This is a genomic window from Streptomyces sp. NPDC004629 (assembly GCF_042873595.1).
Classification (GTDB): Bacteria; Actinomycetota; Actinomycetes; order Streptomycetales; family Streptomycetaceae; genus Streptomyces.
On record NZ_JBIALO010000031.1, the window covers coordinates 62,949 to 107,039 of the forward strand.

36 protein-coding genes and 1 pseudogene are annotated in these 44,091 nt (G+C 71.7%); 16 read left to right on the forward strand and 21 right to left on the reverse strand.

Annotated elements, in window-relative coordinates; all coding sequences use genetic code 11:
- Nucleotides 1-154: 154 nt before the first annotated feature.
- Both ACFYTE_RS34325 and ACFYTE_RS34330 read right to left on the reverse strand, forming a co-directional pair.
- Nucleotides 155-1,357, reverse strand: a complete 1,203-nt coding sequence (locus ACFYTE_RS34325) for a helix-turn-helix domain-containing protein (protein WP_388719071.1) — start codon at nt 1,355-1,357, stop codon at nt 155-157.
- Nucleotides 1,358-1,735: 378 nt separating this feature from the next.
- On the reverse strand, nt 1,736-2,074 hold the full coding sequence (locus tag ACFYTE_RS34330; protein ID WP_388719073.1) for a hypothetical protein: 339 nt from the start codon (nt 2,072-2,074) through the stop codon (nt 1,736-1,738).
- A gap of 305 nt (nt 2,075-2,379) precedes the next feature.
- Between ACFYTE_RS34330 and ACFYTE_RS34335 the strand changes: the two genes are divergently transcribed.
- Together ACFYTE_RS34335 and ACFYTE_RS34340 are read left to right on the forward strand one after the other, a co-directional pair.
- Nucleotides 2,380-2,907, forward strand: coding sequence for a universal stress protein (locus tag ACFYTE_RS34335; RefSeq protein ID WP_388719075.1), 528 nt, complete (start codon nt 2,380-2,382; stop codon nt 2,905-2,907).
- Nucleotides 2,908-3,310: 403 nt separating this feature from the next.
- Nucleotides 3,311-3,877, forward strand: coding sequence for a GPR1/FUN34/YaaH family transporter (locus tag ACFYTE_RS34340; RefSeq protein WP_388719077.1), 567 nt, complete (start codon nt 3,311-3,313; stop codon nt 3,875-3,877).
- A 92-nt stretch (nt 3,878-3,969) separates the two neighbouring features.
- Here ACFYTE_RS34340 and glmS read toward each other — a convergent pair whose 3' ends face one another.
- Together glmS and ACFYTE_RS34350 are read right to left on the reverse strand one after the other, a co-directional pair.
- Complete coding sequence (gene glmS, locus ACFYTE_RS34345; RefSeq protein ID WP_388719078.1) at nt 3,970-5,787, reverse strand: glutamine--fructose-6-phosphate transaminase (isomerizing); 1,818 nt, start codon at nt 5,785-5,787, stop codon at nt 3,970-3,972.
- Nucleotides 5,788-5,838: 51 nt separating this feature from the next.
- A complete protein-coding gene (locus ACFYTE_RS34350) occupies nt 5,839-6,096 on the reverse strand; it encodes a hypothetical protein (protein ID WP_388719080.1) in 258 nt (85 codons plus the stop codon).
- Nucleotides 6,097-6,260: 164 nt separating this feature from the next.
- Between ACFYTE_RS34350 and ACFYTE_RS34355 the strand changes: the two genes are divergently transcribed.
- Nucleotides 6,261-7,826, forward strand: a complete 1,566-nt coding sequence (locus ACFYTE_RS34355; protein ID WP_388719082.1) for a fibronectin type III domain-containing protein — start codon at nt 6,261-6,263, stop codon at nt 7,824-7,826.
- Between the two features lie 816 nt (nt 7,827-8,642).
- Here the strand turns inward: ACFYTE_RS34355 and ACFYTE_RS34360 are convergent.
- The 11 genes from ACFYTE_RS34360 to ACFYTE_RS34410 form a co-directional block, all read right to left on the reverse strand.
- Nucleotides 8,643-9,497, reverse strand: coding sequence for a DUF4429 domain-containing protein (locus tag ACFYTE_RS34360; RefSeq protein ID WP_388719084.1), 855 nt, complete (start codon nt 9,495-9,497; stop codon nt 8,643-8,645).
- 27 nt (nt 9,498-9,524) lie between these two features.
- Entirely contained in the window at nt 9,525-11,294 is a 1,770-nt protein-coding gene (locus ACFYTE_RS34365) for an IucA/IucC family protein (RefSeq protein ID WP_388719086.1), read from the reverse strand.
- Nucleotides 11,291-11,815, reverse strand: a complete 525-nt coding sequence (locus ACFYTE_RS34370) for a GNAT family N-acetyltransferase (RefSeq protein WP_388719088.1) — start codon at nt 11,813-11,815, stop codon at nt 11,291-11,293. Before ACFYTE_RS34370 ends, ACFYTE_RS34365 begins: the two co-directional genes overlap by 4 nt.
- Nucleotides 11,812-13,089 carry a lysine N(6)-hydroxylase/L-ornithine N(5)-oxygenase family protein gene (locus tag ACFYTE_RS34375; protein ID WP_388719090.1) on the reverse strand — a complete coding sequence of 426 codons (1,278 nt, stop codon included), beginning with the start codon at nt 13,087-13,089 and terminating at the stop codon, nt 11,812-11,814. The genes ACFYTE_RS34370 and ACFYTE_RS34375 overlap by 4 nt, the downstream gene beginning before the upstream one ends.
- Nucleotides 13,073-14,539, reverse strand: a complete 1,467-nt coding sequence (gene desA / locus ACFYTE_RS34380) for a lysine decarboxylase DesA (protein ID WP_388719092.1) — start codon at nt 14,537-14,539, stop codon at nt 13,073-13,075. Before desA ends, ACFYTE_RS34375 begins: the two co-directional genes overlap by 17 nt.
- 323 nt (nt 14,540-14,862) lie before the next feature.
- The gene (locus tag ACFYTE_RS34385) at nt 14,863-15,015 is read right to left on the reverse strand and encodes a hypothetical protein (RefSeq protein ID WP_388719094.1); all 153 of its coding nucleotides are present in this window, start codon (nt 15,013-15,015) and stop codon (nt 14,863-14,865) included.
- 186 nt (nt 15,016-15,201) lie between these two features.
- Nucleotides 15,202-16,245: an ABC transporter substrate-binding protein gene (locus ACFYTE_RS34390; protein ID WP_388719096.1), complete on the reverse strand. Its 1,044-nt coding sequence runs from the start codon at nt 16,243-16,245 to the stop codon at nt 15,202-15,204.
- A 148-nt stretch (nt 16,246-16,393) separates the two neighbouring features.
- Complete coding sequence (locus tag ACFYTE_RS34395; protein WP_388719098.1) at nt 16,394-17,554, reverse strand: acyl-CoA dehydrogenase family protein; 1,161 nt, start codon at nt 17,552-17,554, stop codon at nt 16,394-16,396.
- A 5-nt stretch (nt 17,555-17,559) separates the two neighbouring features.
- A complete protein-coding gene (locus tag ACFYTE_RS34400) occupies nt 17,560-18,504 on the reverse strand; it encodes a hydroxymethylglutaryl-CoA lyase (RefSeq protein WP_388719100.1) in 945 nt (314 codons plus the stop codon).
- Nucleotides 18,501-20,522, reverse strand: coding sequence for a biotin carboxylase N-terminal domain-containing protein (locus ACFYTE_RS34405; protein ID WP_388719102.1), 2,022 nt, complete (start codon nt 20,520-20,522; stop codon nt 18,501-18,503). The genes ACFYTE_RS34400 and ACFYTE_RS34405 overlap by 4 nt, the downstream gene beginning before the upstream one ends.
- A gap of 14 nt (nt 20,523-20,536) precedes the next feature.
- Complete coding sequence (locus tag ACFYTE_RS34410) at nt 20,537-22,153, reverse strand: carboxyl transferase domain-containing protein (RefSeq protein WP_388719103.1); 1,617 nt, start codon at nt 22,151-22,153, stop codon at nt 20,537-20,539.
- Between the two features lie 95 nt (nt 22,154-22,248).
- Here ACFYTE_RS34410 and ACFYTE_RS34415 point away from each other — a divergent pair, with 95 nt between their 5' ends.
- From ACFYTE_RS34415 to ACFYTE_RS34425, 3 genes are all read left to right on the forward strand, one after another.
- The gene (locus tag ACFYTE_RS34415; RefSeq protein ID WP_351741068.1) at nt 22,249-22,848 is read left to right on the forward strand and encodes a TetR/AcrR family transcriptional regulator; all 600 of its coding nucleotides are present in this window, start codon (nt 22,249-22,251) and stop codon (nt 22,846-22,848) included.
- A 360-nt stretch (nt 22,849-23,208) separates the two neighbouring features.
- Entirely contained in the window at nt 23,209-24,366 is a 1,158-nt protein-coding gene (locus ACFYTE_RS34420; RefSeq protein WP_388719105.1) for an acyl-CoA dehydrogenase family protein, read from the forward strand.
- A 45-nt stretch (nt 24,367-24,411) separates the two neighbouring features.
- A complete protein-coding gene (locus ACFYTE_RS34425; protein ID WP_388719107.1) occupies nt 24,412-25,290 on the forward strand; it encodes an acyl-CoA thioesterase in 879 nt (292 codons plus the stop codon).
- A 255-nt stretch (nt 25,291-25,545) separates the two neighbouring features.
- Here the strand turns inward: ACFYTE_RS34425 and ACFYTE_RS34430 are convergent, their stop codons facing one another.
- The 3 genes from ACFYTE_RS34430 to ACFYTE_RS34440 form a co-directional block, all read right to left on the reverse strand.
- Nucleotides 25,546-26,061: a hypothetical protein gene (locus ACFYTE_RS34430; RefSeq protein WP_388719109.1), complete on the reverse strand. Its 516-nt coding sequence runs from the start codon at nt 26,059-26,061 to the stop codon at nt 25,546-25,548.
- Nucleotides 26,062-26,158: 97 nt separating this feature from the next.
- Nucleotides 26,159-26,956, reverse strand: coding sequence for a phosphatase (locus ACFYTE_RS34435; protein WP_388719111.1), 798 nt, complete (start codon nt 26,954-26,956; stop codon nt 26,159-26,161).
- 63 nt (nt 26,957-27,019) lie between these two features.
- Nucleotides 27,020-29,029: a helix-turn-helix domain-containing protein gene (locus ACFYTE_RS34440; protein WP_388719113.1), complete on the reverse strand. Its 2,010-nt coding sequence runs from the start codon at nt 29,027-29,029 to the stop codon at nt 27,020-27,022.
- A gap of 215 nt (nt 29,030-29,244) precedes the next feature.
- Between ACFYTE_RS34440 and ACFYTE_RS34445 the strand changes: the two genes are divergently transcribed.
- The 3 genes from ACFYTE_RS34445 to ACFYTE_RS34455 all read left to right on the forward strand — a co-directional run bounded on the left by ACFYTE_RS34445 (nt 29,245) and on the right by ACFYTE_RS34455 (nt 32,991).
- On the forward strand, nt 29,245-30,105 hold the full coding sequence (locus tag ACFYTE_RS34445; protein ID WP_388719115.1) for a hypothetical protein: 861 nt from the start codon (nt 29,245-29,247) through the stop codon (nt 30,103-30,105).
- Nucleotides 30,106-30,161: 56 nt separating this feature from the next.
- Nucleotides 30,162-31,121 (forward strand): agmatinase, encoded by a 960-nt coding sequence (speB, locus tag ACFYTE_RS34450; RefSeq protein WP_388719117.1) that lies wholly within the window; start codon nt 30,162-30,164, stop codon nt 31,119-31,121.
- A 184-nt stretch (nt 31,122-31,305) separates the two neighbouring features.
- Nucleotides 31,306-32,991, forward strand: a complete 1,686-nt coding sequence (locus tag ACFYTE_RS34455) for a thiamine pyrophosphate-binding protein (protein WP_388719119.1) — start codon at nt 31,306-31,308, stop codon at nt 32,989-32,991.
- A gap of 15 nt (nt 32,992-33,006) precedes the next feature.
- Here ACFYTE_RS34455 and ACFYTE_RS34460 read toward each other — a convergent pair whose 3' ends face one another.
- Both ACFYTE_RS34460 and ACFYTE_RS34465 read right to left on the reverse strand, forming a co-directional pair.
- Nucleotides 33,007-33,153 (reverse strand): hypothetical protein, encoded by a 147-nt coding sequence (locus ACFYTE_RS34460; RefSeq protein WP_388719121.1) that lies wholly within the window; start codon nt 33,151-33,153, stop codon nt 33,007-33,009.
- Nucleotides 33,154-33,417: 264 nt separating this feature from the next.
- Nucleotides 33,418-33,876: pseudogene (locus tag ACFYTE_RS34465) on the reverse strand (endonuclease I family protein); the annotation flags it as partial.
- A gap of 216 nt (nt 33,877-34,092) precedes the next feature.
- Between ACFYTE_RS34465 and ACFYTE_RS34470 the strand changes: the two are divergent.
- The 5 genes from ACFYTE_RS34470 (at nt 34,093) to ACFYTE_RS34490 (ending at nt 42,031) form a co-directional block, all read left to right on the forward strand.
- Nucleotides 34,093-34,953 (forward strand): serine hydrolase, encoded by an 861-nt coding sequence (locus ACFYTE_RS34470; RefSeq protein ID WP_388719123.1) that lies wholly within the window; start codon nt 34,093-34,095, stop codon nt 34,951-34,953.
- A 53-nt stretch (nt 34,954-35,006) separates the two neighbouring features.
- Nucleotides 35,007-36,032, forward strand: coding sequence for an esterase-like activity of phytase family protein (locus ACFYTE_RS34475; protein WP_388719125.1), 1,026 nt, complete (start codon nt 35,007-35,009; stop codon nt 36,030-36,032).
- A gap of 1,187 nt (nt 36,033-37,219) precedes the next feature.
- Nucleotides 37,220-40,984, forward strand: a complete 3,765-nt coding sequence (locus ACFYTE_RS34480) for an ABC transporter ATP-binding protein (RefSeq protein ID WP_388719127.1) — start codon at nt 37,220-37,222, stop codon at nt 40,982-40,984.
- A gap of 420 nt (nt 40,985-41,404) precedes the next feature.
- Nucleotides 41,405-41,797 (forward strand): hypothetical protein, encoded by a 393-nt coding sequence (locus ACFYTE_RS34485; RefSeq protein ID WP_388719129.1) that lies wholly within the window; start codon nt 41,405-41,407, stop codon nt 41,795-41,797.
- An 18-nt stretch (nt 41,798-41,815) separates the two neighbouring features.
- Nucleotides 41,816-42,031 carry a hypothetical protein gene (locus ACFYTE_RS34490; RefSeq protein ID WP_388719131.1) on the forward strand — a complete coding sequence of 72 codons (216 nt, stop codon included), beginning with the start codon at nt 41,816-41,818 and terminating at the stop codon, nt 42,029-42,031.
- A 166-nt stretch (nt 42,032-42,197) separates the two neighbouring features.
- Here the strand turns inward: ACFYTE_RS34490 and ACFYTE_RS34495 are convergent, their stop codons facing one another.
- Complete coding sequence (locus ACFYTE_RS34495; RefSeq protein WP_388719133.1) at nt 42,198-42,800, reverse strand: TetR/AcrR family transcriptional regulator C-terminal domain-containing protein; 603 nt, start codon at nt 42,798-42,800, stop codon at nt 42,198-42,200.
- A 111-nt stretch (nt 42,801-42,911) separates the two neighbouring features.
- Between ACFYTE_RS34495 and ACFYTE_RS34500 the strand changes: the two genes are divergently transcribed.
- The gene (locus tag ACFYTE_RS34500; RefSeq protein ID WP_388719135.1) at nt 42,912-43,454 is read left to right on the forward strand and encodes a sensor histidine kinase; all 543 of its coding nucleotides are present in this window, start codon (nt 42,912-42,914) and stop codon (nt 43,452-43,454) included.
- Entirely contained in the window at nt 43,340-44,080 is a 741-nt protein-coding gene (locus ACFYTE_RS34505) for a response regulator (protein WP_388719137.1), read from the forward strand. Before ACFYTE_RS34500 ends, ACFYTE_RS34505 begins: the two co-directional genes overlap by 115 nt.
- The last annotated feature ends 11 nt before the right edge of the window (nt 44,081-44,091 follow it).

A 44,091-nucleotide genomic window follows, 5' to 3' on the forward strand; every position in this document is an offset into this window, starting at 1 on the left:
CTCAGCTCAACGGGCGGGGGGGGGGGGGGGGGGGGGGGGGGGGGGGGGGGGGGGGGGGGGGGGCCGGGGGGGCGGGGGGGGGCCCGGGGGGGGGGGGGGGGGGGCGGCCCCCCCCCCCCCCACCCCGACCCGTCACGTCCGACCCGTCAGCGCGTCACGCGCCCGCGCGGGGTCCCGGCAGGCTCATCGCGGCGGTGCGCCGCGATTGCATCGGTACGGCGCTCTCCGGGTGCAGCAGGGCCGGCACCGGTCCGACCGGCCCGGCGAGCCCGGTCGCCCCCGGGCCCGCGGCCCCCGGCTGCGAGGCCGTGGGCTCTCCGTCCCCCGGCCGGTCGCCCTGCGGTCTGCGCGCCCGGTAGGCGGCGCGGTAGGCGGCGGGGGACGAACCCAGCTGGCGGCGGAAGTGCCCGCGCAGCGCCACCGGGGAACGGAAGCCGCAGCGGCCCGCGACCTCGTCCACCGAGTAGTCCGACGTCTCCAGCAGACGCTGGGCCTGTAGCACGCGCTGGGTGATCAGCCACTGCAACGGCGCGCTCCCGGTCAGCGAGCGGAAGCGGCGGTCGAACGTACGGCGGCTCATGTACGCGCGCGCGGCCAGCGTCTCCACGTCGAACTGCTCGTGGAGGTGTTCCAGCGCCCAGGCGACGACCTCGGCGAGCGGGTCGGCGCCGATCTCCTCTGGTAAAGAGCGATCGAGATAGCGCTCCTGACCGCCGCTGCGGCGCGGCGGGACCACCAGGCGCCGGGCGAGCGCGCCGGCCGCCTCGTTGCCGTGGTCCGTCCGCACGATGTGCAGACACAGGTCGATGCCGGCGGCTGTACCGGCCGACGTCAGTACGTCGCCGTCGTCGACGAACAGCTCCCTGGGATCGACGTGCACCGACGGATAGCGCTTGGCCAGCGTCGGCGCGTACATCCAGTGGGTGGTGGCCGGCCGGCCGTCCAGCAGGCCCGCCGCCGCCAGGACGAACGCCCCGGTGCACAGGCCCACGATGCGGGCGCCCTCCTCGTGCGCGCGGCGCAGCGCGTCGAGTGCCTCCTCGGGCGGAGGCGAGGTGATCGATCGCCAGGCCGGCACGACGACCGTGCCCGCGCGTGAGATCGCTTCCAGGCCGTGTGGCGCGGTGAGTTCGAGGCCCCCTGTGGTCCGCAGCGGGCCTTCCTCACCGGCGGCCACCAGCAGCCGGTAGCGCGGCACTCCGGCGTCCTGGCGGTCGATACCGAACACCGAAAGCGGTATGGAACTCTCGAAGATGGGGCCGCCGCTGAACAGCAGCACCGCGACGATCTCCTTGCGGCGTCGCCCGGAGAGTTTCCGGACCGCGGCTTCCGGCGCGGCAGTGGAGTCGTGGCTCATCCTGCTAAGCCCCCCTCGGTGGTCGCGGCTCCTCGGTTGTGTCGCTCCTGCACGTTTCCCCTCGGTCCTGCACGAGTCCCCCGCCGTAAGACAGTCAAGATCGAATCTACTGTGTCCCGCGGTACCGCGGTGACCAGTTCCACACGCGGCACATTGTCGACATGACAACTTGGCGTAAAGCATTCGATCACGAAGCGTTGCACTCGCGGGCCGTGCAGGGAAGTGCGCCTCGTCGTAGTGGCCAATCCGCGTAGGGTGCGCAGGGCGTCCGAGACCCTTTCCGTGCAGGTGGAACGGGGGTTGGGGGGTACTGCGCGCACGGCCTGGACGGGGTCCGGAAGTTGGCTGAAAAGCAGCGGGCGCGTGCGCGGAAACCGGTCAGCCGACCGGTGTACCGCTCCGGGTGTGACGTCCGCCTCTTTGCGCGGCGCACCGTTCGGAGCGGCGCAGCAGAACGCGGCAGGCCGCGGTCACGGCGGCGAGGCCGAAAGCGGTGCCGGCGGCGCCGGCCAGCGAGGTGCCGTACCAGAGCAGGACCACCGGGACCAGGAAGCAGCTGAAGGCCGCCCACCGGACGACATCGGTCGCCGTGTCGGCTGCGGACGGCGCGGACGGCGCGGACGGCGTGCGGGGCGACCGGCCGGAACGGGGGTCCGGGGCGGGCGCGGCCGGCGGGGTCGCGCGGTGTGCCCCGGTACGGGTGGCGGGTCCGGACATGCGTGCTCCCTGTGGCGTGGTTCACGCTGATCAACGCGTGGTCGCACGGTCGGTCACTGTGGGCGTGGCCTGCGTCGGTCACGTAACGGAATCCTGCACGAACCGCCTGTACAGCGCATCAAGCATTGCGTTACGGGCGCACCCTCGTGCATGCTCCCTGGAACCCCGCGGAGCCCACGCGGGATCTGGGCTAAGGAGGCGTGCCGCCGTACCCTTGGGGGTATGGGGTTGGGAAGATGTTTCCCGGACACAGCTCCGCCGCACCCTGTTGTCCCACCCACGAGGATCACAACGCCGAGACACCCATGGCCGGTCACGAATTCTTCGAACCCGCGGACCGCAAGCGGCCCGTCGCCGACCCCACGGCGGCCGAGCCCCTGGCGGCGGAAGAGTCACGCCCCTCCTGCGACCCCGCCTTCAAGCACGGTGTCGTCGTCGGCTTCGACGGCTCCACTTCCAGCGAGCGCGCCCTCGCCTATGCGATCGGCATGGCCCATCGCTCCCACTCGGGCCTGATCATCGTCCATGTCGCCAACCGGCTGCCCACCACGGTGTGGGCGGGCTGCGAGCCACCGGTCTTCGTCGACGTGCCCGATCACCGCACCGAGGTCCTGGGTCTCGAACTGGCTTGTGCGGACTATCTGGCCGAGGTGCCCTGGATCCTGGTCGAGCGCGGTGGCGACATCTGCCACGAACTCGAAGAGGTGGGGCGGGAGTACGAGGCCGACGCGATCGTCGTCGGCTCCACGCACGGCATCGTGGGCCGGATCTTCGGCTCGGTGGCCGGCCGGCTCGCCAAGCGGGCGCAGCGGCCCGTGGTGGTCATCCCCTAGCCGCCCCACGCCCCGTCAGTCCCCGCGCCCACCGCACACCAGCCCGCCGGCTCCCGCGTGATGCCGTCAACTCCGCGTGCTGCGTGGCCGACCCCCGCGTCACGCCGTCAACGGGCCTTGTCTCGCCGTCGACTTCCGCGTGATGCCGTCAACTCCGCGCGTCGCGCCACCGGCTCCCGTGTCGCCCCGTCAACTCCGCAGTCGTAGCGTCGGCTTCCTGTGGTCGTACCGTCGGTTCTCCGCGTCAGTTCCCCGCGTCGGTTTCCTGTCGTACGCGTCCCGCGCGACGTCGTGCCATCTGCCGTGCGGCGGCCGAACCTACCGATGCGTAGAGGTGTTTGTGCCCTTGTGAAGGGCATATATCGGTCACCGCACAACTGCACATGCATGAAGGGAGCCCGCCGTGGACAACGACGTCTCTGCGGGAAGCACCACCACGGTCGTCGGCCGACTCGCCCTCGGTGTCACCCTGCTGGCCTTCGGGCTCGGGTACACCGATGTGATCGACGGCGTGACGGCCTCCGATGCCGTGTCACTGGCCCACTACGTGGGCGGTGTCGCGCTCTTCGTCGCCGGACTGCTGGCGTTCCGCGACCGGGACACCGCCACCGGTACGGCCTTCTCGGCACTCGGTGCCCTCTGGCTCACCTGGGCCGTCTCGGCGGGCACCCAGGTGTCGGACAACGCCGCCGGACTCTTCCTGCTGCTGTTCGCCCTCGTGACGCTCACGCTCGCCCTCGCGGGCCGTGATCCGCTCACCCGGGGCACCTACGGACTGTTCTTCGTCTCCCTGGTGCTGCTCGCCATCGCGCAGTTCGCGAGCAACGGCGGCCTCGCGAAGGCCGGCGGCTGGTTCGCCGTCGCGGCGGGCGCGGCGGCCTGGTACGCGGCGACCGCGGCCTTCGCCCACTGGCCCACGGCACTTCCGCGCCGTGCCGCTTCCGGCCGGGGGGTGACGGCCGCCGGCTGAGTACACAGCGGCACCGAAGGGACCCCCACGTGAAGGGCGGTATACGTGGGGGTCCGCCGCGTTGCCGTGCCCGTGCCGGCGTGCGGGCGTGCTTACTCCACCGTCACCGACTTCGCCAGGTTCCTCGGCTTGTCGATGTCGCGGCCCAGAGCCTTCGCCGTGTGGTAGGCGAGCAACTGCAGCGGGATGCCCATCAGGATCGGGTCCAGCTCGTCCTCGTTCTTCGGCACGACGATCGTCCGGTCGGCCTTCGCCTGCTCCTGGTGGGCCACCGCGAGGATCCGGCCGCTGCGGGCCTTGATCTCCTCAAGGGCGGCCCGGTTCTTCTCCAGCAGGTCGTCGTCCGGCACGATCGCGACCGTCGGCAGGGCGGGCTCGATCAGGGCGAGCGGGCCGTGCTTGAGTTCCGAGGCGGGGTAGGCCTCGGCATGGATGTAGGAGACCTCCTTGAGCTTCAGGGAGGCCTCGCGGGCCACCGGGTAGCCCCGGACCCGGCCGATGAAGAGCATGGAGCGGGCCTCGGCGTACCGCTCGGCCAGTTCCTTGATCTCCTCCTCCTGCTTGAGGATCTCGGTGATCTGCTCGGGCAGCCTGCGCAGGCCCTCGATGATCCGCTTGCCGTCGCGGACGGAGAGGTCGCGGGTGCGGCCCAGGTGCAGGGCGAGCAGGGCGAAGGCGACCGTGGTGTTGGTGAAGCACTTGGTGGACACCACGCACACCTCGGGGCCGGCGTGCACGTACATGCCGCCGTCCGCCTCGCGGGCGATCGCCGAGCCGACGACGTTGACGATGCCGAGCACCCGGGCACCCTTGCGCTTCAGCTCCTGGACGGCCGCCAGCACGTCGTAGGTCTCGCCGGACTGGGAGACCGCGACGTACAGGGTGTCGGGGTCGACGACGGCATTGCGGTAGCGGAACTCGGAGGCGGGCTCGGCGTCGGCGGGGATGCGGGCCAGCTCCTCGATCATCTGGGCGCCGATCATGCCCGCGTGGTACGAGGTGCCGCAGCCGAGGATCTTCACCCGGCGGATCTGACGGGCCTCGCGGGCGTCCAGGTTCAGCCCGCCGAGGTGCACGGTGGAGAAGCGGTCGTCGATGCGGCCGCGCAGCACCCGGTCGACCGCCTCGGCCTGCTCGTGGATCTCCTTGTGCATATAGGTGTCGTGGCCGCCCATGTCGTACGACTCGGCCTCCCACTCCACGGTGGTCGGCTCGGCGGTGGTGCGGGTGCCCTCGGTGGTGTAGGTGCGGAAGTCGTCGGCCTTCAGGGTGGCCAGTTCGCCGTCGTCGAGGGTCACGATCTGACGGGTGTGGGCGACCAGCGCGGCGACGTCGGAGGCGACGAACATCTCCTTCTCGCCGATGCCGAGGACGACCGGGGAGCCGTTGCGGGCCACCACGATGCGGTCGGGGAAGTCGGCGTGCAGGACCGCGATGCCGTAGGTGCCCTCGATGGCGCGCAGCGTCTCGCGGACCTTGTCCTCCAGCTTCTCGGCCCCCGAACGGGCGATCAGATGGGTGAGCACCTCGGTGTCCGTCTCGGAGAGGAACTCGACGCCGTCCGCCTCCAGCTTGCGGCGCAGGTCGGCGGCGTTGTCGATGATGCCGTTGTGCACGACGGCGACCTTGTTGTCGGCCGACAGGTGCGGGTGGGCGTTCACGTCGGACGGGGCGCCGTGGGTGGCCCAGCGGGTGTGGGCGATGCCGGTGGTGCCCTTGAAGCGCGCCGGGACCTTGGCCTCCAGGTCACGCACCCGGCCCTTGGCCTTGACCATCTTCAGGGCGGGCGCCTTCGGGGCGGTGACGACGATGCCCGCGGAGTCGTAGCCGCGGTACTCCAGGCGCTGCAGGCCCTCCAGGAGCAGCGGCGCGACGTCACGCTTCCCGATGTATCCGACAATTCCGCACATATAGCAGATATCCCTTTGTCCGTGGCCGGTCGGTCGGCCGGCCGTCGGTTCTCAGCCGTAGACGATGCGCCGCAACTGCCTGAGCGTCAGCTCGGGCGGTGCCACCGCTCGGTACTTCAGGTCCGCCTCGATCCGTTCGAAGATCGTCGCGTTCACCAGGCCCTGGGTCTGGAGCTCGCGGTGGCGGCGACGGACGTAGTCCTCGGTCGTCTCGTCGAAATAGGCGAGCACGTCCTGGACCACCCGCAGCGCCTCGCCCCGGTTGAGGGTCGTGGATCGCGTCAGGTGATCAACAAGTTCGTCGTGCACCCGATGATCCTGAGGTATCGGGGACGGTTTCGCAAGAAATCTGCCCGAGATCGGGCAGCGTGCTGTTGAAACTCTTATGGGACGCTGTTTGCGAGCTGTCCATCCGGCGTCCTGTATGCGGTTGCCCGGGGAGACGAGTTTCAGACGCCATGGACATTCCTCGCATGGGAGTACCCGAGCAGCTGGCCGCGCGCATGAGCATGGCCGAGCAGCATGAATACCTGCGCGCCAGGTTCTCGCGGCGCACGATGATCAGGGGCGGCGCGGTCACGCTGGGCGCCGTCGCGGGCGGCGCCTTCATCCAGGGGGCCACCGCGCAGGCGGCCGTCCCGACCCAGCGCACCGCACCGGCCACCGAGAGGGTCGACGGCGCCCACGTCGCCCCGTTCGGCCGCCACCTCGCCTACGGCAACGACCCGCGGACCGAGATCACCGTGTCCTGGCAGGTGCCCGTCGCCGTCAAGAAGCCGTTCATCCGGATCGGCGTCCACCCCTGGGACCTCTCCCGCAAGATCGACGCCGAGGTCCGCACCCTCTACACCCCGGCCGGTGTCGGTGCCAGCGGCGACCACACGCAGTACTACGTGCACGCCAAGCTCACCCACCTGCGGCCGGGCAGCACCTACTACTACGGCGTCGGCCATCAGGGCTTCGACCCGGCCCAGCCGCACCTCGCGGGCACCGTGGGCACCTTCACCACCGCGCCCGCGCACAAGGCGCCGTTCACCTTCACCGCCTTCGGCGACGAGGGCGTCAGCTACCACGGCCTGGCCAACAACGCCCTGATCCTCGGCCAGAACCCGGCCTTCCACCTGCACGCCGGTGACATCGCCTACGGCGACCCGGCCGGCCAGGGCAAGTCCACCGACACCGGCTTCGACTCCCGCGTCTGGGACCAGTTCCTCGCCCAGACCGAATCGGTCGCGAAGTCCGTGCCGTGGATGCCCGCGTACGGCAACCACGACATGGAGGCCTGGTACTCACCCAACGGCTACGGCGGCGAGGACGCCCGCTGGACGCTGCCGGACAACGGCCCCGACGAGAAGAACCTGCCCGGCGTCTACTCCTTCGTCTACGGCAACACCGCGGTCATCTCCCTCGACGCCAACGACGTCTCCTTCGAGATCCCGGCCAACCTCGGCATCTCCGGCGGCACCCAGACCAAGTGGCTGGAGGGCCGGCTGCGGAAGTTCCGGGCCGCCAAGGACATCGACTTCATCGTCGTCTTCTTCCACCACTGCGCCTACTGCACCTCCACCGCGCACGCCTCGGAGGGCGGGGTGCGAAAGGAGTGGGTGCCGCTGTTCGAGAAGTACACCGTGGACCTGGTCATCAACGGCCACAACCACCAGTACGAGCGCACCGATGTCCTCAAGGGGGGCGCCGTCACCAAGAAGCTGCCGATCGGCGGCACCGTCTACCCCGAGACCGAGGGCGTCGTCTATGTGACGGCGGGCGCGGCCGGGCGCAGCCTGTACGCGTTCAGCGCCCCGCTGTCCTACGAGGGGCACGAGAACGAGGTCGACTCCGTGGCCTCCTTCATCAACACCAAGGACGGCAAGCAGAACGAGACGGTCACCTGGTCGCGCGTGCGCTACCTCGACTACTCGTTCCTGCGCGTGGACGTCACCCCGGCCGCCAAGGGCCGCCACGCCACGCTGACGGTACGCGGCATCGCCGAGACCGGAGACCAGGTCGACCACTTCACGGTGGCCCGCAAGGCCAAGTAACCAAGGGGGGCGCCCAGAAGGCAGGGCGCACCCCTTTGACCCCCCGGGGATCGGAACGGCACTTCCCGGCCCCCGGCCCGGCGCTCCCGGCGTGGGGCCGGTCTTCGGCGTTTGTTCCCGGGGACCGGCCTGGTGCCTCCGATGTCCGACCGGCACCACCCGGCCTCGCCGGGGTTCGGTGTGCTACCGCTCGGCGTCTCCGGGGAGTCGGAACGGCGTTTCCCGGCGTCGCCCCGGCCACGTGCGGTGTCCGAGTGGTGCCGTTCGGTGTCTCCGTGTGCCGGCCGGGTGCGGGGCCGGTGGTGCCTGGGGTTTCCCGGCGGGGGCCGGTTTCTTCGGCGTCCGGTCGGCACCGCTCGGTTCCGCCGGGGGCGGAGCGTTACGGCTCGGTGACTACCGGCACTGGGCCAGCGTCTCCTGGTGCCGCTCGGGCCGCCATGGGCGCCGGACCGGTGCCGCCCGGCCCCCGTTCGGTGTCTCCGTGTGCCGGCCGTGTGCGGGCCGGTGGCGCCTGGCGTTTCCCGGCAGGGGCCGGTTTCTTCGGCGTCCGGTCGGCACCGCTCGGTTCCATCGGGCGCCGCCCGGCCCCCGTTCGGTGTCCGAGTGGTGCCGTCCGGTGCCGACCGGGCGGGGGTGGCGGTCGGCGGGTTCCGGTGTCGGGGCGAGACCGTCGGGTCCGTCCGGTGGCCGGTGGTCTCGTCCGGTGTCCCCGGGGGCCGGCTGGCATCGTCCGGCCTCGTCGGGGGCGGTGTGTCACCGCTCGGTGGCTACCGGCGGCGGGTCGGTTTCGCGGTGCCGTTCTGGGGTGGGTGGTGGTTACAGGCGTTTGAGGATTGCCTGTTTGGCCGTGGTGAACTCCTCGGCTGTCAGGGTGCCGGAGCGGTGCAGCTCGCCCAGTTCGCGGAGTCGGCGCAGGAGCGCGTCGTGGTCGTCTGGGGGCGTCGGCGTCTCGTGTACGGCCTGGCCGGATGCCGACGGGTGGGGCAGGCGGGCCTGGACGGCGGCGGCGACCAGGGCCATCAGCGGGTCCTTCTTGAAGCCCCACAGTTCCACGGCGTTGGGGTCGTACTTGGGCGGAGCCTTGGTGGCCGCGCCCCGCACGGTGAAGCGCAGATGCCCGTTGTCAAGACCAGCGGCCGGCTGCCACTCCACGCCGGTGATGTCGGCGACGGCGAGGGTACGGGCCCCGGCGGCGGCCTTGGCGTCCTCGGTCTTCCAGTTCCACTCCAGCCGCACCTGCTCCCCGTCGAACGCGGCCGTGCCGTCCCCTGCGGAGACCGACAGCGGCACGGGCGGGCCGGGCAGCAGGAAGCCGGTCACCGGGTCGGCCGGCACCCGGTTCAGCAGCAGGGCGGTGCGGACCTCGTCCGTGAAGTACTCGGCGACGCCGTGCCGGTCCGGTTCGACGGTGAGCTGGTAGGGGTCGTGCGGCTCGGTGAGCCGGCCGCCGGTGGCGTGCAGCAGCGGGTCGGCGCCGTCACGCAGCCGCAGCCGCAACCGGCCCGACTTCTTGCCCTGTTCGAAGGAGATCCCCGCCAGCGCGGCCAGCGGGACCACCAGTTCGCCCAGGGTCCGCCGGAGCAGGCCGACGTTCTTGTCCCGCCCCGGGGTCAGTCGGAGGGCGTCGCCGTCGAACACCCACGTGCCGTCCTTCTGGAGGATTTCCGCCATACGGGGATTGTTCCACCGCTCGTGCGTTCAGCGCCCCGCGATGGGGTTCTTCAGGGTGCCCACGAGCTGGAGCGCGCCCGAGGGGTCCGTGAGGTCCACCATCTGCCGGTTGTCGCGCAGTTGGAGCCGGTTGAGGCAGGACAGGGCGAACTCGGGGGCGAACATGTCGTACTGCCGGAATCTGTCGGCGAGTTCGGGCGCCGAGTCCTGGTACTCGCGGGTGACCTCCGCGACCGTACGCCAGAAGTCGTCCTCCTCCAGGACGCCCTCGGCGGCGAGGTGCGCGGCGAGGAAGCGGAAGAAGCAGTCGAAGACGTCCGTGAAGATCGACAGGAGTTTCTGCTCCTCGGGTACGTCGACGCGGATGCGCCGCACCTCCGGCGGCAGCGCCGCGTCCGGGTCCATGACCGCGATCTCCTCGGCGATGTCCTTGAAGACCGCGCGTTGCACGACGCCGTCCTTCAGGACCAGGATCACGTTCTCGCCGTGTGGCATGTACACCAGGTCGTAGGCGTAGAAGCTGTGCAGCAGCGGGGTGAGGTAGGCCCGCAGATAGCGGCGCAGCCACCGCGTGGGCGTGAGCCCCGACCGCTCGATGAGCGCACCGGCGAAGGACGCGCCCGTGTGGTCCACGTGCAGCAGCGAGGCCATGGTGGCGAGGGTCTCGCCGTCCTGGAGGGTGGGCACCGGACTCTCCCGCCACAGCGCGGCCAGCATCTTGCGGTACGGCGAGTGGCGGTCCGTGGCCCGTTCGTACTCCAGGTGCCGGTAGCCGACCGCAGCCCGCTCGCGGATGACCGACAGGCCCGTCGCCTTGAGCACCGGGTCGTTGCCGATCAGCTGGGCCAGCCAGTCGTTGATCGCCGGGGTGGCTTCCATGTAGGCGGCGGACAGGCCGCGCATGAAGCCCATGTTGAGGACGGACAGCGCCGTCTTCACATAGTGCTTGTGCGGGTGGGAGGTGTTGAAGAAGGTCCGTATCGACTGCTGGGCCAGGTACGCGTCGTCGCCCTCGCCGAGGCAGACCAGGTGTCCGCGGGCCACCTCGGCGGCGAAGGTGACGGTGAGCTTGTTCCACCACTGCCAGGGGTGGACGGGGATCAGGAGGTAGTCGCCGGGGTCGAGGCCCCGGTCGGTCAGCTGCCGTTCGAACCGGCCGACGGTCTGCTCGCCGAGTTCCTGCCGTACGAAGGACGCGTACTCGATGCCGGCACCGGCCGTGAACGCCGCCCGGGAGCGGTGCGCGGCGAGCCAGATCAGCCGGACCGGGCTCGCGGTCTCCGGGGCGTACGACAGGTACTCGTGGATGCCGAAGCCGAGCCGTCCGTTGTTGGCGACGAAGCAGGGGTGGCCCTCGGTCATGCCGGTCTCGATGTCCTGGAACCCGGCCCGCGCCAGCTGTGCCGAGGTCTCCTGCGGCTTGGTGAGCTTGTAGCAGGTGCCGGACAGGGTGGAGGAGATCTCCTCCAGGTACACCGGCAGGACCTCGTCGCTCAGGCCCAGCGACTGACGCAGTTCGGTGCAGAAGTCCAGTGCGTCGAGCGGGAGTTGGCCGCCGTCACGGTGCCGGGTCAGGGAGTCGGCGTCGATCTGCCAGTGGTCGAGGGCGCGGCGCACGGCGGTGAAGCGGTAGCGGGTCAGCCCGTCGTCGCTGCGCACGACGTACCCGTCCCCGTCCGGTTCGGGGGTGATCAGCCGCTCGTGTGCGAACTCGGCCAGGGCCTTGCGGACCAGCAGGCGGTTGGCCCGCTCCCAGCGTTCGGGGGAGAGGTGGGCCACGGCGTCGGCGAGGCTCATGCCGCCACCGCTTGTTCGAACCGTTCCCGGGTGCAGAAGCTCAGCAGGGCCCGCTTCTCCGGCGTCTGGATCTCACGTTCGGGCACGAATCCGACGGCTTCGTTCAGGGCGTGCACGGCCTTGTTGTGCACGTCCGGGTCGACCACGATCCGGGCGGTCGCCGGGTCCTCGAAGAGGTGGGCGACCACGGCGGTGATGACGGCCCGGGTGAACCCGTGTACGGGGGTGTCCGTGGCCGGCACCAGGAAGTGCATGCCGACGTCACCCGGCTCGGACTCGTACAGGCCGGCCAGCTCGCGGTGGCCCGGGTCATAGCGCTCCATGAGGAAGGCGGGCTCGCCGTCGAGCAGGCCCAGCAGGGCCTCGTGGTGCTCGTCGGCCGCGATCTCCATGTAGGCGCGCTCGACGTCCTCCAGTTTCGCGTCCTGCATCATCCAGAACACTGCCTTGGGGTGGGTGACCCAGCCGTGCAGCAGTTCGGCGTCCTTGAGCGGGTCGAGCGGACGGAAGGTGAAGTTCATACGGCAAACTCCTGGAACGCGATCGTCTTCTCGACCGGGTAGTACTCCGTGCCGAGCAGCTCGCGGATGATGCAGCTGTTGCGGTACGGTCCCATGCCCAGGTCGGGGCTGGTGATGCTGTGGGTGTGCACGCCGCCGTTCTGCAGGAAGACGCCGCGGCCGGTCACATCGATCGCGTAGTTGCGGGCCACGTCGAAGTTGCCCTGGGTGTCGTAGCGCAGCCGGTCGCGGACGGGCTTCAGGAACTCGGGTTCGTTGTACCGGTAGCCGGTGGCGAGGACGAGTCCTTCGGAGCGCAGCTCGAAGTCCTTGCCCTGCTCCTCCTGGCGGAACGTCAGGGTGTAGCCGCCGTGCTGATAACTGGCCTTCTTCAGAGAGGAGTTGGTGAGCAGCCGGGTGGGGACGGGGCCGCCGAGGTTCTTCTGGTAGAGCAGGTCGAAGATGTCGTTGACCAGGTCGCCGTCGATGCCCTTGAACAGGCCCTTCTGCTGGGCCGCGAGGCGGTAGCGGGTGGCTTCCGGCAGCGCGTGGTAGTAGTCGATGTACTCCGGGGAGGTCATCTCCAGCGTGAGTTTGGTGTACTCCAGCGGGAAGAAGCGCGGTGAGCGGGTGACCCAGTTCAGCCGGTAGCCGTGTACGTCGATCTCGCCGAGCAGGTCGTGGTAGATCTCGGCGGCGGACTGCCCGCTGCCCACCAGCGTGATCGACTCCTTGGCCTGCAACCGCTTTTTGTGCTGGAGATAGCGGGAGGTGTGCAGGAAGTCGCCGCCCAGGCCCCGGCAGGCGTCCGGGAGGTGCGGCGAGGTGCCGGTGCCGAGCACCAGGTGGCGGGCGCGGAAGGTCTCGCCCGCCTGGGTGTGCACCGCGTACAGCCCGTCGTCGTACGTCACTTCGGTGACCGTCGTGCCGAAGCGGAGGCTGCTCAGTCTGCTCGCGGCCCAGCGGCAGTAGTCGTCGTACTCGACCCGTAGCGGGTAGAAGTTCTCGCGGATGTAGAACGAGTAGAGCCTGCCCTTCTCCTTCAGGTAGTTGAGGAAGGAGTACGGGGAGCTGGGGTCGGCGAGGGTGACCAGGTCCGACATGAACGGGGTCTGCAGGTGGGCGCCGTCGAGGAACATCCCGGCGTGCCACTCGAAGTCGGGCTTGGCGTCCAGGAAGACGCCGTCGAGTTCGGCGATCGGCTCGGTGAGGCAGGCCAGGCCGAGGTTGAACGGGCCGAGGCCGATCCCCACGAAGTCGTAGGTCTTGGTCGGGTTTTCAGGACGCGCGGTCAAGGGACTCTCCCAGGTACTGCTCGGCGTGGCCGGCGATCAGGTCGAGGACGGCGGCGATGTCGTCCGTCGTGGTCTCGGGGTTGAGCAGGGTGAACTTCAGGTAGTGGCGGCCGCCCACCTTGGTGCCCGCGACCACCGCGTCACCGGAGGCGAACAGGGCCTTGCGGGCGTACAGGTTGGCGCGGTCGATCCGGTCCGGGCCGGTGACGGCCGCCGGGATGTAGCGGAAGACGAGCGTGGAGAGCGCGGGCCGGACGACCACGTCGAAGCGGGGGTCGGCGGCCAGCAGTTGCCAGCCCTGACGGGCCAGGTCGCAGACCTGGTCGAAGAGTTCGCCGATGCCGTCGGCGCCCATGGTACGCAGGGTCATCCACAGCTTGAGTGCGTCGAAGCGGCGGGTGGTCTGGAGGGACTTGTCGACCTGGTTGGGGATGCGCTCCTCCGCCATGCGCCGCGGGTTGAGGTAGTCCGCGTGGTAGGTGGCGTGCCGCAGCGTGGCGGCGTCCCGGACCAGCAAGGCGGATGAACTCACCGGCTGGAAGAAGGACTTGTGGTAGTCGACGGTGACCGAGTCGGCGCGTTCGATGCCCTCGATGCGGTCCCGGTACTTGACGGAGGCGAGCAGCCCGCAGCCGTAGGCCGCGTCCACGTGCAGCCACACCCCGTACTGCGCGCACAGCTCGGCGATCTCGGGCAGCGGGTCGATGGACCCGAAGTCGGTGGTGCCGGCCGTGGCGACGACGGCCATCGGGGTCAGGCCGTCCCGCTTGCAGCGCTCCAGCTCGTGGGCGAGGGCGACGGTCCGCATCCGCTTGTCCTGGTCGACGGGGACCGGGATGACGGCGTCCTGGCTCAGGCCGAGCAGTTTCGCCGACTTCTGCACGCTGAAGTGGCTCGCCTCGGAGGCGAGGACGCGCAGGGTGGCGAGCGAGGCTCCCTCCTCCCACCCTGCCCGCGCCGGCTTGGACTCCTCGCGGGCGAGCAGCAGCGCCTGGAGGTTGGACTGGGTGCCGCCGGAGGTGAACACGCCGTCGGCGGCCGGGCCGAGGCCGATGCGGGCGGCCGTCCAGTCGATGAGTCTGCGTTCGATGAGGGTGCCGCCGGCCGACTGGTCCCAGGTGTCCAGGGAGGAGTTGACGGCGGACAGGACGGCCTCGCCGAGCACCGCCGGGATGACCACCGGGCAGTTGAGGTGGGCGAGATAGCGGGGGTGGTGGAAGTAGACCGCGTCGCGGAGGTAGATCTCCTCCAGTTCGTCGAGCACCGCGGTGGTGTCGGGCAGGGGCCGGTCGAGGTCGATCCGCTCGATGCGCGGGGCGAGGGCGTCGGCCGTGACGCCGGTGAACGGTCGCTCGGTGGTGGCGAGTTTGGCCGCCACCCGCTCGACTCCTTCGGTCACGGAGCGGCGGTAGTGCTCCGCGGTGAGGTCATTGAGCAGGTGCGAGCGCATGTGGGGGTCCTCCGGGGGGACGGTCCGTGCGGGACGGGGAGAGGGACTGAGTCGCGCGAGCTGAACTTAGGTTAGCCTAACCTAAGTAACTCGCCGAAGTCCCGCCCCTCCCGTGACCGCAGTCACTTCAGAGGCAGCCACTCCGCCCCGCGAAGCAGCTCCGTCGCCGTCGTGTGGCGACTCCAGGCAGGCGTGGACGCGCAGACCCGGTGGCCGGGACTTCGGGGCGGCCGTGGCAGCGGGCCCGGCGGTCTCGTCGCCTCATGGCGCGACCAGGTCGATGTCCTCGGGTGGGCGGAAACGGATCGCGCGGTTGTCGGCGATCAACGGTCCGAACACCAGGGCGGGTCACCGGCCGCACCGCCGCGGCGGCCCCGCGCGAGGGGGCCCGCGGGAGCGTCCGCGCCCGGCTCGACACCGTGCGGCACGACGTCGATGTCGGTCTCGGTGGTGTGGCCGAGTGCGTCGCGGCGCATCGCACGCAGCGTGCAGGAGCGCATCACCGCCCGGACGCCGTCCGGCATTCACGCCAGGCCGGGCCCGGCGAAGCCGCCGGACGAGGGACGGCCCCAGCCGCCTCGTCCGTACGGCCTGGAGGGGGAAGAAGCGGTACGGGGCGGCCAGGGCCGTCGTCAGGGGTGCTCCGGAGAGTCAGCTGGGGATCAACTGACCTTCTTCGCGTTCTCGATGGCCTCGGCGAGGTCGTTCAGCGGGGCGACGCACTTGTCGTACGACAGGATCGGCTCCGGGTTGCGGGAGATGACCTGGCCGGCCTTGACCGCGGGGAGCTTCTGCCAGGTGGCCTTGGTGATGTCGGCGGGCTGGATGGCCGAGGTGCGGTTGTCCATCATGATGATGTCCGCGGCGTACTTGTCGACGTTCTCCCAGCTCAGCGACTCGTACCAGCCGCCGCCCTGGGCCTTTGCCTTCTCCGGCGGCTCGATGAAGTTCACGCCGAGGGCCTTGAAGTACTCAAGGTCGATGGAGAGGTTGCTGCCGGAGACATAGAACAGGTCCTGGCTCGCAGAACCGGCCAGCACCTTGATGTCGGGCTTGGCCTTGGCGGCGGCGCGCAGCCGGCCGGCCGCCTCCTCGAACCGCTTCTTGGCGTCGGTGACCTTGCTCGACCCGGTGTCGGCGCCCAGGGACTCGGCGAGCGCGAGCATGCGCTGCAACGGCTCGGTGAGCTGGCGGTCGTAGACCGAGATGCCCACGCTCGGGGCGCCGACGGCCTCGATCTTCTTCTTCGACTCCTCCGGCACGTACCAGAGGGTGCCCGCGTCGTCGAACATGGTGGAGATGAGCACGTCGGGGCCGAGGGACGCGTACTTCTCGATGTTGAACTGGCCCCACTCGTTGCCGAGGACGGTCAGCTTGCTGAGGTCCATGTCGCCGGCCTGGACGTCGGCCTTGCCGTCCTTCGTCGTGGTCGGTCCGAACACGCCCTTGGCCTGGACGCCGTAGTCGTACAGCGCGGCGGCCATACCGACGAACGCGACGATGTTCGCCGGGGTCTTGTCGGCCTTGACGGTCTGTCCGCGGTCGTCCTTGAAGGTCCAGGGGCCGGACGCGGCACTCGCCCCACCGTCCGAGCCGCCGCTTTTCGCGTCGTCGTCGCCGCAGGCCGCGAGCACGGCGCCGAGGCCGAGGGCGCCGCCGGTTGCGAGCAGTCCACGACGGGAGAGGGCGGGTCTGGCGTTCGACATGGCGTGCTCTGCCTTCGTGCTAGGGGTCACTGGACCGAAGTCGCGATTAGGTTAGCCTAACCTCAGCGTCACCCCAAGGGCGGTACCGGGTGCCCGCTGCCGCACCGGCCCCGCGACCGGGTGCGGCCGGGGACACCCGGCCGCCGGATCAGCCCGCCAGGCCCAGTTCCCGCGCGATCAGCATCCGCTGCACCTCGCTCGTGCCCTCGCCGATCTCCAGGATCTTGGAGTCGCGCCACATCCGGGCCACCGGGTACTCGTTCATGAAGCCGTAGCCGCCGTGGATCTGGGTCGCGTCGCGGGCGTTGTCCACGGCGATCGTCGACGAGTACAGCTTGGCCAGCGCCGCCTCCTTCTTGAACGGCTCGCCCGCCACCAGCCGGCACGCCGCGTCCCGCCAGGCGAGGCGGGCGGTGTGCGCCTTCATCTCCATGTCGGCGATCTTGAACTGGATGGCCTGGTTGGCGCCGATCGGCCGCCCGAAGGCATGCCGCTCCCTGGCGTACTTCACCGACTCGTCCACACAGCCCTGCGCGAGACCCGTCGCCAGCGCCGCGATGGCGATGCGGCCCTCGTCGAGGATCCGCAGGAACTGCGCGTAGCCGCGGCCCTGCTCGCCGAGCAGGTTGGCCGCCGGGACCCGGACGTCCACGAACGACAGCTCGCGGGTGTCCGAGGCGTTCCAGCCGACCTTCGAGTACGGGGCCGCGACCGTGAAGCCCGGCGTGCCGGACGGCACGATGATCGCGGAGATCAGCGGCCCGCCGTCCGGTTTGCGGCCCGTCACCGCGGTGACCGTCACCAGAGCCGTGATGTCCGTGCCCGAGTTGGTGATGAAGCACTTCGAGCCGTTGATCACCCATTCGCCGGTGTCCGCATCGAGCCGGGCCGTCGTGCGCGTCGCGCCCGCGTCCGAGCCGCCGTCCGGCTCCGTGAGCCCGAACGCGCCCAGGATCTCGCCCGCGCACAGCCGCGGAAGCCATGCGCGCTTCTGCGCCTCGGTGCCGAACAGATGGACCGGCATCGCGCCCAGCGACACCCCGGCCTCCAGCGTGATGGCCACGGACGAGTCGACCCGGGCCAGTTCCTCCAGGACCAGCCCCAGCGCCAGGTAGTCGCCGCCCATGCCGCCGTACTCCTCCGGGAACGGCAGCCCGAACAGGCCCATACGGCCCATCTCGCGGACGATCTCGTACGGGAACTCATGCCGCTCGTAGTAGTCGCCGATCTTCGGCGCCACCACGTCGTGCGCGAACTCCTCCACCGTGCGGCGGAGTTCCTCCAGCTCGGGGCTGAGGCGGTGGTCCATGCTGATCACTGGTCCTTGTGGGAGAGGGCGCGGACGGTGCGGGACGGGCTCGGCCGGCCCAGCTGTTCGGCCATCCACACGCTCGTGGCGGTGAGACGGCCCAGGTCGACCCCGGTCTCGATGCCGAGGCCCTGGAGCATCCACACCAGGTCCTCGGTGGCGAGGTTCCCGGTGGCGGACTTGGCGTACGGACAGCCGCCGAGGCCGCCCGCCGAGGCGTCGACCGTCGTGACGCCGTGTTCCAGCGCCGCATAGGTGTTGGCGAGGGCCTGGCCGTAGGTGTCGTGGAAGTGCACGCCCAGCACGTTCGTCGGCACGCCCTCCTCGTTGAGCGCGGCGAGGAGTTCCAGCACATGTCCCGGGGTCGCGACGCCGATCGTGTCCCCGAGGCTCAGCTCGTCGCAGCCCATGTCCACCAGCGTCCGGCACACCCGTACGACCTGGTGCACGGGGACCGCGCCCTCCCACGGGTCGCCGAAGCACATGGACACATAGCCGCGCACCCACAGGCCCTCGTGCTTCGCGTGCCCGACGACCGGGTCGAACACGGCGAGCGACTCGTCCAGCGTGCGGTTGAGGTTGGCCTTCGCGAAGGACTCGGTGGCGCTGGCGAACACCGCGATCCGGCGGGCGCCGAGCGCCAGCGCCCGGTCCAGGCCGCGCCGGTTGGGCACGAGCACCGGCAGCGCGACCCCGCGCAGGTCGCCGAGCAGTGGGAACAACTGCTCCGCGTCGGCCAGTTGGGGCACCCATTCGGGGTGCACGAAGCTCGTCGCCTCGACGGTGGTCAGGCCCGCGTCGGCCAGCCGGTGGATGAACTCCGCCTTGATGCCGGTCGGCACGGCCGACTTCTCGTTCTGCAGCCCGTCGCGCGGGCCGACCTCGTGGATCCGCACCCGCTGGGGCAGATCCTGCGCGGGTACGACCATCGGCAGTTCCGGTGCGGTCATTCCTCCGCCTCCTCGTGCGGTGCGACCACGGCCAGCACCTGGTCCATGGCGACCGTGCTGCCGGGCCGTACGTCCAGTTCGGTGACCGTGCCCGCGTGCGGGGCCGAGACGACGTGCTCCATCTTCATCGCCTCCACCACCAGCAGGCCCTGGCCCGCGGTCACCTCGTCGCCGACGGCGACCTTCACGACGGTGACCGTGCCGGGCATCGGCGCGGTGAGCGAGTCGGCGCCCGCGAGCCCGGCCCGGGTGAGCGAGGCGGCCACCGGATCGTGATCCCGCACCGGCCAGGCGTCGCCGTCGCGGCCCAGCCAGGTGCCGTCCGGCAGAGCGGCGAAGGTGTGGACGACGCCGTCGAGCCGGACGGAGAACCGGTCCTCGCCGGCCTCCGCCCGCGGGAGGCGGCCCGCGGACGCCGTCAGCGGGGTCCGCGCCCCGTCCGGCAGCACCTCGGTCGCGCCGTCCGGCGTGCGGCGCACGCGCACGGTGACGGGCTCGTGGCCCGGGACCTGAAGGTGGTGCACCGTCCAGGCCCGCTCGCCGCCCAGCCGCCAGCCGTCCGCCGCGGAGAACGGGTCCACCCAGCCGGTTCCGGGGGCGGGGCCGAGCGCCCCCTGACGCAGCAGCGCCGCCGCCGCGTAGACCTCCGCCGGCACCCGGTCGGGCAGCAGGCCGGCCGCCACCCGCTCGACCAGCCCCGTGTCCAACTCGCCCGCCGCCACCGCCGGATGGGCCAGCAGCCGGCGCAGGAAGCCCGCGTTGGTCGGCACGCCCAGCGTGACCGTCTCCGCCAGGGCCGCGCGGAGCCGGCGCAGCGCCGTCTCCCGGTCCGGCCCGTACGCGATCACCTTGGACAGCATCGGGTCGTACCGGCTGCCGACCTCCGTGCCCTCGCTGAGCCCGGAGTCGGTGCGCACCCCCTCGCCCTGCGGCTCGCGCAGCCGCAGCACCGTGCCGCCCGACGGCAGGAACCCGCGCGCGGGGTCCTCCGCGCAGACCCGGGCCTCGACCGCGTGCCCGGTCAGCCGGATCTCCCGCTGCGCGAACGGCAGCCGTTCGCCCGCCGCGACCCGCAGCTGCCACTCCACCAGGTCAAGACCGGTGACCAGTTCGGTGACCGGATGCTCCACCTGGAGCCGGGTGTTCATCTCCATGAAGGAGTACGCCGCGGGGTCGCCGCCCGGCACGATGAACTCCACCGTGCCCGCGCCCCGGTAGCCGCAGGAGCGGGCCGCCTGCACGGCCGCCGCGCCCATCGCCGCCCGGGTCTCCTCGTCGAGGAGCACGCTCGGTGCCTCCTCGACCACCTTCTGGTGCCGGCGTTGCAGCGAGCACTCGCGCTCGCCGAGGTGGACGACGTTGCCGTGCGCGTCGGCCAGGACCTGGATCTCGATGTGCCGGGGCCGCTCGATCCAGCGCTCCACCAGCAGCGTGTCGTCACCGAAGGAGGCGCGGGCCTCGCGCCGGGCGGCGGCGATCTCGTCGGCGAGCGCGCTCGCCTCCCGCACCAGGCGCATGCCCTTGCCGCCGCCGCCCGCCGAGGGCTTGAGCAGCACCGGCATCCCGATCCGACGGGCGGCCTCGGCGAGCCGGGCGTCGGACAGACCGCTCCCGCTGGAGCCGGGGACGACCGGCACCCCGGCCGCCCGCACCGTCTCCTTGGCACGGATCTTGTCCCCCATGAGGGCGATGGCGTCGGCCGGCGGGCCGATGAACACCAGCCCCGCCTGTGCGCAGGCCCGCGCGAAGTCCGCGTTCTCGGCGAGGAAGCCGTACCCCGGGTGGACGGCCTGCGCGCCCGTGCGGGCGGCGGCCTCCAGGAGCCGTTCCACGGACAGATAGCTCTCGGCGGCCGGCGCCGGACCGAGCCGCACCGCCGTATCGGCCTCGCGCACGTGCCGCGCGTCGGCGTCCGCGTCGGAGAACACCGCCACCGAGCGCACGCCCAGCGCGCGCAGCGTGCGCATGACGCGCACCGCGATCTCGCCGCGGTTGGCCACCAGGACTGTCTCGAACATCGTCTTCGGTCCCCTCACATCCGGAAGACGCCGAACCGCGGTTCGCCCAGCGGGGCGTTCGCGCAGGCGGTCAGGGCCAGGCCCAGCACCTGCCGGGTCTCCAACGGGTCGATCACGCCGTCGTCCCAGAGGCGGGCGGTGGCGTAGTAGGCGTTGCCCTGCTGCTCGTACTGCCGGCGGATCGGGGCCTTGAAGGCTTCCTCCTCCTCGGCGGGCCAGGACTCGCCCCGGGCCTCCAGCTGGTCCCGCTTGACGGTGGCGAGGACGGAGGCGGCCTGCTCGCCGCCCATGACGGAGATCTTGGCGCCCGGCCACATCCACAGGAAGCGCGGGGAGTAGGCACGGCCGCACATGGAGTAGTTCCCGGCGCCGTAGGAACCGCCGACGACCACGGTCAGCTTGGGCACGCGCGTGCAGGCGACGGCGGTGACCATCTTGGCGCCGTGCTTGGCGATGCCACCGGCCTCGTAGTCCTTGCCGACCATGAAGCCGGAGATGTTCTGCAGGAACACCAGCGGGATCCCGCGCTGGTCGCACAGCTCGATGAAGTGGGCGCCCTTCTGGGCGGACTCGGAGAACAGGATGCCGTTGTTGGCGACGATCCCGACCGGGTGGCCGTGAACGCGGGCGAAGCCGGTGACCAGGGTCTGCCCGAACTCGGCCTTGAACTCGGCGAACCGCGAGCCGTCGACCACGCGCGCGATGATCTCGCGGACGTCGTAGGGGGTGCGCGGGTCGACGGGCACCGCGCCGTAGAGCCCGTACGGGTCCACCTTCGGCTCGACGGCCGGCCGCACCTCCCAGGGCAGGGGCCCGCGCGCGGGAAGCGTGGCGACGATGTCGCGGACGATCCGCAGGGCGTGCGCGTCGTCCTCCGCGAGGTGGTCGGTGACGCCGGACACACGCGCGTGGACCTCGCCGCCGCCCAGTTCCTCGGCGGTGACGACCTCGCCGGTGGCGGCCTTCACCAGCGGGGGACCGCCGAGGAAGATGGTCCCCTGGTTGCGGACGATCACGGCCTCGTCGCTCATCGCCGGGACGTAGGCGCCGCCCGCGGTGCAGGACCCGAGGACGGCGGCGATCTGCGGGATGCCGGCGCCCGACATGCGCGCCTGGTTGTAGAAGATCCGGCCGAAGTGCTCGCGGTCCGGGAACACCTCGTCCTGCATCGGCAGGAAGGCGCCGCCGGAGTCGACGAGGTAGAGGCAGGGGAGCCGGTTCTCCAGGGCGATCTCCTGGGCCCTCAGGTGCTTCTTCACCGTCATCGGGTAGTACGTGCCGCCCTTGACGGTGGCGTCGTTGGCGACGATCACGCAGTCCCGCCCGCCGACCCGGCCGACCCCGGCGATCACCCCGGCCGCCGGGGCCTGCCCGTCGTACATCCCGTCGGCCGCGAGCGGGGCCAGCTCAAGGAACGGCGAGCCGGGGTCCAGCAACGTGTCCACCCGGTCCCGCGGCAGCAGCTTGCCGCGCGCGGTGTGCCGGGCCCGGGCGCGCTCGCCGCCGCCGAGCCGGGCCGCGGCCAGCTTGCCGCGCAGCTCCTCGGCGAGCGCGCGGTGCGCCTCCTCGTTGGCCCGCCAGGCCGCCGACGCGGGGTCTGCCGCGCTCGTCAGCTCCGGTGCCTCCAGCATCCTGCGGTCCCCTCACCCAGTGGTCGACTGTTAATGAGCGTTAACCATTTCTCACAGGTTAACGAGCGCTAACCCCGCTGTCTAGAATTGCTGCCATGGTCACCAGAACCGGCGCCCCCGGGCGCCGCGAGCAGATCCTCAAGGAGGCCGCCCGGCTGTTCGCCGAGCGCGGCTTCCACGGCGTCGGGGTCGACGAGATAGGGGCCGCGGTCGGCATCAGCGGCCCCGGTCTCTACCGGCACTTCGCGGGCAAGGACGCGATGCTCGCGGAGCTGCTGGTCGGGATCAGCGGACAGTTGCTGACCGGGGCGAAGCGGCGCCTGGCGGAGGCCGACGGCGCGGCCGGCCCCATGGCGGTCCTCGACTCCCTCATCGAGGGCCACATCGACTTCGCCCTCGACGACCGCCCCCTGATCACCCTGCACGACCGTGAGCTGGACCGCCTGCGGGACAGCGACCGCAAACTGGTGCGCCAGCTCCAGCGGCAGTACGTGGAACTGTGGGTCGAGGTGCTGCGGGCGGCGTATCCGGGGCTCGCCGAGCCGGCCGCGCGCTCCGCGGTCCACTCGGTCTTCGGCCTGCTGAACTCGACCCCGCACCTGGGTCGGCCGGGCTCCCTGCCGGGCCGTGCGACGACCGCGGCCCTCCTGCACCGCATGGCCCGCGGGGCGTTCGCGGCGGCGGGAGCGGCCTGACCGGCACCGGCGCGCCCGCGAGACGGACAGCCAACCTCCTCCGGCAGCCGGCCCCCGCTGAGGGCGACGACGCTCGCCGCCCTGCGGGCCGAGGCGGACCACCGGGCGCGGGGCGGGTCGGCGGTGCCTGGGCGCTGGGGGAGTCGTTCGGGCGTGGTCGCGGACGACGGTGCACGGTGTCCCCGCGCGTGTCCTCGGCGACCGGATCGCGTGGCCGGCCCGGGTGGCGTGTGGTGCGGGGGAGTGGTGGCCGGGCGTGATGCGCGTTACCCCCGGGACGCCCTGGACGGGACCCGTACTCGCCGGTACGGTGGTACCTGAGCAAGCGCTTAGACACGCGAGGTACGTGGAGGTGGCGGCGTGCGCCGTACGGTGTTCAACGAGGATCACGAGGCGTTCCGGGAGACCCTTCGCGCCTTCATCGAGGCCGAGGTCGTGCCGGTGTACGACGAGTGGTTCGCCGCCGGCCAGGCCCCGCGCGAGTTCTACCACAAGCTCGCCGAGCTGGGCCTCTTCGGCATCAACGTCCCCGAGGAGTTCGGCGGCGCCGGCCTGGAGACGCACAAGTTCGAGGCGATCCAGTACGAGGAGACGGCCCGCGCCGGCGTGAACTTCGGCGGCTCCGGCGTGCATGTGCTGCTCGCCCTGCCGTACATCAAGATGCTCGCCACCGACGAGCAGAAGAAGCGCTACCTCCCGAAGTTCGTCTCCGCCGACGAGATGTGGGCCATCGCGATGACCGAGCCCGGCACCGGCTCCGACCTCGCGGGCATGAAGACCACCGCCAAGCTCTCCGAGGACGGCACGCACTACGTCCTCAACGGCGCCAAGACCTTCATCACCGGCGGCGTCCACGCCGACCGCGTCATCGTCTGCGCCCGTACCGCCGCGCCCAGCGCCGAGGACCGCCGCTTCGGCATCTCCCTCTTCGCCGTCGACACCAAGTCGGCGGGCTACTCCATAGGCCGCAAGCTGGACAAGCTGGGCCTGAAGACCTCCGACACCGCGGAGCTGGCGTTCGTCGACGTCAAGGTGCCCGTCGAGGACCTGCTCGGCGAGGAGAACAAGGGCTTCTCCTACCTCGGCGCCAACCTGCCCTCCGAGCGCTGGGGCATCGCCTTCGGCGCCTACGCGCAGGCCAAGGCCGCCGTCCGGTTCGCCAAGAGCTACGTCCAGGAGCGCACCGTCTTCGGCAAGCCGGTCGCCCACTTCCAGAACACCAAGTTCGAGCTGGCCGCCTGCCAGGCCGAGGTGGACGCCGCCGAGGCGGTCGCCGACCGGGCCCTGGAGGCGCTGGACGCGGGCGAGCTGACCCCCGCCGAGGCCGCGAGCGCCAAGCTGTTCTGCACCGAGGTCGCGCACCGCGTCATCGACCGCTGCCTCCAGCTGCACGGCGGCTACGGCTATATGAACGAGTACCCGATCGCCCGCCTGTACGCGGACAACCGCGTCAACCGCATCTACGGCGGCACCAGCGAAATCATGAAGACGATCATCGCCAAGGACATGGGCCTGTAAGGGGCCCGGCAAGTCCACGAAAAGATTGCGGGATACAACTGACTCATGAGTCAGGCACTTCAGTCCCTGCTCGATCTGCTCGACCTGGAGCGGATCGAGCAGGACATGTTCCGCGGCCAGTCCCGCTCCGCCGTGGTCCCCCGGGTCTTCGGCGGGCAGGTCGCGGCCCAGGCGCTGGTCGCCGCCGGGCGCACGGTCCCGGCCGACCGGCACGCGCACTCCCTGCACGCCTATTTCCTGCGGCCGGGCGACCCGGGCGCCCCCATCGTCTACACCGTCGACCGCATCCGCGACGGCCGCTCCTTCACCACCCGCCGGGTGGTCGCCGTCCAGCACGGGCAGCCGATCTTCCACCTCTCGGCGTCCTTCCAGACGTACGAGGAGGGCCTGGAGCACCAGGCGCCCATGCCCGCCGCGCCCGACCCTGAGACGCTGCCCACCTCCGAGGAGCGGCTGCGCGGTTACCCGCACCTGGACGCGCGGATCGTGGAGAAGTTCCAGGAGGCCCGCGAGGCGGTCGACCTGCGCTACGTCGACGAGCCGCCCTACGGCAGCTACGGCGTGCCGCGCGAGCCGCACTCCCAGGTGTGGTTCCGCACCAACGGCAAGCTGGACGGCGACATCGACGCACCCCTGCTGCACGTCGTGCTCGCCACCTACGTCTCCGACATGACGCTGCTCGACTCCGTGCTGCTCGCGCACGGCCGCGGCGGCTGGGCCGTCGGCGACGTGGTCGGGGCGTCGCTGGACCACGCGATGTGGTTCCACCGGCCGTTCCGCGCCGACGAATGGCTGCTGTACGACCAGGAGTCGCCGTCCGCACATGGCGGCCGCGGGCTCGGCCAGGCCCGCATCTACACCCAGGACGGCCGGCTCGCCGTCTCGGTGATCCAGGAAGGCGTGGTCCGTGTGCCCAGGGGCTGAACGCCTGGGCGTGCGGCCCCTGTCGGCGTCAAAAGGACTTTGAGTCCTGCCCGAGGTGCCGATCCCATAGGGCCGGGCTAGGCTGAATGGCGAGCCGCAAAACAGGGCACGCCCCGTGCTGTTGAAGTTCCCAGGACACGGAACTCCGGTCGTTGATCTCGCCCACGCGTATCGCGTGGTCCGACCTGGCGGCATCGGTGCGAAGACGTGCTCTTCAGATCCAAGCGGTGAAGCCAGAGACCGCGCCGCACCTTTTCAAACCACTGCGGCTGCGGCCATCCACTCGCCCGCCCCGAAAGTGGCGCGCGAGACGATGGAAGGAAAGGCATTCCCATGCGAGCACAACGCGCAAGGCGTCTCCTTGCGGTGTCCGCTGCCGGCGTTCTGATGGCCGGCGGCGCCGCGATCGGCGCAGCGGGTACTGCTTCGGCAGCTCCGGCGCACGTCAACTCCGGGTACTCCAGCAATGACCACGGCGGTCATGGCGGTTACGGCGGCCACGGCGGTTACGGCGGTCACGGCGGTTACGGCGGTCATGGTGGCTACGGCGGTCATGGCGGTTACGGCGGCCACGGCGGCTATGGCGGTCATGGTGGCTACGGCGGTCACGGCGGCTACGGCGGCGACCACGGCGGTGGCGGTCACGGTGGTGGAGGCCACGGCGGTGGCGGTCACGGTGGTGGCGGTCACGGTGGTGGCGGTCACGGCGGTGGCGGTCACGGCGGTGGCGGTCACGGCGGTGGCGGTCACGGTGGCGGTGGCGGCGGTCACGGTGGTGGCGGCGGACGCTGACCGTTCACGCACACAGCGCGATGTGCGGCTCCCTCGCCGGGGCCGCACATCGCGGCGTCTGGGGACGGTCGGCCCGTCAGTCGCCCTTGCCCAGGCCCGCTTCCGTCAGCAGATAGGCCGTCATCGGGTCGTAGTAGCGCGGGCTGAGGACGTGATCGTCGAGCGGCACCGCCACCTGGAGCGTGCCCTCGGACTCGGCGAGGAACAGCGCCGGGTCGTTGCAGTCGGCGTACCCGACGGAATCGAGGCCGTGCTGCGCGGCGTAACCGGCCCAGCCGTGGTCGGCGACGATCAGGTCGGGCAGCGGGCGGCCCTCGCGCTCAAGTCCCGTCAGAATGGCCCGCATCGGCTCGCCGGAATGGGTGTGCCACAGCGTGGCGCCGTGCTCCAGGACGGCCACGTCCGCGAACTGCATGACGTACCCCTCGTCCGTCTGGAGCCCGTCCGGGATGACCACGACCTCGCAGCCGGCCGTGCGCAGCGCGGCGGCCGTGGCCCGGTGCACATCGAGCAGGCCGCCGGGGTGGCCGGTGGCGAACAGCACCCGCTGCCCACCGTCGGCCGCCTTGCGCAGCCGCAGCGCCAGCCGGTCCAGGGCGTCGACCGTCAGCCGGGGGTCGATGGTGTCCTGTCCGTACCGGTACTCCGGGTCGTCGTTGACGCCGACCCGCTCCGCCATCACCGCGAGCACGTCCTGCTCGTCCTGCCAGCGGTCCCCCAGCTCAAGCCCGAGCCAGAAGTTGCGGTCGCCGTTGGCCAGCTTGCGGTAGTGGGAGAGGTTGTTCTCGCGGGGGGTGGCGACATCGCCCGCGATACGGGTGCTCACTAGGTGGTCGACTAGCTCGGCGCGGCTGGGTGTCCCGGGTATCGGCATGCCCCCCATTGTGGGGCAGCGGGCCGGGCGATTCCCCCGGCGTATCGCACGCTGGGACGCGGGTCACTCACCGTGTTTCAGCGCGAACCACAGCTCCATGCGGACATCGGGATCGTCGAGGTCCGCGCCGAGCAGCGCCGCGCACCGGCCGATCCGCTGCCGCACGGTGTTGCGGTGCACGGCGAGCGCGACCGCGGTGCGGTCCCAACTGCCGTGCAGGGAAAGCCAGCTGCGCAGGGTCTCGGCGAGGGCCGGCCGGCCGGCGAGCGGCGCGAGCAGCTCGCGCGCGAACCCCTCCGCCTCGTCCGCCGGGACCAGCCCGGTCAGCCCGGCCCGGCCGCCGTGGCGGACCAGCGCGGTACCGGTGACGCGGGCGCGGGTCAGGGCGCGGGCCGCCTGTGCGTCGGCGGACGGCCACTCGTGCGGGGCGACCGGGGCGCTGACGCCGAGGGTCCAGCCGGGCTGCGGGTCGGGCTCGCGGTCGGCGGGCACCAGCACCCGTACGGCGTCACGGCCTACGTCGACCAGCGCCGAGCCCAGTGCCGCGCCGAGCGCCGAGCCGGCGACCGTGTCCGGCGCCTGGGTCTGCGGGCGGGCGTGCACGACGCGCCACCGCCCGTCGCCCAGCAGCGGCGCGACGTCCTCCGGTTCCGCGCCCAGCAGCAGCCGGACCAGCGCCGCGGAGCGCGCCGCCCCGGCACCGCTCTGGTGCTCCCCGGTGAGCAGCGACAACAGGACGGCGGCCACGGAGGCGATGGTGTGGTCGCCGGCCTCCCGGCGCGGCACCACGACCCCGAGCACAAACCCCTGCCCGTTCCCCAGCGAGTAGGCGGCGAGATGCGTCCCGCCCACCGCATCGGCCGCGGAGGCCGGCCCGACTCGTCCGCCGGCGGGCACGGAGACGACACCGGACGTACAGCTGCCGTCACCGGACCGCGCGTGCACCGGGGCCGTGGCCTGGGCGGGGGTGGCCGGTCCGGTGGCGGGCCGCGTGATGGGGCCGGGTGCGGGTGTGGGTGTGGGTGTGGTGGGGCTGGTGGCTGTGCCGGGTGTGGAGGCGTGGTCGGCGGAGTGTGTGTGGCTCGGGTGCGCGGCTCGGGCGGGGGTGGCCGGTCCGGTGGCGGGTCGTGCGGTGGGGCCGGAGGCGGTGAGGGGTGGGGGCGTGTGGTCGCCGGTGCATGCGTGCACCGGGGCCGTGGCCTGGGTGGGGGGCGGCGCGGAAGCCGTCTCCTTCGTGGGTGCCCGGCGCCCGGCATCCGCAGTGGTGGGCGCGGGGGCCGGGCCGGGCGGCTCGGGGGTCCGGGAACTCGGGGGCGGGCCGGGCGGCTCGGGTGTGCAGGGGCTCGGGGCCGGGTTGCGGGGGGTGTTCGGGAGGGGGCGTACCACCTGGGTCAGGCGGTTCAGGGCCGTGCGCACGTCGTCCTCGGGCGGCCGGCCGGCCGAGGCGATCTCCGTGCCGTCGGGGCCGTACAAGCACGCCCGGCCGCCCAGCCGCTGGGCCAGCCGGCGCAGCACCGCGGGGACCGGGTCCGGGCGGGACGCCGCGGACGCGAGGCTCTGCTGCGCCTCCGTGACCCTGCGCAGCTCGGCCAGCCGGGCCTGGGCCATGAGCTGCCAGACCGCCCGGGCCACGCCCGAGAAAGTCGTCTGCGGCGGTACCTCGACGAGCGGCAGTTCGTATGCCTCGCAGGCCGCGACCAGGGCCCGCGGAACCGTGTCGTGCACCGGCGCGACGCCGAAGCCCAGCGCCGCGCCGCCCGCCGCCACGATCCGGGCCACGTAGTCGTCGAAGTACTTTCCCAGACTCGGCTTCGCCCGACCGGGGGCACCCCCGTCCGAGCCCGCCGCCTCGGGGATGTGCACGCCCGCGGTCAGCAGCAGTTCGCCGCCGAGCAGGTACGGATAGGGGTCGGACATCTCGGAGGTGTGCGCCCAGTGGATGGCGACCCCGGGACCCGACGGCCCGGCGATCTGCCGCAGGGCCAGGTCCTCCCGGGCCAGCAGCGCCGCCAGCGGGACCGGCGGGGTGGGCGGGACCGCCGGGGCGGCCGGTGCCGACCTGTCCGGCAGCATGTGCGTTCCCTCCATTTTGACGCGCTCGAATGGATGAAACGTACACTTCGCAGTTGCTTTCCGGCCACCTAATGTCGGTCCGGACCGGCAGCCGCGGGTACCGGCGTCTGTCCCCGTGATCCGCTGCCGGCGTCCCCGCCCGGAAACCCGCTTCCGGGACACCCCACTCGTCTCCGCACGACACGCCACCGACCGCGCGCGAAGGAGGGCCCCACATGGCCGTCGACTACACCGTGATCGTCGTCTATCTCGTCGGCATGCTGGCCATGGGCTGGTGGGGCATGCGCCGCGCCAAGTCGAAGAGCGAGTTCCTGGTGGCCGGCCGCCGCCTCGGACCGGCCCTGTACTCCGGCACCATGGCGGCGATCGTCCTCGGTGGCGCCTCCACCATCGGCGGAGTGGGCCTCGGCTACAAGTACGGCCTGTCCGGCGCCTGGATGGTCTTCACCATCGGCCTCGGCCTGCTCGCGCTGAGCGTCTTCTTCTCCGCCCGTATCGCCCGCCTGAAGGTCTACACCGTCTCCGAGATGCTGGACCTGCGCTACGGCGGCCGGGCGGGCGTCATCTCCGGCCTCGTGATGTGGGCGTACACCCTGATGCTCGCGGTGACCTCGACCATCGCCTACGCCACGATCTTCGACGTCCTCTTCGACCTCGACCGCACCGTCGCGATCGTCATCGGCGGCTCGATCGTCGTCGCGTACTCCACGCTCGGCGGCATGTGGTCCATCACGCTGACGGACATGGTGCAGTTCGTCGTGGAGACGATCGGTGTGCTGCTGCTCCTGCGGCTCCTCGTCCCGATCCTCGGCGGGCTGCTGTGGCGGCGCGGCACCGCGCAGGGCGCCCTCGCCTCGGTGATCGTCGGCGGCCTCGCCGTCATCGGCCTGATGGCGTCCTTCGGCATCCTGGCCAACGAACCCGTCTACTACGGCCTGTTGTCCTCCCTGGTCGCCTACATCGTCGTCTCCCTGCTGACGAAGCCGACCGACGCCACCGTGCTCGCCGCCTGGCGCGAGCGCCTTGCCGGACGGTCCCCCGCACTCGCGTCCGAACCCGTCCCGGCCCACCAGTAGAGTCACCGGCAAAGCAGTACATGCGCGAACAAGCGCAGGAAAGAAGGCATTTCACCATGAGCAGCAGCGAGACGCCCCGCGGCCCCGTCGACTCCTCCCGCGTCCCCCGGTACGCCGGTCCCGCGACCTTCGCCCGGCTGCCCCGCCTCGACGAGGTCGGCACCGCCGATGTCGCCGTCGTGGGCGTGCCGTTCGACTCCGGTGTCTCCTACCGGCCGGGCGCCCGCTTCGGCGGCAACGCCATCCGCGAGGCGTCCCGGCTGCTGCGCCCCTACAACCCGGCGCAGGACGCCTCGCCCTTCGCGCTCGCCCAGGTGGCGGACGCCGGTGACATCGCCGTGAACCCGTTCCACATCAACGAGGCCGTGGAGACCATCGAGGCGGCGGCCGACGACCTGCTCGGCACCGGCGCCCGGCTGATGACCCTCGGTGGCGACCACACCATCGCGCTGCCCCTGCTGCGCGCGGTCGCGAGGAAGCACGGCCCGGTGGCCCTGCTGCACTTCGACGCCCACCTCGACACCTGGGACACCTACTTCGGCGCCGAGTACACGCACGGCACCCCGTTCCGCCGCGCCGTCGAGGAGGGCATCCTCGACACCTCCGCCCTCTCCCACGTCGGCACCCGCGGCCCGCTCTACGGCAAGCAGGACCTCAGCGACGACGAGAAGATGGGCTTCGGCATCGTCACCTCCGCGGACGTCTACCGGCGCGGCGCCGACGAGATCGCCGACCAGCTGCGCCGGCGCATCGGTGACCGGCCGCTGTACGTGTCCATCGACATCGACTGTCTCGACCCGGCGCACGCGCCCGGCACCGGCACCCCGGAGGCGGGCGGCATGACCTCCCGCGAGCTGCTGGAGATCCTGCGCGGCCTGGCGTCCTGCAACCTGGTGTCGGCGGACGTCGTCGAGGTGGCGCCCGCCTACGACCACGCCGAGATCACCTCCGTGGCCGCCTCCCACACGGCCTACGAGCTGACCACGCTGATGACCCGCCGGATCGCGGCCGCGTAGCTCCGCTGGTTCGGCGGTGTTGGGTCGTTGTTCGGCTGCGGCCGCGTCGTGGCTGGTCGCGCAGTTCCTCGCGCCCCTTTGGGGCGCTGGCTGACGTGGTTCGGCTGCGGCGGTGTGGGGGCTGGTCGCGCAGTTCCTCGCGCCCCCTTTGGGGCGCCCGACTCGATAAGGAGAGCGAGCTTCAGTGACGCACGACCACGATCTGGTACTCCGCCCGACGGCCGCGCAGACGGCCGCCGCCCTCGACCCGCCACCGGGCCGCAACGGCGGCGATCTGGTCGTGGAGACCCTGGCCGGGCTCGGCGCGACGACCGTGTTCGGACTGCCCGGCCAGCACGCCCTCGGCATGTTCGACGCGTTGCGCCGCTCGGACCTGCGGTATGTGGGCCTGCGCGTGGAGAACAACGCCGCGTTCGCGGCGGACGCGTACGGCCGGATCACCGGCGAGGCCGCGCCGCTGCTGCTGTCGACGGGGCCGGGCGCACTGACCTCGCTGGCCGCGCTCCAGGAGGCGGCGGCGGCCTCCGCGCCCGTCCTCGCCATCGGCAGCCAGGTCCCGACGGCCGGGCTCGGCGGCGGCCGGCACGGCTATCTGCATGAACTCCCCGACCAGGCGGCCTCGTTCCGTGGCGTGGTCAAATCGGTCCACACCGTCCGCGCCCAGTCCCAGATCCCGTCCGCCGTCGTCGCCGCCTGGAAGTCGGCGCTGACCGCCCCGCACGGCCCGGTGTGGGTGGAGATCCCGCAGGACGTGCTGCTGGCGCGGACGGCCCTGCCGGTGGTGACCGCGCTGGACGCCACCCCCGACGAGCTGGTCCCGCGGCCCGAACTGACCGCGCTGGCCGCCGATCTGCTCGCGCGCGCCGCCCGGCCGGCGATCATCGCCGGCGGGGGAGTGGTCCGCGCGGACGCCGCAGGCAAGCTGCTGCGGCTGGCCGAGCGCCTGGACGCCCCGGTCGTGACGACCTTCGGTGGCAAGGGCGCGTTCCCGTGGGAGCATCCGCTGTCCCTCCAGTCGTGGCTGGAGGACCGGCACACGACGGACTTCCTGGAGGACGCGGACGTCCTGCTGGTGGTCGGCTCCGGACTCGGTGAACTGTCCTCCAATTACCACACGTTCGCGCCGCGCGGCCGGGTGATCCAGATCGAGGCCGACCTCGGCAAGCTGGAGTCCAACCACCCCGCCCTGGGCATCCACGCGGACGCCCGGCTCGCCCTCCAGGCGCTGCTGGAGACGGTGGCGGAGCGCACGGACGCCGCGGCGCCGGGGCGGGTGCGGGCCCTGCTCGCCCAGGTCGCCGACCGCATCGCCGGCCAGGAACTCACCCTGGAGCAGGACGTGTTGGCCGCGGTGCGCCGGGCCCTGCCGGCTGACGCCCCGTCCTTCTGGGACATGACGATCCTGGCCTACTGGGCCTGGTCTGCCTTCGACGCCCAGGCCCCGAACACCATGCACTCGGCGCAGGGCGCCGGCGGCCTCGGCTACGCCTTCCCGGCGGCCCTCGGTGCCGCCGTCGCCGACCCCGGCCGTCCGGTGCTGGCGGTGTCGGGCGACGGTGGCGCCCTCTACTCGATCGCCGAGCTGGCGACGGCCCGCCAGTACGGTCTGAACGTCACCTGGCTGATCGTCGACGACGGGGGCTACGGCATCCTGCGCGAGTACATGACCGACGCGTTCGGCCAGGCCACGGCGACGGAGCTGACTCGCCCCGACTATGTGGCGCTCGCCGGGTCCTTCGGGGTCCCCGGGGTGCGCACCGGCCCCGAGACCCTGGAGGCGGACCTGGCGAGGGCGCTCGCGTCACCGGGGCCGTCGGTGGTGGTGCTCCCCGCGGTGCTGCGGATGTTCGCGCCGACGCACCTCGGTTGAGGACGACGGCCCGGGTCAGCAGGCGCCCGGGCCCACGCCGTCCATGCGGCCGCCGAAGTCCCCGAGGTAGCGCGAGCGCCAGTCGCCCTTGAACACGTCCCGCTTCTCGACGGGGGACCAGTTGACGAAGCAGGCGCGGGCGCTCGCGACGGCGGAGCCCACATGGTCGTGCAGGCTGGGCGGGCAGCATCAGGGCGATCAGCGCGAGGGCGGCGGCGAGGGACCAGGAACGCAGCTTCATGCGGCTCTCCGAGAAGGCGAGTTGGGACGCCCCCTTCCGAGCGGCCGAGGGCGTCCCCATGCTCCTGTCCGGGCTCCGTGACATGCCCGGCTCGCAGATCGGCCTCACCGATGTGAGCGAAGTAGTTGTTCAAGCACACCCGGCAGCGGGAGCCGTGGCCGCTCGGAACGGCGGCCGTGATGCGCCTACCAGATGGCGTCCACCCACTCCGGGTGGTCCACGAACGGGTTCCGGTTGTGCTGGTAGGAGTCGTAGATGACCTGGTTGCGGCGTTCCTCGAAGGCGTTCGGCGGGTCCTCGTCGTTCCACCGCTTCAGGACCGACAGCTTGCCCATGTACGGGGTGCTGCCGTTGTCGACCTTGTCGTCGGGTTCGAGGTCCGCGAAGCCGTCGCCGCCCTCGTAGCGGACCGCCATGTAGAGGATCATGCGTGCCACGTCACCCTTGACGGCGTCGCGTGGCTCGAAGGAGTCCGCGTCGGTGCGGCTGCCGCCGGAGTTGGTGAAGGTGCTGCCGCCCTCGTCGAAGTCCTTGTTGCTGCGGGTGGAGTTGACCTGGACGTCCTCGGGCCGGATGTGGTGCAGATCGGTGCCGGGGCCGGTCGAGGTGGTGAGGTTGCCGTGCGAGATCGCCCAGACGTGGGTGTCGCCGGCATCATGTGGGGTCCGTTCTACGCGGGTTGAATGGAGGCGGCACCATGCAGGGTGACATGGACATGTAGTGGCGGTGGTGTACGGGACGTGTCGGTCGCGTGACGGGATGCGGCACGTAGCGTCGGCCGCCGGGGATTGCGAAGGATTTGCCCTACGGGTGGGCCGGTGTGTACAACCATTTGTTCGAAGTCGTGAGTCAACAGGTACATGACTCATCGGATATCCAGACGCGCCGCGGTACTGACCGCGGGCGTCGGTGCCGCGGTGCTCGTGCCGGGCATCGTCATCGCCGCTCCGGCGTCCGCAGCGACCGCGCCCTCGGTCAGCTGCACGTCCGCCAAGGCGGGCCTCGCCGCCAAGCTGAAGAAGGACATCACGGCCGCCCTCGCGACCCGCAAGGGCACCGTCGCCGTCGGCCTCTACGACCGCACCTCCAAGACGACCTGCACCCTGCGCCCCTCCACCGCCTACGACTCGGCCAGCGTCGTCAAGGTCACCGTCCTCGCCACGCTGCTGTGGGACGCGAAGAAGCACAATCGCTATCTGACCGACCGCGAGGTCACCCTCACCAAGGCCATGATCACCAAATCGGACAACGACGCGACCAGCAAGCTGTGGAAACAGCTGGGCCCGACGAAGATCAAGGGCTTCCTGGCCGCCGCCAAGATGACGCAGACCAAGCCGGGCGCGAACGGCTACTGGGGCCTGACCCAGATCACCGTGACCGACGAGCAGAAGCTGCTCAAACTCGTCACCGCCAAGAACGCGGTGCTCAGCGACAACTCCCGCGCCTACATCCGCAAACTGATGGGACAGGTCGTCTCGTCGCAGCGCTGGGGCACCCCGTACGGCGCGCCCTCCGGTGTCTCCGTGCACGTCAAGAACGGCTGGCTGCAGCGCTCCACGCACGGCTGGCGGGTGCACAGCGTCGGCACGTTCGACGGCCGTGGGCACGACTACATGATCACCGTGCTGACCCACGGCAACAGCACGATGAACTACGGCATCAGCACCATCCAGGGCGTGGCCAAGGCCATCCACAAGGACCTCGCCGCGGCCGGAAGCTGAGCCTTCACTGCGCGGACCCCACGGCGTCACCGAGCTGCCCTACGGTGACGCCCATGCGCATGAGAACCGCACTCGCCACCTTCACCGCCGCGCTGGCGGCGGCCACCTGCCTCACCGCCGCGGGGACCGCGGGGGCGGCCCCCGCACGGGACAACGCCTGCTCGCCCGCCGTCTCCGTCGACCGCTTCTCCGACGCGCTCGACAAGACGACGTACGAGGGCACCTTCGTCGGCAACTTCTCCGCGCTCGCCGTGGACCGCGACGGCTCCCTCGCCGCCCTCTCCGACCGCTCCGCGCTCTTCGGTCTCGACGCGAAGACCCTCCGGCCGACGTCGGTCGTCCCGCTCGCCGACGAGAAGGGCGCCCAGCTCGACTCCGAGGGCCTGGTCGTGGACCGCGACGGGACCCGGCTGGTCAGCTCCGAGACCGAGCCCTCCGTACGCCGCTACTCACGCGACGGCCGGATCCTCGACCGGCTGCCCGTGCCGTCCGCCCTGCTGGTCGCCCCCGCGGGCCGCGCCACGAACAACCTGACCTTCGAGGGCCTGACCCTGCTGCCCGGCGGGCGCACCCTGCTCGCGGCCATGGAGGGCCCGCTCTCCGGCGACGCCGCCGACACCGTCCGCTTCCAGACCTGGCAGCGGACGAAGGGCGGCCACTTCCGGCTCTCCGCCCAGTACGCCTACCGCACCGACCCGGGTCTCGGCGTCCCCGAGGTCCAGGCGACCCCCGACGGCCGGCTGCTCGTCCTGGAACGCGGCTTCACCGCAGGCGTCGGCAACACCGTCCGCCTCTACCTGGCCGACCCGCGGCACGCCACCGACACCGGCGGCGTCGAGAACCTGACCGGCCAGAAGGGCGTACGGCCCATCAAGAAGACCCTGCTGGCGGACCTCGTCGACTGCCCGTCCCTGGGCGCCACCGCCAAGCAGCCCCAGCCCAACCCCCTCCTCGACAACATCGAGGGCATGGCGATCACGGGCCGCGACCGGGGCCGCCTGAAGGTCGTCCTGGTCAGCGACGACAACCAGAACCCAGCCCAGACAACCCGCTTCTACCACCTACGCGTCCGCATCTGACCCACGTCGCGATCCCGGCCGGCTCTGTCCGCGGGGCGCGGCGACACGACCCGGCCGACCCGGGCTTCGGCTCGGGTGGGGGGTGGGTTTGTCTGCCTGAGGTGCGCGGGGCGGCCGGCCCCTTCACCGAGTGCGGTCTGTCCGACGAGCTGATGGCGCTGCGCGGCCGATGCACCCTCTGCCCCCGCTGCTCACGGCGCTGCCGCTGCTGGGCATCGTGGCGCTGGCCGCCGCCGGCTGCCACGTCCGGCCGCGGGCCTCCCGCCTACGCCGTCCCTCCGACCGCCCTGCGGACCTCGCACCGGCGCTGTTGCTCCACTCCTCACCTCCCCTCGCCGAACACATCGGTGGACCGGCCGGTCGGCGACGCACCGGCCGGCCGGTCCTGCTCGTCGGCTTGGACCGCGCGGGGCGGTCGGCGCCGCTCACCCGCCCGGGGCGGTCCAAGCACTGTGCACCGGGTGTCGTCATGTGGTCCGGACAGCGCCTGGGCGAGTCCGTCGCGGGGAGTACGGCGGGGCACCTCACCGCGCCCCTGCGGACGGGACGCCCGCCCGCGCCCTCCCCTGCGCATGGGGCCCGCCCGCGCGCTCCCCTGCGCATGGGCGAGTCCGTCGCGGGTAGTACGGCGGGGCACCTCACCGCGCCCCTGCGGACGGGACGCCCGCCCGCGCCCTCCCCTGCGCAGGTGCGTGCACGCCTGGCCGCTCCCCAACCGACCCGGCCGCCGCTCCCGTAACCGGCCGCCCCCGGGAGCCCGCCGAACCCGGTAACCGGCGCCCCCAGGCAACTCGCCGCATCTACACCCGGCCGGCGCCGAGCCACACCCCCACACCTCCGAACCGGCCGCGACCCGCGCCCCACCCGGCACGCCCAGCCCTTCGCGTCTCCGAGTCGGCTGCAACCCCCGCCCTCCCGGACCCACCCCCTCCCGTTTTCTAACCGGCTGCAACCCACCACCACGCCCACCAATCCCCGCACCCGCTAACCGGCTGCAACCCCCGCCCCTCCCGGCACCCTCAACCCCTCGCGCCTCCGAACCGGCCGCGCCTTCGACCCCGGCACTCTCAACATCCCGTACTCGAAATCGGCCGAACCCAACGGAGTGGTTTGTTGCGGGGGGATGAAATCCGGTGGGGGAGGTGTTGGTGTGTTGCGGACGATCGGGACTTGTGGGAGGCGGCGGCGTGGCAGTGGAACGGGGATGGGCCGGACGGCTGGCCGGGTACGCCTGGCGTTACCCCAAGGACGTCGTCCTCGCGCTCGGCTCCTCCCTCGCGGGCATGGCGGTCATGGCGCTGGTCCCGCTGGTCACCAAGGTGATCATCGACGATGTGATCGGCGACCACAGCCGCCCCATGGCCCCCTGGGCCGGCACCCTGATCGGCGCCGCCCTGCTGGTCTACGTCTCCACCTACATACGCCGCTACTACGGCGGCCGGCTCGCCCTCGACGTCCAGCACGACCTGCGCACCGAGATGTACGAGACGATCACCCGGCTCGACGGCCGCCGCCAGGACGAGCTGTCCACCGGCCAGGTGGTCGGCCGCGCCACCAGTGACCTCCAGCTGATCCAGGGCCTGCTCTTCATGCTCCCGATGACCATCGGGAACGTCCTGCTCTTCGTGGTCTCCCTGGCCGTCATGGCCTGGCTGTCGCTGCCGCTGACCCTGATCGCCCTCGCCGTGGCCCCCGCCCTCGGCTGGATCGCCCGGCGCAGCCGCTCCCGGCTGCACCCCGCCACCTGGTACGCGCAGGCCCAGGCCGCCGCCGTCGCGGGCGTCGTCGACGGCGCCGTCACCGGCGTACGCGTGGTGAAGGGCTTCGGCCAGGAGGAGCAGGAGACCGGCAAGCTGCGCGAAGTCGGCCGCCGGCTGTTCGCAGGGCGGCTGCGCACCATCCTGCTGAACAGCAGGTACACGCCCGCCCTCCAGGCCGTCCCGGCCCTCGGCCAGGTCGCCATGCTGGCCCTCGGCGGCTGGCTCGCCGTACGCGGTCACATCACCCTCGGCACGTTCGTCGCGTTCTCCACCTACCTCGCCCAGCTGGTCGGCCCGGTCCGCATGCTCGCCATGGTGCTCACCGTCGGCCAGCAGGCCCGCGCCGGCACCGAGCGCGTCCTGGAGCTGATCGACACCGAGCCGAGCCTGCGCGAGGGCACCAAGACCCTGCCCGCCGAGGCCCCCGCGACCGTCGAGTTCGACGACGTCTCCTTCGGCTACGACCCGCGGCACCCGGTCCTGCAAGGACTGAGCTTCGAGATCCGGCCGGGCGAGACCCTGGCCGTGGTCGGTTCCTCCGGCTCCGGCAAGTCGACGGTCTCCCTGCTGCTGCCGCGCTTCTACGACGTCACCCACGGCGCCGTCCTGATCGCCGGCCACGACGTGCGCGAGCTGACCTACGACTCCCTGCGGGCCGCGATCGGCCTCGTCCCCGAGGACTCCTTCCTCTTCTCCGACAGCGTGCGCGCCAACATCGCCTACGGCCGCCCGGACGCCACCTTCGAAGAGATCGAGAAGGCCGCCCGCGCCGCCCAGGCGGACCGCTTCATCGCCGAACTGCCCGACGGCTACGACACCGAGGTCGGCGAACACGGCCTCACCCTCTCCGGCGGCCAGCGCCAGCGCATCGCCCTGGCCCGCGCCCTGCTCACCGACCCGCGGCTGCTGGTCCTCGACGACGCCACCTCCGCCGTGGACGCCCGGGTCGAGCACGAGATCCACGAGGCGCTGAAGCAGGTCATGACGGGCCGGACCACCCTGCTCATCGCCCACCGCCGCTCCACCCTCGGCCTCGCCGACCGCATCGCCGTCCTCGACGCCGGCCGGCTCGCCGACATCGGCACCCACGACGAACTCCAGGAGCGGTCCGCCCTCTACCGCCGCCTGCTCACCGACCCCGACGAACTCGGCGGCGTCTCCCCGGGACACGCCCGGCCCGCCGCACTCCGCGAGGACACCTCGGTCCGCGAGGAGCTGGACGCCGAGTTCGACGCGGAACGCGGCGTGACCCCGCATCTGTGGAGCGGGGACCGCGAACCGAAGGACCCCAAGGACCCCAAGGACCCCAAGGACACAGCCCTCGCGGGCACCCCGGCCACCCCCGAACTGCTCGCCCAGGTCGAGGCGCTGCCCCCGGCGACCGACACCCCCGACATCGACGAGGCGCACGCCGTCCGGCCCGAGCAGTCGTACGGCCTGCGGCGCCTGCTGCGCGGCTTCGGCCTCCCCCTCCTCGTCAGCCTGCTGCTCGTCGCCGTCGACGCGGGCATGGGCCTGCTGCTGCCGATCCTCATCCGGCACGGCATCGACCAGGGCGTCAGCCGGATGGCGCTCGGCGCCGTCTGGGCGGCCTCGCTGCTCGCCCTGGCCGCGGTCCTCGTGCAGTGGGCGGCGCAGATCGGCGAGACCCGGATGACCGGGCGCACCGGTGAACGCGTCCTGTACTCCCTGCGTCTGAAGATCTTCGCGCAGCTCCAGCGGCTCGGACTCGACTACTACGAGCGGGAGCTGACCGGCCGCATCATGACCCGGATGACCACGGACGTGGACGCGCTGTCCACGTTCCTGCAGACCGGCCTGGTCACCGCGTTCGTCTCCGTCGTCACCTTCTTCGGCATCATGGTCGTCCTGCTGGTGATCGACGTACAGCTCGCGCTGATCGTCTTCGCCACGCTGCCGCCGCTCGTCCTCGCCACCGTGTTCTTCCGCCGGGCCAGCGTGAAGGCGTACGAACTGGCCCGCGAGCGGGTGTCGGTGGTCAACGCCGACCTCCAGGAGTCGGTGTCCGGGCTGCGCATCGTGCAGGCCTTCCGGCGGGAACGGGACGGCGCTCGCCGATTCGCGGGGCGCAGCGACAGCTACCGCGGTGCCCGCATCCGCGGCCAGTGGCTGATCTCCGTGTACTTCCCCTTCGTCCAGCTGCTGGCCTCGGTCGCCGCGGCGGCCGTACTGATCGCGGGCGCGGGCCGGATCGGGGCGGCCACCCTGACCACCGGCGCCCTGGTCGCCTACCTCCTCTACATCGACCTGTTCTTCGCCCCCGTGCAGCAGCTCTCCCAGGTCTTCGACGGCTACCAGCAGGCGTCCGTCTCCCTCGGCCGCATCCAGGAGCTGCTGCGCGAGCCGACATCCACCGAGTCCGCCGCCGCGCCGCTCGACGTGCTGTCGCTGCGCGGGGACATCGCCTTCGAGGACGTGCACTTCGCATACCGCACCGACGGGCCGGGCACGCCGGGCGAGGCGGCCCTCACCGGGATCGACCTGCGGATACCCGCCGGGCAGACCGTCGCGTTCGTCGGCGAGACCGGGGCCGGCAAGTCGACCCTGGTCAAGCTGGTGGCCCGGTTCTACGACCCCACCAGCGGCCGGGTCACGGTCGACGGCACCGACCTGCGCGCCCTCGACCTGTCCGCGTACCGCCACCGCCTGGGTGTCGTCCCGCAGGAGGCGTACCTCTTCCAGGGGACCGTGCGCGACGCCATCGCCTACGGCCGTCCCGACGCCACCGACGCCGAGGTGGAGGCCGCGGCCCGTGCGGTCGGCGCGCACGACATGATCGCCCGGCTCGGCGGCGGCTATCTGCACGAGGTCGCCGAGCGCGGGCGCAACCTCTCCGCCGGCCAGCGGCAGCTGATCGCGCTCGCCCGTGCGGAACTGGTCGACCCCGATGTGCTGCTGCTCGACGAGGCCACGGCCGCCCTCGACCTGGCCACCGAGGCCCAGGTCAACCAGGCAACCGACCGGCTCGCGGGCCGCCGTACCACGCTCGTCGTCGCCCACCGGCTCACCACCGCCGCGCGCGCCGACCGGGTCGTCCTGATGGACCACGGCCGAGTCGCCGAGGACGGCACCCACGAGGAACTGCTGGCACGCGGCGGACGGTACGCCGACCTGTGGCGGACCTTCATCGGCCAGTCCGAACCAGAGGAACCGATAGGCATACCCGGCTGACCCCACCCCACCCCACGCCCCCCGCCGGGCCCACCGCCGCCTCGCGGACGGCGGGTGCGCGGCTGTGGCCCGCGGGGCCTGCCGCCGCCTGCCGGGCTGTCACCGCCCGGGTGCGCTGCCGTCGTATTCGGCCCGCCGCAGCGGTCCGGCGGGGCTTTCGCCGTCTGACGGGCCGCCGCTGCTGTCCGGGTGCGTTGCCGTCGTATTCGCGCCGCCACAGTCGTCCAACGGGCCCGTCGCCGTCCTGCCTGCCGTTTCGGACCGCCATCCGTGTTCGACGGGCCGTTGCTCGGGGGGTATCGCCGGGTGGCTCGGTGTCGCTGTTTGGCTTTGTGACGGGTACGGGTCAGGCAACCATCCGACGCTTGTCGTGCGTCCGTACATCAGTACGTTCACGGCCGGGACAGGGGAGGGACGACAGTGGGCAGTGGTGCGATGCGCAGGCGGCTGGCGCTCGGCGTGGCCGTGCTGGCCGCCTCCGGGGTGCTCGCCTTCGCGACGCCCGGTGGCGCGCTGGCGGCGTCGGACGGACTCTGCGCCGGACGCAAGGTGAAGACCCTGCCCTTCTCCACCGGCGCCGTGCAGGTCTACAGGCGCAACGGCTACGTCTGCGCGGTCACCCTCCCGAAGCGGCCCGGCATCAAGCGCATGATGTCGGTCAGCGTGCAGGCGCGCGGCAACCGCCCGGTGGTGGACAGGGGCCGCTACGCCCACCGGGCGGGCCCGGTCACCGTGCACGCCGGGCACCGCTGTGTGTGGGTGAAGGGTTCGGTGGCCCGCGGCTCGGTGAGTTCCGGCTGGATCCTGTGCTGACCCCACCTGTAGGCCGGCGTGACCAACGGCGCTCTCGTCGCGCCGGCGGCCGGGCTCGGCGCGTCCGTGGAGCACCGGCATGAAGCGCTGCCGCCGAGCGTGCGCCGGCTGCTGTGTGCGAGCGTCGCGGTGTACGTGCTGATCGGTCTGGCCGGAGCGCTGGCCGCCCAGGTGCTGCCGGGGAGGAGCTGCGCTGGCGGGGACTGCTCGTGCACGCGCTGCCCCCGCTGGTGATGGCCCTGCTCACCGGGCCCCTCGGCAGCCGGCTGCCGGCGGTCGCCGTGGTGTGGCGCTCATGGCGGCGGCGCTGTGGGGGCTGCGGGGTTATCCGGGGCGCCTGACGCGATTCGAGCAACGCTCTCGGCGTGCGCTGTCCTGACGCGGACCGCGCCGGCGGCGGTCAGCGTGTCGGTTCTGGGCGGGCCGTCGCCCCGCGCGTCGCGATGTGCTGCTCAAGGCCGCCGAGGATGAGCGCGAGGCCCGCCTCGAATGCCGCCTCATGATCGAGCGCGGGGACGTCGTCCGGCAGGTCCTCGCCGCCTGGTGAATCCGTGTCCGCCTGTTCCTCCAGCACGCAGCCGACGGTGAAGCGGCTGGCGGCGAGCATCGCCATCTGCGCGTCTTTCTCGGGCACGCCGGAGGTGACGAGGAAGGCCATCTTGCGGCGGATCCGGTCGAGGTCGCCGGTCGGGATGCTGCCGGCGTGAAGGCGTGCACCGTCGCGGCGCTGCAGCAGCGTGCGCCGGAAGCTGCGCGAGTTCTCCAGGAACCACTCGCGCCAGTCGTCCTCCGGTGACGGGAGCGGCGCGGTGGCGTGCGGGGCCATGGCGGCCTCCGCCATGGCCGCCAGGAGATCCTTCTTGGTCCGGAAGTGGTAGTAGAGCGACGGCTGCTCGACGCCGAGGCGTTTGGCCAGCCGTCTGGTGCTCACGGTTTCCAGGCCCACTTCGTCGAGCAGATCCAGCGCCTCAGTGACGACGGTCTGACGGTTCAACTTGGTCACGTTGACAATCTATCGCTGATAGAAGACTCTGGAAAGGAATCTATCACCGATAGATTTTTGGGTGGGTGGGTGTCATGACGGACAAGGTCACGAGGCGAACTGAAAGCGACCGTGGGCCTGCTGCGCGAACGCGACGAACCCCACGGCCATTCGACCGAGCCCGCCCCCGGCCTGATGCAACTGCCGCAGCTGATCGCCTCGTTCGACCAAGTCGGCCTCACCGTCACCCTCACCCAGGACGGCGCCGCACAGCGGCTGTCACCCGGCGTCGACCTCACCGCCTACCGCATCACGCAAGAAGCACTCACCAACGTCTCCAAGCACGCCCTGACCACCATGGCCGCCGTCCACCTGCACTACACCGTCAGCCTGCTGACCCTGACGGTCACCGACGACGGCCCGCCCGCAGAGGTCCGCGGCGCCGCCGGATACGGCCTGATCGGCATGCGTGAGCGGGCCCACGCCGTCGGCGGACACCTGCACGCCCACCCCCGCGATGAGACCGGATTCGAGGTGAGGGCCGAGCTTCCCACCCTCACGTGCTCGCCGACGACCAAGCGCTCCTCGCCGCAACCTTCCAGGTCCTCATCGACGCCACCGACGACCTTGAAGTCGTCGCCACCGCGGCCGACGGCGACCAGGCCGTACAGCTGACCCGCAGCACCGCACCTGACGTCGTGGTCATGGACATCCGCATGCCCCACCAGGACGGCCTGTCCGCCGCCGCGCAGATCACCTCCGACCCCCGGCTCCACGGCACCCGCGTCCTCATCCTGACCACCTTCGAGACCGACGACTGCATCACGCGGGCCCTGCGAGCGGGCGGCAGCGGCTTCCTCGGCAAAGGCGTCGGCCCCGCCGAGTTCCTCGCCGCCATCCGCACCGTCGCGGCCGGCGACATGGTGCTCTCCCCGCTGGCCACCCACGCCGTGGTCACCCGCTCCCTCGCCGGCTCCAGCCCCGAACGACCTCACGTCACCCCGCGCGAGCTGGAGAGCCTCACCCCCCGCGAACAGGAAGTCCTGCTCTGCGCCGCCGAGGGGCTCACCAACGAAGAAATCGCCGAGCGCCTGTACGTCAGCCCGCTGACGGTCCGCACCTTCGTCCAGCGCATCATGCACAAGGTCGGCGCTCACCACCGTGGCCAGCTCGTCGCCCTCGCCTACCGGACCGGCTTCGCCCGCGTGCCCAAGCCGCCCCCGTTATCTTTTTCGCGGTCCTGCAAGAGGGCCGCTGGCCTCCGGGCCCGGCATGACTGTGTCCCCCTGTCGAAGGCATGACCTGGGGGGTG

Bases quoted from the DNA above. Each gene is read 5' to 3' on its own strand.
- ACFYTE_RS34470 (WP_388719123.1), top strand. From the start codon at position 34,093: ATGACTCATCGGATATCCAGACGCGCCGCGGTACTGACCGCGGGCGTC.
- ACFYTE_RS34475 (WP_388719125.1), top strand. From the start codon at position 35,007: ATGCGCATGAGAACCGCACTCGCCACCTTCACCGCCGCGCTGGCGGCG.
- ACFYTE_RS34435 (WP_388719111.1), bottom strand. From the start codon at position 26,956: ATGCCGATACCCGGGACACCCAGCCGCGCCGAGCTAGTCGACCACCTA.
- ACFYTE_RS34440 (WP_388719113.1), bottom strand. From the start codon at position 29,029: ATGCTGCCGGACAGGTCGGCACCGGCCGCCCCGGCGGTCCCGCCCACC.
- ACFYTE_RS34410 (WP_388719103.1), bottom strand. From the start codon at position 22,153: ATGCTGGAGGCACCGGAGCTGACGAGCGCGGCAGACCCCGCGTCGGCG.
- ACFYTE_RS34370 (WP_388719088.1), bottom strand. From the start codon at position 11,815: ATGAACTTCACCTTCCGTCCGCTCGACCCGCTCAAGGACGCCGAACTG.
- ACFYTE_RS34445 (WP_388719115.1), top strand. From the start codon at position 29,245: ATGGCCGTCGACTACACCGTGATCGTCGTCTATCTCGTCGGCATGCTG.
- speB (WP_388719117.1), top strand. From the start codon at position 30,162: ATGAGCAGCAGCGAGACGCCCCGCGGCCCCGTCGACTCCTCCCGCGTC.
- ACFYTE_RS34400 (WP_388719100.1), bottom strand. From the start codon at position 18,504: ATGACCGCACCGGAACTGCCGATGGTCGTACCCGCGCAGGATCTGCCC.
- glmS (WP_388719078.1), bottom strand. From the start codon at position 5,787: ATGTGCGGAATTGTCGGATACATCGGGAAGCGTGACGTCGCGCCGCTG.
- ACFYTE_RS34360 (WP_388719084.1), bottom strand. From the start codon at position 9,497: ATGGCGGAAATCCTCCAGAAGGACGGCACGTGGGTGTTCGACGGCGAC.
- ACFYTE_RS34395 (WP_388719098.1), bottom strand. From the start codon at position 17,554: ATGGACCACCGCCTCAGCCCCGAGCTGGAGGAACTCCGCCGCACGGTG.
- ACFYTE_RS34365 (WP_388719086.1), bottom strand. From the start codon at position 11,294: ATGAGCCTCGCCGACGCCGTGGCCCACCTCTCCCCCGAACGCTGGGAG.
- ACFYTE_RS34415 (WP_351741068.1), top strand. From the start codon at position 22,249: ATGGTCACCAGAACCGGCGCCCCCGGGCGCCGCGAGCAGATCCTCAAG.
- ACFYTE_RS34355 (WP_388719082.1), top strand. From the start codon at position 6,261: ATGGGAGTACCCGAGCAGCTGGCCGCGCGCATGAGCATGGCCGAGCAG.
- ACFYTE_RS34390 (WP_388719096.1), bottom strand. From the start codon at position 16,245: ATGTCGAACGCCAGACCCGCCCTCTCCCGTCGTGGACTGCTCGCAACC.
- desA (WP_388719092.1), bottom strand. From the start codon at position 14,539: ATGCGCTCGCACCTGCTCAATGACCTCACCGCGGAGCACTACCGCCGC.
- ACFYTE_RS34335 (WP_388719075.1), top strand. From the start codon at position 2,380: ATGGCCGGTCACGAATTCTTCGAACCCGCGGACCGCAAGCGGCCCGTC.
- ACFYTE_RS34425 (WP_388719107.1), top strand. From the start codon at position 24,412: ATGAGTCAGGCACTTCAGTCCCTGCTCGATCTGCTCGACCTGGAGCGG.
- ACFYTE_RS34385 (WP_388719094.1), bottom strand. From the start codon at position 15,015: ATGCGCCGCGACGCACTCGGCCACACCACCGAGACCGACATCGACGTC.
- ACFYTE_RS34325 (WP_388719071.1), bottom strand. From the start codon at position 1,357: ATGAGCCACGACTCCACTGCCGCGCCGGAAGCCGCGGTCCGGAAACTC.
- ACFYTE_RS34330 (WP_388719073.1), bottom strand. From the start codon at position 2,074: ATGTCCGGACCCGCCACCCGTACCGGGGCACACCGCGCGACCCCGCCG.
- ACFYTE_RS34405 (WP_388719102.1), bottom strand. From the start codon at position 20,522: ATGTTCGAGACAGTCCTGGTGGCCAACCGCGGCGAGATCGCGGTGCGC.